The organism is Aeromonas sp. 600724, assembly GCF_049175135.1.
Lineage (GTDB): Bacteria > Pseudomonadota > Gammaproteobacteria > Enterobacterales > Aeromonadaceae > Aeromonas > Aeromonas veronii_A.
On record NZ_JAAKUM010000027.1, the window covers coordinates 1 to 40,652 of the forward strand.

Below are 40,652 nucleotides of genomic sequence, written 5' to 3' on the forward strand. Positions count from 1 at the left end.
CTTGTCATTGAACACCTCAGGTCATGGTGGCGACTGTACCACCTAAAATGGTGTCCGGGATGATTAGACCACTACAGCGGGCTCCTTGCTGTCTTGCACTTGAGTGGTGTTTAAGGTGTTGGTGCTTATTTTTATTGGTCGCCCATTTTATGGGGATTCTAGTTATTTTTCTAAGGGAGGTTGTATATGCCAAGCCTTGTTTTATTAGTATTGAGGGGGAAAGCAAGGTAATATCACTGCGGATTCTTTCGGTAATATATTTGTAGAAGGTCATGATTAAGTGGTGCCGAACATCCGTTGAAGGAAGGCAAACAGGAGTATTTTTCAACGGTTTTGACTGATGCCTTCATTGTTATGGATTGGTGAGCCCCCCCCCCGCGCTGAGGGCTGTGAGTGGCGCTATGTATCCTGAATTCTTATCCCTTGTCGTGTCTCGCTTTTTTCCGTGCGAGTTTTCTCCGGTATGCCTTCCCAGCGGCCGGAAATTTTTTCGGTTTTTGAAAGCAAACAGTTCAATGTTGTATTTATTACCTTATGGATTATTACAACTGGCAGCGTCTACATGAACACAATGAGGTATGTTGCCAAAATAAGCAGAGACTCGGCCTAACAAAATGCACGGATTTATTTGAATACTATAAAGTTAGCTAAAAAGGGGATAGACCATTGGAAAACTACCCAACATATGAACAACGCCCAAGCGCTATACAAGTAGCTCACTGGCTCTATGAACAGCAACGACCGGTCAGCGCTAGAGAGGCCGCCGAGGTTTTAGGCGGTTCAACTTGGTCTATGTGGCAAACCTTCTCAAAAATACGCCTCTTGTCCGACATCCTGGTCATTGATGAACAGAAGGTGCGAAGCAAAGGGGGAATGCAGTCGCTGATGCGGATCGTTTACATTTATCCCTACACGCTTGATGATAATCAGCAACCCCATCGTCAGAGTAACAGTACAGATAGCACCTCACCACTCACATGGCGCGACCTGCTATGTCGTTTGTGGGACCAACTGGCACAGATGAAGTCAGTTCGCTGTGACGATTAATCCATATCATCAGAAGGAGGTGTACTCATGGCTCTATGCGATCGAAAGGATCGTTTATTTTGAACATGTCGGTGGCGTGATTTTCAAAATCAACCATCAAGCCACAACGGCTCCAGCCCCGAGTGTAGCAACCACCTAGGGCTGGGGGAGTCATGACTTGCTGGCTGATTTGGGAAACAAAGATGGTCGCCCCGGTTTGCCAAGCCCTCAATCGATGAAAATGAGTCAGGTGGAGATTGCAGCCTTAGATCCGGATTTTGATCGAGGCTACTGCCTCTATCCCTGATGAAATTCGCTGGCTGGCTCCGCTATCAACGCCACGTACTTGGAAGTACTTTGTTTCCCTCGGTTTTTAACAGCCAAGGTCTGACCTGTCTCGCCATCACTTCATGATTACCTGTGCAATCGGTGCTTCCTTACCAATTTTTTGGTCATAGGGATTGTCAATCAGCCCTTACATTGCCAAACCTGTTTGTCATGCGGCCATGCCATAGTGGGCATCATATTTTCTGTCGTGTGCCAGCAATGCCCGGATGATTCTAGCCGTCTTGTTGGCTTGCGTTACCGCGCCGCCACGTTAGTGTTGCGCTGAGCCATCACCCCGGCCAGCCAGCTTCCAGAGAACGAGACACCTTGCGTTCTGCTATTCGTAGCTCCGCCCGAGCGTCATGAATTAACAAGGTGTGCAGATAGCTGTCGCTACGCTTGCTGAGCTCAAGCAAGTTCTGCTTACCCACCACTGGAGTGTGGCCGTAGCACTAACCCCAGCCACGCGGCGAATTGCCGGCCATTCTTGAAGTTTTTCGCATTGCCGATGGAAGCAACCAGCGCACTTGCGGTGATAGGGCCGATAGTTGGCAACTGGGCTAAGGTTTGGCTGGCGGCACAGTCCTTATGATCGCGTACTCCAGTTCGTTTACCTGCATGTCGAGCATCTCGAGGTGCTCGTGAAGTCGCATTAACAAATGGCGAAACGTTCCTGGCAAGCCGTTTTCACTGTCCTGCAGCAGCTCTGGACGTGTTTGCCTATATGGGGGATGCCTTGCGGAAGGATGAACCCATATTCTGCTAACTGGCCCCGGATCTGGTTGGCTTTGGCAGTCCTGGCCTTGATGAAGCCTTGTCGGGCACGATGCAAGGCCAGAATGGCCAATTGTTCGCTGCTCTTTATCGGCACGACCGCATGGTGGGCCGGGTTACAAGCTTCGGCATCCGCAGTATCGTTCTTGTTGGTCTTTACATAGGGCTTAACGAACTGAGGCGCCATCAGCTTGACGGTATGCCTCAGCCCTTGCAAATTATTGGTCCAGTAATGGGCCGCATGCCTCCATGCCGATCAAGCAGGGTGGAATATTGGCAAAAAGGAGGCTATTTGTGAACTCTTGGGTTATTTGTTGAACAACCGCTTACCGTGCTCGTCACCCTCCATGAATCAAGAATACCTCTTTTGCCAAATCTATGACGACAAATAGATATATTAAAAACCAAAAATTTCATTTTTTTGGGTGGGAAATATAAAATAATTAATGTAGGTGTCTATAGGCTACCTCTAGATGGGGGGTGGGGTATCTGCTTATATTGACTTTGATCTTTATTTTGTAGCCAAAGCAAACAGATGTCACGTCAAATATATTTGTTTTGTTGTAAATAAAGCCAAAAAACACGCTTGGCGAAATCACTCCCCTATAGTAGACCTTATTGCTTTCTCGAACAATCTCTATATTACCCTTTATTATTCCTCCGATAGATAACCAAAGATTCAATGACTCACCGTATAAAAACAAACAATTTGGTTCTTTGAAAACATAAAAAGTGGAATCGGCCACTGCTGAAATCTCATCTTTTCTTTTGTGGCTGAGATTCTCGCTGCATATAATTCTGGTCATGTGCTATTTGTCCATTTTCGTTGCCAAGGCAGTTGTTCATATGCGTATCTATATTGCCAAATATGCACGGCTATTACACTGGGTGGGTAGTGAATAGTTTTGAATTTTTATTAGCCAATAGAGGCTGTTTTTTTCATTGTTATTCACGGTTGTTATGGAGCGTGTTCTGTACTTTTTAAGTACTCTGTTGTTGGTTTGTTGAGGAGGGTAGCACATGAATAGTCCAAACATGAATAGTCCAATTATCAGTGTTGTAATTCCGACGTACAACAGGTCGAAGCTTCTAGGATATACACTTGACTCATTGGTTAAGCAGACTTTATCTAAAGCTTGTTATGAAGTTATCGTTGTTGACGATGGCGGAGTTGATTGCAGTAAAGATACTGTGCTGGAGTACGAATCAAAAATTAACATTCAATATGCTTGGCAAAAAGATAAAGGATTTAGAGCTGGAAAAGCTAGAAATGTTGGTACAATGATGGCTGATGGAAAATACATTTTGTATTTAGATTCTGGAGTCTTATTGTCGTCAGATGTACTACAGGTACACTGTGATATTCATATGAGGTCAATCCATCCGGCGGTGATTGTAGGGTATGTTTTAGGATTTGATGCTGAAATAGATAATCAAAAGTTAATGCTTGAACGGCTTGATCCTTACGATGTGGATAGTTCAATATTAAAGCTTAAAGAGATGGGAGCGCATGATATTCGCCAAGCACAGTATGATGAACTAGGTTTTAACATCCATTGCTGGCCTGCACCCTTTGATATATTTTGGACCTGTCATGTCTCAGCTGAGCGTGATGAATTGATTAAAGCTGGGTTGTTTGATGAAACCTTTAATACTTGGGGTGGAGAAGATGTTGATTTAGGCGTGCGTCTACACAGAAATAACAATTTCTTTATTTTGCAGCGAAATGCAAATTCGATCCATTGGCCTCACTCCAAAAGAATTGAAGACCATTCGAGTAAAGCCGAGATGGCAGCAAAGAAAATTCACATGAAATATTCATATTGGACAACCAGCTTTTATGGTGTAGATGTTGGCGGTCAAAAACACCCTTTAAACAAAACAATACACTTAATTAATAGCGAACTAACTAAGTGAGGTGGTTTTTTAAATGAGTACATTATATCAGAATTATTATGTGTTACCCCCAGAAAAATCTGGCTTGTTTTCTTCTAATATAAGAGATGCACTTGTCAAGTTTGGCGTAGGTGTTGGTATAGGTACTGCATTTCATGCAATGCCTAGAGTGGCATTTACACGTGTTGTAGATGAGCAAATGCTGTTAAAAAAAATGGTGAATGAAAAAATTTCTATTGATAATTTTAGCGGGTGTATTTCTATTGGTGATAATTGCTATGTTGAGTCCAGCCAATTGCCTGCTTTTCATTCTCATCCTAGTAAGTTCACATCCGTTCAAATACATGATGATACGCCAGGAAAAATAAGGGTTGGTAATAATGTTATTATGCAAGGGGTGGCTATTGTTGCTTACCAGTTAGTTGAAATAGGTGATAGGGTTACTTTTGGTCCCATGGTTACAGTTATGGATTCTAGCGGTCATTCGTTGTCGGGGCGTAATAAGCATGGTGAGGCAATGCGAATAAAGTCATCACCTGTTTATATTGGCAGTGACTCATGGATCGGTTATGGAGCAACAATATTAAGGGGAGTCACGATTGGGGAAGGGGCCGTTATAGGTGCTCAGGCTGTAGTCTACTCAGATGTGCCGCCACATACAGTCGCAATAGGAAATCCGGCTAGAGTTATTAAACATATCAGTCAATTATAATTGGCTGATATCTGCATATAGACCTTGTTATCGCCTGACACCGGCCTCAAACCGGTGTCTTGTTTACGCGTTTACGCTACTTTAGAACGAACTTCTTTCGGTATCAATTTCAGACCCCTCTTGAACATCCTGTATGGAGTCTGTCTTTCCATAATTCAGTCCTGACATTGCTGTTGTTACCCTATTTTAGGGAATTATCAATATTTGTCGACATCTGCTTTACGAACTCATGCCTGAACACTTTCCCATTGATAAGGGAATATTCATCTAGAAAGGTGTAATCAGACTTTTGACAAAACCACTACTATGTGCAGTCTTTGGTTATCCGTTATTATCCCCCTCTAAGTTCGAAGGAGACAGGGGGCGCACGCAAAATTCGCGTCGTTGCCTGAGGATTGTATAGAAATCTTTGACTCTAAGCTTCGAAAAATGGCTGTACGTTTCATTGAGCACTATAGTGTGTCGATCTCTCCATAAGTATGACGGCCGTAACCACAATTCTCCATTTCTATCTGACGATCGCGAAATTCGGTGCTGAAGTGATAAATTCGACGAGTTTGCTCATCATTGAGCTCAATGCTCTGCTCAAATAATTAACCCTTTCTCAAGGTCACACCTTATAATATGGTGCCTATGACAGCATGGCTCGTTTGTCATCATCATTAGCAAACTATCCCCATAGTCTGCATGTCAAAAAACTCCGAGTATAGCGGTCACATTGGTCACGGTATGTTGTTTTATTTTTGGAAAAATACTGGCGTAAACCATTTAATCAGATATGCACTATTAGACTTGCATCCACATTTCATTCAAAAAAACCTCCTACACAAATACATGGCACGGGATAAATGATACGTATATGTGTGTAGGAGGGACAGCTTCAAAATATTATGATGATAGTGGGCTCTAGAAACTCACCGAAATATAATAACCTTATTAATCGCGTTTTTGTTGTGAATGATTGTGAGTTATTATGAATGATTGTGAAAGGTGTGGGGTGAATACTGTAGTGGCATAGTGAATTTGGCCACCCGATTAGAGGTGATATTCTCACCTCATGCATTGACAGGTGGCATGATGACGCAATCAAAACGACGTACTTTTACTCCTCAGTTCAAATTAGAGTGCGCGCAGCTCGTCCTAGACTAGGGATGCGCCATTCGCGCTGCCTGCGAAGGAAGCGATGGGCGTTAGCAAATCAGCCATGGAACTATGGGGGCTTCAATTACTGTATGGAGATGGTATTCACCTGACAGTTGCCCACAAAAGGGAGTGGTTACGCGGTCTCAAGCGGCATCGTTTCCCAAATCGATGCAGCTTGAATGGAACTAACTGAGGGGTCGGTGATCTGATCACCACCATCCCCTTCAAGTCTGCATCATGGGCACGTCGCTTCACCCCATCACCAACTGGCCTCAATACAATAAGTCTTTGATTAACCGTGGTTCACTCACCTTCTGGATTGATGCCGAGGCCATGAGCAACTGGTTTCACCACGACCATCATGGGCGGCGGGGCCGCAGCCAGCTTTACACTGACCAGACCATCGCAACCTTCCTGATGCTCAAGGGGATTTTCAACCTCACTCTGCGAGCAACACAGGGACTACTCGGCTCCCTGTTCGAGTTGATGAATGTACCGCTGTGTGCGCCGGACTATAGCTGTGTCAGCAAGCGAGCACGCACGGTGAAAGTGGCTTATAGATAGCCCCCAAAGGAACGTATTACCGACCTGGTTATCGACTCAGCCGGGCTGAAGGTGTTTGGGGAAGGCTAGTGGAAGGTAAGGAAACACGGTGCCGAGAAACGGCGAATCTAGCGCAAGTTGCATCTGGCGGTAGACCCGGTAACCCACGATATCGTGGCAGCAGAAGTGTCGTTGGAAAATGTCCATGATGCCGGGGTGTTGCCGACCTTGCTCAACCCTCTGCGGCGTAAGCTTGGGCATGTTTATGCGGATGGCGCGTATGACAGCAAAGCCAGCCATCAGCTTATCCCGTGCAAAGGGGCGACAGCCTGTATCCCGCCTCGCAAGAACGCTGGACTCTGGAAAAAGGGGCACCCAAGAAATGAGGCCGTGCTGGTGATGCGCAAAGAAGGGCTGGCGCACTGGAAGAAGATATCGGGGTATCACCATCGCTCACAGGCCGAGACGGCGATGTATCGGTTCAAGCAGTTGCAGGCGGGAAAAATCAGTCTGCGTAACTACAACGGCCAAGCGGGAGAAGTCATGGCGTATGTAAGCGCCATAAACAAGCTGAATACCTTGGGCCTGCCTGTCAGAAAGTCCCGAGTGTAGCGGTAACCAGGGGCTGGGGCAGTTGTGGCTTGATAGTTGATTTGGGAAACATGGTGTCCGGGATGATTAGACCACTACAATGTGGTGCTCCCCAAAGTTGAACGTTGTCAGCCTAAGTATGAAACTGACCGCGCTGGGAGGGGGCGTCCATCACATCACTACAGTTCCTGAACATGGCTACAAAAAAGTGGTTGATGCAAGGGAAAGTATCAGTGAGTATTTGATGGGCTATTACAGCAACATTCGTCCCCATCACTACAACGGTTGTTTGGTGTCAAATGAGTTCGATTGGCGGTGTTGGGCTGCTTATAAAACCGTGGCCAGTTTTATTTGACCACTGTTGGGGGGTAAACCATATTCAGAACGGGACAAGTAGAAATAAAAAAGCCAGCTGATGCTGGCTTTTTTATTTCTTAAAATGGCGTCCCGTGCAGGATTCGAACCTGCGACCATCCGCTTAGCTTACCACTACAGCTTTCACTGCCACTAAAGTGCGTTTGTGGTCTGGACTATATCTTCACCCACAGCATTATCTGTTTGGGTGGAGGGCGCTAATGATGTATTCCGCAATGAGATCGCATTGCACCATCTAGTCTCTGCACCTTCTCTACACGCTTGTAGAGCTTGGCTCAAGATTACCACCGCCATTACGCGCTGAGGCTTCCTTGAATTCACCCTCTCCACTGTATAGGTTTCCCTGTACAGGCTCCTAATAACTTAAAGGCGGATGCTCTATCCGGCTGAGCTAACGGGACAAATTTTACAAATCAACAACATACCAAGAGCTATGTAAAATGGTAACTCTTTTTAGTAAGGAGTAACAGCAAGACTTTGCTAGGTAATCTTACCATCTCTCCAGCCCTTGCCAGATCTAGTCACCTCAAAAAGTGGTAACACTTTGGGGGCTAGTTATACTCTATCCAACTGAGCTAAGGGCGCTTTGTATCAACTCGTCTTGATGACGAGTTGATGAACATGGTCGGTGATAAAGGATTCGAACCTTTGACCCTCTGGTCCCAAACCAGATGCGCTACCGGGCTGCGCTAATCACCGAAAATCCCTGACCAGCATATCGACAAGAGTCGTGCTGGGCAACGGGCGGGCATCATAGCCAAGCGTAAGGGCCAGCGTCAACGACTTTTTCCCCCAGTAAATTCAAGTGCCTACTTATTGCCCGCTACAGGTATGGCGTGCGTCTGCCGCTAACATCCCGGCTAAAAAAATGCGACAATGCGCGGCAGTTGAACACATGGTGAGTGGAGAACGATGTCTGCCAAAATCATAGATGGAAAACAGGTTGCGCAAACGATTCGCAGCCAGGTCGCGGCGCAAGTCCAACAGCGGTTGGCGGCAGGGAAACGGGCTCCAGGGCTGGCAGTCATTCTGGTGGGGGCGGATCCCGCCTCTCAGGTCTATGTCGGCAGCAAGCGTCGGGCATGTGAGGAGGTGGGGTTTCTCTCCCGCTCCTATGATCTGAGTGCAACCGCCAGTCAGGAAGAGTTGCTGGCGCTGATCGACCAGTTGAATGCGGATAGCCACGTAGATGGCATTCTGGTTCAGCTGCCGTTGCCGGATCACTTTGATACCACTCAGGTGCTGGAGCGGATCCAGCCTGACAAGGATGTAGATGGATTTCACCCGTATAACGTCGGCCGTCTGGCCCAACGTATTCCGGCGCTGCGCCCCTGCACTCCGAAAGGGATCATGACGCTGATTGAAACCACCGGTGTCAAAACCCATGGTTTGCACGCCGTTGTGGTCGGTGCTTCCAACATCGTCGGGCGTCCCATGACCCTCGAATTGTTGCTGGCGGGCTGCACAACCACGACCTGTCACCGTTTTACGCGGGATCTGGAAGAGCAGGTACGCCGTGCCGATCTGCTGGTTGTTGCGGTCGGCAAGCCCAACTTCATACCTGGCGAGTGGATCAAACCGGGGGCATTGGTGATCGATGTGGGCATCAACCGCCTGGCTGATGGCTCGCTGGTCGGGGATGTAGAGTTTGAGACGGCGCGCAGCCATGCCTCCTTCATTACCCCGGTACCCGGTGGCGTGGGCCCGATGACGGTCGCCAGCCTGATGGAAAATACCCTGATCGCCTGCAGTGAATATCACGACTGATCATGGTTGGTGATAACCCTGTGATCCCGTGAGGAGGCAGGGTTGGCCAGAAATCTGACAATAAAAAACCGGTTGCTCAGAGAGGAACCGGTTTTTTATTTATCCAAAGAGTGTTATTTACATATTTTGTGCTTCGTTTGGCACAATCACAGAAGCGTGATTTCCTTTCGGCCCCTGTTGCAGTTCAAAATTGACAGCCTGACCCGCTTTCAGGGTCTTGTAGCCCTCCATTTGAATCGTGGAGTAGTGAGCGAAGATATCCTCACCGCCCCCTTCCGGACAGATAAACCCAAATCCTTTTGCGTTGTTAAACCACTTAACTGTGCCGGTTGCCATACTTCTACATCCTTTTATTGATTACCCAGAAGTCGTTGAGTAACCTGCGCCAGCCCTTTATAACTAGGGACATGGGCCCATAGCAGACGGGCACAGATTAGCAAGTAACCAATCTAGTCTAACTTTTGAGCGAGTCAAGAAGTTGTTAACAGCTGATGTGATCTGGTTAACAAGTCTATTGACAACCTTGTGTTAGACGGTAGTAATCTAGAGGTACCAAAGCGCGATTATGAGCAAGCAGAAAGAACTCTTTGCTAATGAAGAGATTGCAGAAGCAGAGAAAACAAAGCTGCAGCCGCCACCCATGTATAAGGTTGTGTTGAACAACGATGACTACACGCCCATGGAGTTTGTGGTGGAGGTGCTGCAAAAGTTCTTTGGTATGGATTTGGACAAGGCGACTCAGGTCATGCTGAGTGTGCATTATAGTGGTAAGGGTGTCTGCGGCATGTTTACCGCAGAGATCGCCGAAACCAAGGTTGTCCAAGTCAACACCTATGCACGTAACAACGAACATCCACTGCTCTGTACTATGGAAAAGGCTTGAATCTGATGACTTGATGGCGAGTGTGACACCACATTGTAGCTGTACTAGGGGAGGTGCCTATGTTGAATAAAGATCTAGAAAAGACGCTGAACGAGGCTTTCAAACTGGCCCGTGACGAGCGCCACGAATTCATGACCGTCGAGCACCTGTTGTTAGCCCTTCTGGATAACAGTTCAGCCCATGAGGCGCTGAGCTCTTGTGGTGCCGATGTTGAGCAGATGCGCAAGGAGATCCGCGCATTCATCACCCAAACTACTCCGCTCATACCGCGCGACGATGAAGATCGGGAAACCCAGCCGACTTTGGGCTTCCAGCGCGTGTTGCAGCGTGCAGTCTTCCATGTGCAATCCTCCGGCAATACCGAAGTCAGTGGTGCCAACGTGCTGGTCGCTATCTTCAGTGAACAGGAGTCACAAGCTGCCTATTTCCTGAAAAAAGCCGAGATCAGCCGTCTCGACGTCGTCAATTTCCTCTCCCACGGGGTGCGCAAGGATAACAAGCCGGATCTCGGCAGCAATAACAATCCCGAGTCTGATGATGATGTTTCGGCCGCCCAGATCGAAAGCTTTGCCACCAACCTGAACCAGCTGGTGCTGGAAGGGCGCATCGATCCGCTGATTGGTCGTGATCAGGAGCTCAACCGTACCATTCAGGTGCTCTGCCGCCGTCGCAAGAACAACCCGCTGCTGGTGGGTGAAGCGGGCGTGGGTAAAACCGCCATTGCCGAAGGGTTGGCCTATCGCATCGTCAAGGGGGATGTCCCCGAGGTGATTGCGGGCAGTACCATCTATTCGCTGGATATGGGTTCTCTTCTGGCGGGCACCAAATACCGTGGTGATTTCGAGAAGCGCCTCAAGGTATTGCTCAAGCAGATTGAGCGTCAGGAAGGGGCCATCCTCTTTATCGACGAGATCCACACCATCATCGGTGCCGGTGCGGCATCCGGTGGTCAGCTGGATGCAGCCAACCTGATCAAGCCGCTGCTCTCCAATGGTTTGCTCCGCTGTGTGGGATCCACCACTTATCAGGAGTATGCCCAGATCTTCGAGAAAGACCGTGCGCTGGCCCGTCGCTTCCAGAAGATCGATATTGTCGAGCCGACTATCGATGACACCACTCGCATCCTGATGGGGCTCAAGAGTCGCTATGAAGCCCACCACGGCGTGCGCTATACCGCCAAGGCGATCCGTGCAGCTGCCGAGCTTTCTGCCAAGTACATCAATGATCGTCACTTGCCCGACAAGGCGATCGATGTGATCGATGAGGCGGGTGCCGGTCAACGGTTGCTGCCGGCGAGCAAGCGCAAGAAAGTGATCAATGTGCAGGAAATTGAGTCCATTGTGGCCAAGATCGCCCGCATTCCGGAAAAATCAGTCTCCTCTTCAGATAAAGAAGTACTGAAGAACTTGGAACGCAATCTGAAGATGGTGGTCTTTGGTCAGGATAAAGCCATCGAGGTGCTGACCGATGCGATTCGCCTCTCTCGTTCAGGTTTGGGTAACGAGCGTCGCCCGGTTGGTTGCTTCCTCTTTGCTGGTCCGACCGGGGTGGGTAAGACCGAGGTCACCCAGCAGCTTGGCAAGGCGCTGGGTGTCGAGATGCTGCGCTTTGATATGTCCGAGTACATGGAACGCCACACCGTATCTCGTCTGATTGGTGCGCCTCCCGGCTATGTTGGTTTTGAGCAGGGTGGTCTGCTGACTGATGCGGTGATCAAGCATCCTCATTCCGTTGTGTTGCTTGACGAAATTGAGAAAGCTCACCCGGACGTATTCAATCTGCTGTTGCAGGTGATGGACAACGGCACCCTGACCGATAACAACGGGCGCAAGGCGGATTTCCGTAACGTCATTTTGGTGATGACTACCAACGCCGGTGTGCAGGAGACCCAACGCAAATCGATTGGCTTCCAGCAACAGGATTTGAGCCACGATGCCATGGCGGTGATCAACAAGACCTTCAGTCCGGAGTTTCGTAACCGGCTTGATCACACCATCTGGTTCAACCATCTCGATATGACGGTGATCCATCAGGTGGTCGACAAGTTCATTGTCGAATTGCAGGTTCAACTGGATGCGAAGGGAGTTTCTCTCGAGGTGTCCGAGCGTGCCCGCCACTGGTTGGCAGAGAAGGGATATGACAGAGCCATGGGCGCCAGACCGATGGGGCGGGTGATCCAGGAGCACCTCAAGAAACCCCTGGCCAACGAGATCCTGTTCGGTTCACTGGTTGACGGGGGAATTGTGAAGGTTGAGTTGGTAAATGACAGCCTCAGCTTTGATTTTCAGGTCAATGTTGAAGCTGTTTCCCACTAAGCGTCAGTGATCAGAAAACGACAAAAAACCCCAACCGAAAGGTTGGGGTTTTTTGCTGAATTCCTGGCTTAGCGAGAGCGGAAAACAATACGTCCCTTGGAGAGATCGTAGGGAGTCAGTGCTACCGTTACTTTGTCTCCAGTCAGGATACGAATGTAGTTTTTGCGCATCTTGCCTGAAATATGAGCGATAACCACGTGACCATTCTCCAGTTCCACACGGAACATGGTATTGGGCAGGGTTTCGAGAATAGTGCCCTGCATCTCAATACTGTCTTCTTTAGCCATTGAATCCTCTTGATAAGCCACAACAAAAAACCGCTGGATCATGCCGGATTTAAGGCTATGTGTAAAGTTTACTCGGGCTTGGTGTCGATATTTTTCCATTCCCCCTGAATTAACAGCTCGTGAGGGAGGTAATTGCGTTTGTAATTCATCTTGCGACACGCCTCTACCAGATAGCCAAGATAGAGCCAGCTTCGCCCGGTTCTCCTGGCCAGATCGAGCTGGCAGAGGATGGCAAAGGTGCCCAGGGAGCGATCGGCATAATCCGGATCGAAGAAGGTGTACATGGCACTCAAGGAGTGGGGCAGCAGGTCTGTGGTGGCGACACCGATCAGGTGGCCATCTTTGCGCATCTCCAGGTAGAGCGGCGGCATCCAGTCACAATGGAGAAACCCGCGATACTGGCTGCGGTTGGGGGGATACATGCTGCCATCGTGATGGCGTTCGCGGATATAGCGTTCGTAGAGCAGGTAATACTCGGGCTTGTCATCGTAGCTCAGGACGATCTCGATATCCCTGTTGAGCTGGCGGATCCGCTTCTGGCCGCGGCTGGGACGAAAGCGTTCGCTGTGAATACGAAGGGACTGGCAGGCATGGCACGCCGGGCAGTGGGGGCGATAGATGTCGTTGCCACTGCGGCGAAAACCGGCAGTCAACAATCGCTCGTAACCGTTGGCGTTGAGCAGATTGTGATCCATGAGCACCAGCAACTGCTCCTGTTCATGATCCAGATAACTGCAGGGATGCTTGGGAGTCAGCCCTACTTTGAGGATCACTTCTTCAGTCATAAGCTGATCTCCCCCTCTTGCCAGCAGGAAGCCAACAGTGGTTGATGGCCAAGGCGCGCCAGCTCTGCCAGAAAACGGGCCCTTGGCCACTCCTCGATACCCAGGGTCGCCAGAAACGGGTTCTGCATCTGGCAATCGATGAGGGCGCCGTGATGGCGGGCGAAGTGGCGACAGAGTGCCACCATGGCAAGTTTGGCGCCGTTATCAATCCGGCTGAACATGGATTCACCGCAAAACAGTCGGCCGATAGAGAGGCCATACAGTCCCGCTTGCAGCTCTCCCTCCTGCCAGATCTCGATAGAGTGGGCATGACCCAGCCGGTGCAACTGCTGGTAGGCCTCGATCATGGGTTGGCTGATCCAGGTGCCATCGGCAGTGCGACGAGGGGCGGCGCAGGCGGTAATGACTTCATTAAAGGCGCGATTGACGGAAATATCGAATGGGGTACGGCGGATAATCTTCTGCAGTGTCCGTCCCACATGGAGTTGGTCTGGGCGGATCACTCCGCGGGGGTCCGGTGACCACCACAGGGTCGGCTGGTGGGGTTCATTCCACGGGAAGATCCCCTTGTGGTAAGCTGCCAGCAATCTGGCAGGGGAGAGATCTCCGCCGATCGCCAGCAAGCCGTTGGGCTCTTCCAGCGCATGGCTGGGGTCGGGAAACCAGCAAAGCTCATCATCCAGTTGGGTAAGATAGCGAGACATAAGGCAACGAGGTTCATAGATGAAGGCCATTATCCTGATAGTATCCAGCTTGCTCTGCTTTGTCACGGCGCCCGCCGGGGCGGAGGTCTACCAGCGCAATACCGCGCGGCCGGTCAATCTGGTGGTGTTTGGTCAGGTCGAAACGGTGCGCAATATTACCCAGCGCCAGATCCTGGAGTCAGAGCACTCTGGCTGGAAGACGCTGGGGGGGGCTGTGTTGGGCGGCCTGCTGGGGAACCAGTTTGGTGGCGGTCATGGCCGTGAAATCGCCACCGCCGTCGGCGCGCTCGCAGGTGCTGCGGCTGCGCAGCAATACCAGTCCGAGGGAACCGTGGTGGAAAACAAGTTGGTGGAGCTGCTGATCCGCAACGAGCAAAATGCCCTTATCAACGTGATCCAGGATTATGATCCCGCCATGGTCTTTGCCAATGGGGACAAGGTGCGCATTCTCTACTTCGATGATGGGGTGCGAGTCGACAAGACTTACTGACTTTCGATAGTCATGGTGATGGGGAGACTGTGGCAGGGAAGGAACCCGCAGACTCTCCTGTCGGAAAGTCTGTCGGGCGGTAATACACGGGACTGATGCCCTGAGGATTCAGATAGCTGTCTCTTGAGAGACTATCTTATCGCGACCGGTGTTCTTTGCCTGATAGAGCAGCCGATCCGCTACGCTCAGCGCCTCGTCCATGGATATCCGCCCGACGCTGATCACGCCGTAACTGGCGCGAACAAAGAGCGGGTTTTCCGGTGACAAGGGTTGCTGGCGCAGCTGCTGACGCAGCCCTTCAAGACGCTTGATCAACACGGGGACGGTACAGTGAGGCACCATCATGGCAAACTCCTCTCCGCCAAACCGGGCGATCATGGCATCGGGGAAGAACTGGGTCAGTAGCCGGGTCAGATGGCAGAGCAGTTGATCGCCGATGGCATGGCCCCAGTGATCGTTGACCTGCTTGAAGTGATCCACATCGAGCACACAGAGTGCAAGAGGCGTCTGTTGGCGCTGATGCTCTTCAAACCATTTTTGCCCTTCGTTGAACCAGTAGCGCCGGTTGTAGAGACCGGTCAGGTAATCACGATTGGCTGACTCCTGAATGCTGTTGAACTGCTCGAGCGCTTCCAGATTGTGGCTGACCCGACACTGCAGCTCTTCCGGCTCGAACGGCTGGTTGAGAAAGTCGTTGGCGCCTTGCTTGAGGTAGCGAGCAGAGAGACCGCGCTTGTCCGAGACCGAGATCCCGATAATCGCGAGCTGCTGCTTGCTGTAACGCTCTCTCAGCATCCGCACCAGACTGATGCCATCGATATCCGGCATATAGTAGTCGACCAGTGCCAGCCGGATGTCCGGGTGTTGCTCCAGCATCGCCATCGCTTCACGGGCATGACTGGCCTCATGCACCTGCAACAACTGCTTGCGCAACTGGGCCATGGTGCGGTGACGGGAGGTGCGTGAGTCGTCGACTACCAGCACTTCGATCGACTGGTTGAGATAGAGGCGGTGCACCAGACTGACTGCATATTGCAGCGAGTGGCGGGAATCCTTCATCACATAGTCCAACACGCCGGTTTCCAGCCAGGCGGCACGTTTATCCTCGCTGATGTCGGCAGTGAGGATCACCACCGGCAAACCTCGAGCCAGCAGCTCGTTGACCGCTTCGCCACGGGGCGCATCCGGCAAGGTTAAGTCCACCAGCGCGACCACATACTCCTCGCCCCGACAGTGACGGGCGCCTTCGAGGGTATCGAAGGCATCGATCTCGAGGCCTGTCTGCTGGGCAATGGCCTGAGTCAGCATACGGCGGATGGTCAGGCTATCTTCGACAATCAATATCTTCTGTTTCATTAGACTCCTTTAAATAAAAAAGGCATACCGACTGGTATGCCTTATATCACAACTGCGCTTGTTTATTGCGCGTCGAGGTAGCGTTCGGCATCGAGGGCTGCCATGCAGCCGGTACCGGCAGAGGTGATCGCCTGACGGTAGTTGTGATCGGCCACATCGCCAGCAGCGAAGACTCCTTCAATGCTGGTCTGGGTGGCAAAACCGTCGAGGCCGCCACGTACCTTCAGATAGCCGTTTTGCATCTCAAGCTGGCCATCGAAGATCTGGGTATTGGGCTGGTGGCCGATGGCGATGAAGACGCCCATCAGCGGTAGCTCGCTGGTGCTGTTGTCCTGAGTGTTGCGCAGGCGCACACCGGTGACCCCCATCTGATCACCCAGCACTTCGTCCAGGGTCTGGTGGGTGTGCAGCACGATGTTGCCGCTCGCAACCTTGTCGTGCAGACGCTTGATCAGGATCTTCTCGGCACGGAATTCGTCGCGGCGGTGGATCAGGTGCACCTTCTTGGCGATGTTGGCCAGATACAAGGCTTCTTCAACTGCGGTGTTGCCACCGCCGATCACCGCCACTTCCTGATTGCGGTAGAAGAAACCGTCACAGGTGGCACAGGCAGAGACGCCGCGCCCTTTGAAGGCCTCTTCGGAGGGCAGGCCCAGATACTTGGCGGAGGCGCCGGTCGCAATGATCAGGGCATCGCAGGTGTATTCGCCGTTGTCCCCTTTGAGGCGGAACGGGCGCTGAGTCAGTTCGACACTGTTGATGTGATCAAACAGGATGCGGGTATCGAACTTCTCCGCATGCTCTTTCATGCGTTCCATCAGGGCCGGGCCGGTCAGGCCTTCCGGATCACCTGGCCAGTTTTCCACTTCGGTGGTGGTGGTCAGCTGACCCCCTTGCTGCATGCCGGTGATGAGCAGGGGATTGAGGTTGGCGCGGGCGGCATAGACGGCCGCGGTGTAACCGGCCGGGCCTGACCCTAAGATCAGCAATTTGCTGTGAGTGACTTGGCTCATGATGTCATTTCCGGGATGTGATGAGTTTGCGCGATTGTAGGTAATTCGTGATCCGGGGTCAAAGGCTGGTGAGTCGATTGCACTAATCGTGTTCACAAGGGGTGACATGCAAAATAAAGGAATAAAAAAACCGCCCATCGCGGGCGGATTTTCACTCATCTCCAACTGGCGCAGGCCAGAGCAGATCAGTTCAGCAGGGTCAGGGGATCCGTGTAGGCAAGGCCATGTGCCACGGCCACTTCCTTGCAGGTGAGCTTGCCCTCCATCACGTTGAGCCCGTGCAACAGGTTGGGGTCGCTCAGCAGTGCCTGACGATACCCTTGCTGGGCCAGCTTGATAATAAAGGGGAGGGTGGCATTGTTGAGCGCCACGGTCGAGGTGCGGGCCACCGCCCCCGGCATGTTGGCGACACAGTAGTGCACCACCTCATCGACGATATAGGTCGGATCCTGGTGGGTGGTGGCGTGGGAGGTTTCCACACAGCCGCCCTGATCGATGGCCACATCGACGATGGCAGAACCCGGCTTCATGCGCGCAATGTGGTCACGGCGGACAAGTTTTGGCGCAGTGGCACCCGGTACCAGCACGCCGCCGATGACCAGATCGGCCGCCAGCAGATGGCGCTCCAGCGTCTCGCTGTTGGAGTAGACCACCTTGGCCGCTCCCTGGAACTCGTTATCGAGACGGCGCAGGGTATCGACGTTGTTGTCGAGGATGGTCACATCCGCGCGCAGGCCAATGGCCATGCGGGCCGCATTGGAGCCGACCACGCCGCCACCGATGATCACCACCTTGGCCGGTTCGACACCGGGTACGCCGCCAAGCAGAACACCGCTCCCACCGCGCGATTTTTCCAGCGCCTGGGCACCCGCCTGAATAGACATGCGTCCGGCCACTTCCGACATGGGGGCCAGCAGGGGCAGGCCCCCACGGCCGTCGGTGACGGTTTCATAGGCGATACAGATGGCGCCGCTTTTCAGCAGGGCTTCGGTCTGGGGCAAGTCTGGCGCCAGATGCAGATAGGTGAACAGGGTCTGACCCGGACGCAGCATGGCACATTCGACAGGCTGAGGTTCCTTGACCTTGACGATCATCTCGGCTTTGGCGAAAACCTCTGCTGCAGAGGCCAAAATTTCGGCTCCAACAGCGATATAATCTGCATCGCTGAAGCCAATGCCGTTTCCGGCACCGCTTTGGACGAAAACAGTATGGTTTCGTGCTGTCAGTTCACGTACACTGGCCGGAACCATGCCTACGCGGTATTCATGGTTTTTTATCTCTTTAGGTACACCGATAATCATGCTATCCCTCGTCTATAGATTGGTGTTTCATGTTGCCAAAATGTTAACCAACATTTGCGCCTAGTATATTCAGGTATTGACAGGATTTGTGACCATAATTATAAAATGACTGGTGATTCTTACCAAAAAATAGCCAAAGGATGGAATAAAATGATGGAAGCTAAGAGTCGGCTAAAGGATTTGGACAGGATTGACCGCAACATTCTTAATGAACTGCAAAAGGATGGCAGGATTTCGAATGTTGAGTTGTCCAAGCGAGTTGGCCTGAGTCCTACACCGTGTCTGGAACGGGTTCGTCGCCTCGAGCGACAAGGTTATATCGAAGGATATGCCGCTATTCTGAACCCTCATTATCTGGACGCATCTCTGCTGGTGTTTGTAGAGATAACCCTCAATCGCGGGGCGCCTGATGTGTTTGAACAGTTCAACAAGGCTGTTCAGGTGCTCGAAGAGATCCAGGAGTGTCATCTGGTTTCCGGTGACTTCGACTATCTGCTCAAGACCCGAGTCAGCGACATGTCGGCTTACCGCCGTCTGTTGGGGGAAACCCTGCTGCGTCTGCCCGGTGTCAATGACACCCGCACCTACGTGGTGATGGAAGAGGTCAAGCAGAGCAGTCGTCTGGTGATCAGCACCCGATAAAGCAGGTTATGCCGTGGTATCTTTTCCATATGAGACACCATGACAGTCAGAAACGAGCGGCCGGTCCGCTCGTTTCTTCTTGTAAAGATAATTGCAAATATGGCCCCGTCCCATCAGGCTCTGGCTGACAATCGATGGGCTTTTCGGGGATACTAGGCCCCCTTATTTCCTGCATTACATGTTTTCAGAAAGGAGCCGGAGTTTGGCCGATAAAAAGCTGTTTACTCCTTTATCAGGTACACAACGGATCTTCGAAGCCGTCTTGATCGCCATCACCCTGATGGCTGCTTATCTTCTGCTTGCCCTGTTGTCCTATCATCCCGCTGATCCCGGCTGGTCCCAGACCTCCTGGCAAGGGGAGGTGAAGAACCTCGCCGGTAGTGCCGGTGCCTGGCTCGCCGATATCACCATGTTTACCTTTGGTGCCTTCTCCTATCTGGTGCCGCCGCTGGTGGTGCTGCTGGGCTGGAGTCTGTTCTGGCGCCCGAGCCGTCTGCTCGATGTGGATTACCTCACCCTGGGGGTGCGGATCATCGGCTTTATCCTGACCGTGCTCGGCATGTCGGCCATTGCCAGCATGAACTTCAACGATATGCAGAACTTCTCCGCCGGAGGTCTGGTGGGGGATGTGATCGCTTCTGCAGTGGTGCCGCTGTTTGGCGGCGTCGGGGCCAACCTGATGCTGCTCTGCTTCGTGGCAACCGGCATCACCCTGTTTACCGGCTGGTCCTGGCTCACCATCGTGGAGCAGATCGGCGCGGCCTGTACCGGTTCGGTCAGCGCTGTTTACCACTTCCCGACCACCCTAGGCCGCTGGCTCACCGGTGGCTGGCGTCAACCCCGCAACGAGGGGCCGGATCCCTTGCTGGAAGGCGGGGTAGGGGCCATCGCGTTTGATGATGAGGAAGATGAGCCGCACACCAGCTGGACTCGCAAGCCCAAGGCCAAGAACCAGAAGGCTGCCGCCGAAGAGTGGCTGCCCGAACTCGACGACGATACCTTCGAGTTCGATCCCAAGTTTGATGATGAGGATGACGAGCCAGCTCCGGCTGCCAAACCGAAACGTGCGGTGGCGGCTGCCAATGGGCGCCGTCAGCCGGTACTGGCTGTGGCCGATGATGATGACGATCTGGATCTGCCCTGGGCCGAAGGGGACGACGAGGTCGCCGCGCCGGTAGCCGTCGCACCAACCAAGCCCAAGCGTCGTCCACAATCTACGCTGCCGCCGTTGCCGAGTATCGAGCTGCTCGACCGTCCACCGGCCAAGACCCAGATGATGAGCAAGGATGAGCTGGAGCGTATGGGCCGTCTGGTGGAAGCCAAACTTGCCGACTACAACGTGCAGGCCAAGGTGGTCGGTGTCTATCCGGGCCCTGTCATCACCCGTTTCGAGCTTGATCTGGCGCCGGGCATGAAGGCGAGCAAGATCACCAATCTCTCGCGCGATCTGGCCCGCTCTCTGTCGGCCAGCAGCGTGCGGGTGGTCGAGGTGATCCCGGGCAAGACCTATGTCGGCATTGAGCTGCCCAACCGGGTGCGCCAGACCGTTTACCTGCGCGAAACCCTCGACTGCGATGCGTTCCGCGATAGCCGCAACCCGCTCACCATGGGCCTGGGTCAGGACATCGCCGGTGAGCCGGTGGTGGTGAACCTGGCCAAGATGCCGCACCTGCTGGTGGCCGGTACTACGGGGTCCGGTAAGTCGGTAGGGGTCAACACCATGATCATCTCGATGCTCTACAAGTCATCCCCCGATGACCTGCGCTTTATCATGATCGACCCCAAGATGCTGGAACTCTCGGTTTACGAAGGGATCCCCCATCTGCTGACCGAGGTGGTGACCGACATGAAGGACGCCGCCAACGCCCTGCGCTGGTGTGTGGGCGAGATGGAACGCCGTTACAAGCTGATGTCGGCAGTCGGGGTGCGCAACCTCAAGGGCTACAACGACAAGGTCTTGGCCGCCATCGAGGAGGGGGAACCCCTGCTGGATCCGTTGTGGCGCCCGGGTGACTCCATGGATCAGATGCCACCGGAGCTGGAGAAACTGCCCCACATCGTGGTGGTGGTGGATGAATTTGCCGACATGATGATGATCGTCGGCAAGAAGGTGGAAGAGCTGATCGCCCGTATCGCCCAGAAGGCGCGGGCCGCCGGTATTCACCTCATTCTGGCGACCCAGCGTCCGTCGGTGGATGTCATTACCGGTCTTATCAAGGCCAACATTCCGACCCGGATCTCGTTCCAGGTATCGAGCAAGATCGACTCGCGCACCATCATCGATCAGGGCGGTGCTGAATCTCTGCTCGGTATGGGCGACATGCTCTACATGCCGGCCGGTACCTCCAACCCGACCCGGGTACACGGTGCGTTCGTCGATGACCACGAGGTACACAAGGTTGTGGCGGACTGGAAACTGCGTGGCGAGCCGAACTACATCGAGGAGATCCTCTCCGGCGAATCTGGCGGTGACGGCGGCAGCGGCGAATATGGCGGTAGTGACGATGAAGAGCTCGATCCCCTGTTCGACGAAGCGGTCGCCTTCGTGGTGGAGTCCCGTCGTGGTTCTACCTCCAGTGTGCAGCGCAAGTTCAAGATTGGTTACAACCGGGCGGCTCGTCTTATCGAGCAAATGGAGAATCAGGGCATCGTCAGCGCCCCGGGTGGCAATGGTCAACGCGACGTGCTGGCACCGCCGCCAGTGCGGGACTAAGACTCACCGTTTCATACTATCCTTGGCCATGCCCTTCGCGGGCATGGCCTTTTATCGAGAGCGTCTTTATGAAGAGCGTGATGAAAAAACAACTGTTGATGGGTACCGTGCTGCTGATAGCCAGCAGCCAGGTGTGGGCCGATGCGGCCAGCGATCTCAAGCAGAAGCTGGCTAGTGTCAGCCTCTTCTCTGCCAAGTTTTCCCAGACTGTCTACGACAGCAAGGGCAAGGAGTTGCAGCGCGCCAGCGGCGATCTGCTGGTGCAACGCCCCAACCATTTCAACTGGCATACCACCTCGCCTGACGAGAACCTTATCGTGGCTGATGGCAAGGATGTCTGGGTATATGACCCCTTCGTCGAGCAGGTGACAGCCCTTAAATTGAAGGATGCGGTGCTCAATACCCCCTTCGTGCTGATCACTGGCAATGACGAAAAGCTGTGGAAGCGCTACGACGTGACCCAGCAGGGGGATGTCTACACCGTCACCAGCAGGGATCCGAGCGAGCTTATAGCCTCCTTCCGCGTCACCTTCGATCGCGAAAACAATATCAGTCGTTTTGATGTAAAAGAGGCGCAGGGGCAGTGGACCGAATTTACCCTCAATAGCTTCAACCGCAAGCCGGTGCTCAAGGGTAACGAATTTGTCTTCAAGATCCCGAAGGGGGTCGAGCTGGACGACCAGCGCTAATGAGCAAGCGGTCGTTGGATTGCTTGCCACTGCGCCAGTCAAAGGCGAGTGGCGTGACGCTGGGTGGTCAATACAGATGAGCAACTTGTCGCTGGATTTCTCATCGGACTTTCGTCCGCTGGCGGCCCGGATGCGGCCGCAAAACCTCGACCAGTATATCGGTCAGCAACATATCCTGGGGGCTGACAAGCCCCTGCGCAAAGCGATCCTGGCGGGTCACTGCCACTCCATGATCCTGTGGGGGCCACCCGGTACCGGTAAAACCACGCTGGCGGAGCTGGTGGCTCACTACTGTCAGGCGGAAGTGGAGCGACTCTCGGCAGTGACCTCAGGCATCAAGGAGATCCGCGCCGCCATCGACAAGGCCAAAGAGAACAGCTGGCGCGGGGTGCGCACCATCCTCTTCGTGGATGAAGTGCACCGCTTCAACAAGAGTCAGCAGGATGTGTTCCTGCCTCATATCGAAGATGGCACCATCACCTTTATCGGTGCCACCACCGAAAACCCCTCGTTCGAACTCAACAACGCGCTGCTCTCCCGTGCTCGGGTCTATCTGCTCAAGCGACTTGAGGAGAGCGACATCCTCGCCATGCTCGATCAGGCGATGACCGATCCCCGTGGTCTCAATGATCCGGTGCTCACCTTTGCCCCCGGGGTGAAGGAGGCGCTGGCCAAGGCGGTGGATGGGGACGGGCGTAAATCCCTCAACTATTTGGAGCTGTTGGCCGACATGGCCGAAACCGACAGCACAGGGGCGAGGGTGATCGACAGCGCGCTGCTTGCCGCCGTAGCGGGGGAACATGTGGCCCGCTTCGACAAGGGGGGGGATCACTTCTACGACCTCATCTCGGCGGTGCATAAATCTATCCGCGGCTCGGCACCGGATGCGGCACTCTACTGGTATGCCCGCATGGTGAGTGCCGGCTGCGATCCCCTCTACATTGCCCGCCGCTTGCTGGCCATCGCCTCGGAAGATGTGGGCAATGCCGATCCCCGTGCCATGCAGGTGGCGCTATCTGCCTGGGATTGTTTCCACCGCATCGGGCCGGCGGAAGGGGAGCGGGCTATCGCCCAGGCGATCGTCTATCTCGCCTGTGCCCCCAAGAGCAATGCGGTCTACACCGCCTGGAAGGCAGCGCTCAATGATGCCAAAAACCTCCCTGACTTCGAGGTGCCGGTGCACCTGCGCAATGCGCCGACCCGGCTGATGAGCGATCTGGGCTATGGTGCCGAGTATCGCTATGCCCATGACGAGCCGGGCGCCTATGCCGCGGGGGAGGAGTATTTTCCCCCCGAGCTTGCCGGCAAGCAGTACTATCAGCCTACCGATCGTGGCCTTGAAAAGCAGATCGGCCAGAAGCTCGATTATCTCCAAGAGCTGGATCGACAGAGCTCGCAAAAACGGGGCCGATAGCCCCGCTTGTTTGTCAGCAGAATGAAAATTGGTCAAGTACCGGAATAATTGGGGTGTTTGACCGCACAAGTCGGCAAAAACGACCCAAATAGTCCCTGTTCGGGCAGGGGGGCGGTCTGCTACACTGCCCCTCTGACCCCGTTGGTTTCGGCCTGATACCATCTTCTTGATTTCGAAGGCCTGACTCTCAAGGCGACGGGGGCCAACCGATGTTAACTTCCGGATCTGTTTTTTAGCCCGTCATGATGACTCAGGCCCAGATCCCTTATTAAAAAAGTAGGTAACCCATGCTGGATCCCAAATATCTGCGCAGCGACATCGATGAAGCTGCCGCTCGTCTGGCGACACGTGGCTACGTTCTGGACGTAGCGGCTGTCAATGCTCTGGAAGAGAAGCGCAAGGATCTGCAGTCCCGTACCCAGGAGCTGCAGGCCGAGCGCAACGCCCGCTCCAAGTCCATCGGTGAGGCTGCCCGTCGCGGTGAAGATGTTGCCCCGCTCAAGGCTGAAGTGACCAAGATCAACGACGAGCTGGAGACCAGCAAGGTTGAGCTGGATGCCCTGCTGGCCCAGCTGAAAACCATTGCCGATGCCATCCCCAACCTGCCGAGCGAAACTACCCCTGTTGGTCGTGACGAAAACGACAACGTGGAAGTGCGTCGCTGGGGTACCCCGCGTCACTTCGACTTCCCGGTACGGGATCATATCGATCTGGGTGAAGCGGCCAAGGGCGTCGATTTCAAGAACGGCGTCAAGCTCTCCGGTTCCCGTTTCGTGGTGATGAAGGGCCAGATTGCCCGTCTGCACCGCGCCCTGGCCCAGTTCATGCTGGATCTGCACACCCTGCAACACGGTTACACCGAGTGCTACGTACCTTATCTGGTCAACCCGGACAGCCTGTACGGTACCGGCCAGCTGCCGAAGTTTTCCCAGGATCTGTTCAATACCGGTATTGACGGCGAAGGGGAAGAAGAGGGCAAGGTGCGCAAGTTCTCCCTGATCCCGACTTCCGAAGTACCGCTTACCAACATGGCGCGCGACGAGATCTTCGACGAGCAGGAGCTGCCGATCAAGATGACCGCTCACAGCCCCTGCTTCCGTTCCGAAGCGGGCTCTTACGGTCGCGATACCCGTGGCCTCATCCGTATGCACCAGTTCGACAAGGTCGAAATGGTGCAGCTGGTTCACCCGGAGAAATCCTGGGAAGCGCTTGAAGAGATGGTGGGTCACGCCGAGAAGGTGCTGCAACTGCTGGAGCTGCCATATCGCGTGATGGCGCTCTCTACCGGTGACATGGGCTTCTGCGCGGCCAAGACTTACGATCTGGAAGTGTGGCTGCCGGCCCAGAACACTTACCGCGAGATCTCTTCCGTCTCCAACTGCACCGACTTCCAGGCGCGCCGCATGCAGGCTCGCGTGCGTGTCGATGGCAAGCCGCAGCTCATTCACACCCTGAATGGCTCCGGTCTGGCTGTAGGCCGTACTCTGGTCGCCGTGATGGAGAACTACCAGCAGGCAGATGGCCGTATCGCCATCCCGGCTGCGCTGCAATCCTACATGGGCGGCCTGACCCACATCGGGTAAGCGCTCGTTGCAGACGACAACGCCATGGCCATGCCATGGCGTTGTGCATTCTGGCGCCGCTCAACCGTTTTTATCGTGAATAAATCTGCGTTTCCGGCGCCTCTTTGAACATGTAACACAATTTTATCAAGCATTGCGCAATCGTTTTTGTTAGACTGCGCCGCAATTTCGCAGGACATCTTTTTCTATGGTCTGGATTGATTACGCCATCATCGGCATCGTCGGTTTTTCTGCACTCATCAGCCTGGTGCGCGGCTTCGTCAAAGAGGCCATGTCTCTCGTCACCTGGTTCGTTGCCTTCTTTATTGCCAGCCACTTCTATCCTGATCTCGCCGCCTATTTTACCTCTTTCTCCGATGCGCTGGTGCGCAACGGTCTGGCCATCGCGGCCCTGTTCGTGGCAACCCTGATCCTGGGCAGCGTGGTGAACTACGTGGTGGGTCTGCTGGTGGACAAGACGGGGCTCTCCGGTACCGATCGGGTGCTTGGAGTCTGCTTCGGCGCAATTCGCGGGGTACTGATCGTCAGTGCCCTGCTTTTTTTCATGGATACCTTCACCAGCCTCTCCCAGAGCGACTGGTGGGCGGCATCCAAGCTGGTGCCGGAGTTCAAGCCGGTGATCCAGTGGTTTTTCGGGTTCATGCTGAACTCATCCAGTTTTCTTAAACAGGTATAGTGACTTCGAGGTAGCAAAGACATGTGTGGTATTGTCGGTATAGTTGGCACCACCCCCGTCAATCAGGCCCTCTACGACGCCTTGACGGTGTTGCAGCACAGGGGACAGGATGCCGCCGGGATCGTGACCATTGATAGTGGAAACTTCCGGCAACGCAAGGCCAATGGCCTGGTGAAGGACGTGTTTGAAGTGCGCCACATGCAGCGTTTGCAAGGGAACATCGGCATAGGTCATGTCAGATATCCCACCGCAGGTAGCTCAAGTGCCGCTGAAGCCCAACCTTTTTATGTGAACTCGCCCTACGGCATGGTGCTGGCCCATAACGGCAACCTCACCAACGCCAAGGAGCTCAAGGAGCAGCAGTTCAAGGTCGCCCGTCGTCACATCAACACCACCTCCGATTCGGAAGTGTTGCTGAACGTGCTGGCCCACGAGCTGGATCGTTGTGACAAGATGGCCCTGCGCCCCGAAGATATCTTCGCCGCGGTGCGCAGAACCCATCAGCAGATCCGCGGCGCTTATGCGGTGGTTTCACTAGTGATTGGTCATGGTCTCATCGGTTTTCGCGATCCCAACGGCATTCGCCCGCTGATCCTCGGTCGTCGTCAGGACGAGCAGGGCCAGGTGGAGTACATGCTTGCCTCCGAGAGCGTGGCACTCGACGCCATCGGTTTCGAGACGGTGCGGGATATTGCGCCGGGTGAAGCCATCTACATCACCGAGCAGGGCCAGCTCTTCTCCGAGCAGTGTGCGGAAAACCCGCAGATGAGCTCCTGCATCTTCGAATACGTCTATTTCGCCCGTCCCGATTCGTGCATCGACAAGGTCTCGGTCTACGCCGCCCGCCTCAACATGGGTCGCAAGCTGGGTCAGAAGATTGCCCGCGAGTGGGAAGATCTCGACGTCGATGTGGTTATCCCTATCCCCGAGACCTCCTGTGACGTGGCGCTGGAGATCGCCCACACCCTGGATCTGCCATACCGTCAGGGCTTCGTGAAGAACCGCTATATCGGCCGTACCTTTATCATGCCAGGCCAGACCCAGCGCAAGAAGTCGGTGCGTCGCAAACTCAACGCCATCAGCTCCGAATTCAAGGGCAAAAAGGTGTTGCTGGTGGATGACAGCATAGTGCGCGGTACCACGTCCGAGCAGATCATCCAGATGGCCCGTGAAGCAGGGGCTGCCAAGGTCTACTTCGCCTCGGCGGCGCCGGAAATTCGTTTCCCCAACGTCTACGGCATCGACATGCCCACCGCCAACGAGCTGATCGCCCATGGCCGCGAAGTGGAAGAGGTGTGCAAGCTGATTGGCGCTGACGGCCTGATTTTCCAGGATCTGGAAGATCTGGAAGCCGCCGTGCGGGAGATCAACCCGGATCTGCGTCACTTCGAGACCTCAGTCTTCAATGGTCACTACGTCACCTCCGACGTGGACCAGTCCTATCTGGATCACCTCAACGCCCTGCGCAACGATGACACCAAAGCGGTGCGTGAGTGGCAGGAAGGCACCAGCAATCTGGAAATTTTTAACGAAGGCAGTTAAACGTTTGCGGTTTTGCCGGATGGGATAGCGAGATGGGGGCCAGTGGCCCCCATTGTCGTTTCTACCTCGCACCGCCAGAAGGGGTAGGGTGTATCTGTTTGAAAAACATCCGTTTATCTTGCCGGATATGGGCATGGCCAGCGGGATCCGCTAGCATAGGCGGCAACATATATGATCGATACGCTTTTAAGAGACGAGAGTTCAGATGGATGATCTGCTAGCCCCAGTGCGCCAGTTTTTGCAGTGCGAGACCCCGGATGAGTGGGTAGAGATGGCGCGGGATCCGGCCCGTTTACCGACCCTGCTCATCGATCACGCCAACTGCGAGACCAAGGCCGCACTCACTGCCCACAGTCTGGTGCGTCGCTACTGCCTGCCCAAGGGCAAGCGCCATCTGCTGCCCAAGCTGGAGTTCTATCGCGAGCTGGATGCCATTCCGGAGAAGGCCGAGATCCTGGGCAAACGCAGCATGGGGGAGTCTGATCGCACCGTCTTTTCCGAGCTGGAACGCAATCCGCTGCTGTTTCCCATGGTGCGGCTCATACAGGAGGAGCTGCATCACTTCGAGCAGGTGCTGGAGATCATGCAGGCCCGCGGCATCGAATACGGGCCGGTGACGGCCTCCCGCTATGCCCGCCAGTTGATGCAGCATGTGCGCACCCATGAACCGGCCACCATAGTCGACAAGATGATCATCGGCGCCTATATCGAGGCCCGCTCCTGCGAGCGGTTTGCCAAGCTGGCGCCCCATCTGGACGAAGAGCTGAGCCGCTTCTACGTCTCTTTGCTGCGCTCCGAAGCGCGTCACTATCAGGATTACCTGAGCCTGGCCGAACAGTACGCAGGGGAGGATATCAGCGAGCGGGTGGCCTTCTTTGGCAAGCAGGAAGCCGAGCTAATCTGCTCGCCGGATCCCCAGTTCCGGTTTCATAGCGGTCTCCCTGTCACTTCTGACAGTTGTTGACGCACAGGGGGCAAACTACTATTGCCCTGTTCCTACTACGAGCGACAAGTAGTTACTTTTGAGCGCAATTCCCGGCCCTGAGCCGGGATCTTTTTTTCTGTCGTACCTCCTTCCTGCTTTTGGCGCTCTATGCTGAATCCCTGGCTATTTTTGCGTCTTCCCCTTGCGATGAAATCCTGTTCGAACAGCCGGTTATTGTGGTGATAAAGTGCTCATTCAGGTGGCTCACCCTTGTAGAAACGGGCGAAACCGTGTACTTTTTTGCCTTCGCAAGATTTGAATAACCAATCAATAGGAGCGTGTATGCGCATTGTTCTGTTGGGGGCTCCGGGCGCCGGCAAAGGTACCCAGGCTCAGTTCATCATGGAAAAACACGGTATTCCCCAGATCTCCACCGGCGACATGCTGCGTGCGGCGATCAAAGCGGGCACCGAGCTCGGTCTGAAAGCCAAAGCTGTGATGGACGCAGGTCAGCTGGTCTCTGACGACATCATCATCGGTCTGGTGAAAGAGCGCATCGCTCAGCCGGACTGCGCCAAAGGCTTCCTGTTGGACGGTTTCCCGCGCACCATTCCCCAGGCGCAAGCCATGAAGGACGCCGGTGTCGTGGTTGATTTCGTGCTGGAGTTCGATGTGCCGGACGAAGAGATCGTCAAGCGCATGAGCGGCCGTCGCGTTCACTCCGGCTCCGGCCGTACCTACCACGTGGTGTTCAACCCGCCGAAAGTGGAAGGCAAGGATGACGTGACCGGTGAAGATCTGGTGATCCGCGCCGACGACGAAGAGACCACAGTACGCAAGCGTCTGGATGTATATCATCAGCAGACCGCGCCGCTGATCGGTTTCTACGGCAAAGAGGCGGAAGCGGGCCACACCCGTTACGTCAAGATCGACGGCACTCAGCCGGTTGATCTGGTCAGCAAGCAGCTTGCCACCATTCTGGGCTGATCTTTGCTGCCGGCACTGTTTCCCGTGCCATCAGATAAATAGAGAAGGGCCCTGTCGGGCCCTTTTTGCATAATGACAGATAGACAGGAAGCCAACGTGACCACGAAAACCGGAATATTGCTGGTCAATCTGGGTACCCCAGCCGCACCGACCACCGCTGCCGTCAAAGCGTTCCTCAGCCAGTTCCTGCACGATCCCCGTGTGGTGGACCTGCCCCGTTACCTCTGGTGTCCGCTGCTCCACTTCATCATCTTGCCGACGCGCTCGCCCAAAGTGGCCAAGCTCTATCAGCAGGTGTGGACCGAGCAGGGCTCGCCGCTGATGGTGATAAGCAAGCAGCAGCGTGCTGCGCTGGAGCAGGAGCTCAAGCGGGAGGGGGTTGAGGTGCCGGTGGAGCTGGCGATGACCTATGGTTCCCCGTCAGTGAATGATGGCTGGCAGGCGCTCAAGGCCAAAGGGGTCAACCGGGTGATCCTGTTGCCGCTCTATCCGCAATATTCGGTCAGTACCACCGCCTCGGTCTTCGATGCCTGGGGCAAGGCGATGAAGAGAGAACGCAATCTGCCGGTGGTGCGGCTCATTCGTGATTATCACGCCCATCCCGAATACATTCAGGCGCTGGCCATGAGTGTGCGCCGTCACTGGGAGCAGCACGGTCAGGGTGATCACCTGCTGATGTCGTTCCACGGTATTCCCGAGCGCTACGAGAACGAAGGGGACCCCTATGGTCACCAGTGTCGCCATACCGCCAGCTTGCTGGCCGAGGCGCTCGGGCTGGAGGCCGGGCAGTGGACGGCCAGCTTCCAGTCCCGCTTTGGCAAGGAGGAGTGGCTCAAGCCCTACACAGACGTGACCATTGCTGGCCTGCCGGCCGCCGGAGTCAAGCGGCTCGATGTAATTTGCCCCGCCTTTGCCGCCGACTGCCTCGAAACCCTTGAGGAAATTCAGGTACAGAACCGGGAGATCTTCATGGAGGCCGGTGGCGAGCGGTTTGAATATATTCCGGCCCTCAACAGCGATCAGGCCCACATCAGGATGATGGTCTCGCTCATCTGCCGCGAATTGGCATGAGTGACCGGCAGTCAGTCAAACAAGGAGTCGAGTCATGGTACATATCACGCTGATCTACGCAGGCCTGCTTGGGCTGCTGTTTCTAGGGCTCTCCTTCTGGGTGGTCAAACGCCGCGCCCAGTTCGGGGTGATGATAGGACAGGGGGAGGCCCCCGAGCTGCTGGCGGCGATCCGGGCCCACGGTAATTTTGCCGAGTATGTGCCGCTGACCCTGCTGCTGATGGCGCTGTGCGAGCTCTCCGGTGCCGGTGCGCTCTGGCTGCATGCCGGTGGCGCCATGCTACTGGTTGGCCGCCTCCTGCATGCCATCGGCATCCAGATCCCCAAAGCCCCCAATGTGCCCCGTTTTCTGGGCACCTTGCTGTTCTGGCTCGCCCTCGGCCTCTTCTCGCTGCAGGCTCTGTTGCAGGGCATGGCGGCCACCTGAAAACCGACGCTTTTGCATGCTATGGAACCACCCCGGGCAGGGTGGTTTTTTTATGGTGAAAAGGCAAACGTTTTTCCTTGCAAGCCTTGTCTATACTGACTCCATTATTTAAACAGGGCGACTTTTCGGGGCGGCGGATTGTGTTAAAATCCCGCCCCTCTTTCCCCCAGAGCACAGAACATTGCCATGAAATTTCCCGGTCAGCGCAAGTCCAAACACTACTTCCCTGTCGACAGACGCGATCCCCTGGTGCCGCAAAATCCCCTGTTAACCGAACTGGGCAAAGCCTACGTGGTCGGGATTGATCAGACCCTGGTTGATATTGAAGCCCATGTGGATGAAGACTTTCTGACCCGTTATGGTCTGAGCAAGGGGCACTCCGTTGTCATCAATGACGATGTAGCCGAACGGATTTATGACGAGCTCAAGGCCAACAACATGGTAGTGAGCGAGTTTGCCGGTGGCACCATTGGCAACACGGTACACAACTACTCGGTACTGGCCGACTCCCACTCCATCCTGCTGGGTGTGATGAGTCAGGATATTCGCATCGGCTGCTACGCCTACCGCTATCTGTGCAACACCTCTTCCCGCGTCAATCTGGACTATCTGCAGCCGGTGGATGGCCCCATCGGTCGTTGCTTCACCTTCATCACCGAGTGCGGCGAGCGCAGCTTCGGCATCAACGCCGGCAAGATGAACCAGCTGGATGTGCAGCACATCCCGGAGGATGTGATCAAAGGGGCATCTGCCCTGGTGATCACCGCCTATCTGGTGCGTGGTGACGATGGTGATCCGATGAAAGAGGCGGCCATGACCGCGGTGCGTTATGCCCGCGAGGCCGGTATTCCCGTGGTGCTGACCCTGGGCACCCGTTTCGTCATCGACGAAAACCCCCAGTGGTGGCGCGACTTCATTGCCGAGAACGTGACTGTGCTGGCGATGAACGAAGACGAAGGTGAAGCCCTGACCGGCATCGCAGATCCGCTCGGTGCGGCCGACAAGGCGCTCGATTGGGCCGACATGGTGCTCTGTACCGCAGGCCCCATCGGTCTTTACATGGCGAGCTACACCGACGAGGACTACAAGCGCGAGACCACTCATACCCTGTTGCCGGGCGTCATCCCCGAGTTCAACATGTATGAGTTCAGCCGTCCGATGGCCCGCGCCAAGTGCCGCAAACCGACCCGGATCTACTCCCACATCTCCCCGTACATGGGTGGCCCGGAGAAGATCAAGAACACCAACGGGGCAGGGGATGGCGCGCTTTCCGCCGTGCTGCACGACATGGTGGCCAACTCCTATCACCGGATGAATGTGCCCAACTCCGCCAAACACATCTCCGAGTTCCTGACTTACTCCTCACTGGCCCAGGTGTGCAAATACGCCAACCGCGTCAGCTACGAGGTGTTGGCCCAGAGCAGTCCCCGTCTCTCCCGCGGTTTGCCGGAGAAAGAGGACAGCCTGGAAGAGGTTTACTGGGAGCGTTGATCTCCTAATCTGCAAGGCGCCTCCATCGGGAGGCGTTTTTGCAGGCAAATGGGGGTTATCCCGGCTTTTTTCCCGGAATAACCCCAATATGCTTGAGTCCATGTCACTTTTGCGACACCATTTGGCCATCGTATTGTCGCCCGACAATGCCGCAGCACCCGAAAGAAAGAGAGAACCCCATGAGCATGCTTAACGACAACCTTGACGCCAATTTCCAACTGTTTATCGAACAAGTCCGCGAGTCGGGTCAGGTGTGGGGTCTGCGCTATGGGGAAGACTGGGTCGTCTGTCGCTCCGCCGAATTTGAAGATGCCGACGTGATGCCGCTCTGGTCTGCCGAAGAGGACGCTCGTCTGCACTGTGTTGACGAGTGGGCCGATTACGAGCCGGAAGTGATCGATCTGGAAGAGTTTCTCGATATCTGGATCAACGATCTGGATGAAGATGATGTACTGGTTGGCCCGAACTGGAACGCCGATCTGGAAGGTCAGGAGCTCGAACCCATCGAGCTGGCCAAGGCACTGGTTGAACTGGACGCCTGAAAGCGCCTCCATTGATGGCATGAACGCACAGGCCATCGGGACAAAGACCGGCATCCGCGAAGGTGCCGGTCTTTTTTATGGTCGAATGGCCCGATTGATGAGTTAAAAGCCGATTTGCCTTTGCACCTGTCAGGGGGATGGTCCATCATCAACCTTTTGCCAAGGGAGGAGCGCCATGTTTGTATTCGACGTAACGGGAGCTGCGGGTGAGAAGGCCAGCATTCGGGTGCAGGCGCTGGATTGGGCGCAAGCCGGACCAGTGACCTTCCAGTGCGATGATGATCAGCTGGCGGTCGTGCTCCTGAGCGGTTGTCGTTGCGATGCGGTGGGCTTTTTCAACCTGTTGGCGGGGTGCAAACCGCTCTATATCGAGCAGTGGCTCAGCTATCTGCAAGAGAGCGGTCGCATTGGCAAGTGGAGCCACCAGACCGAGAGTCCCGCCGATGGGGACTATCTGGCCAGAGCCGGTCTGGAGCACGATGAGCTCAATACCCTGCTTGGCCAGGTCTATCAGGTGGCGGGGTTCAATCGCCTGCAAATCAACCGTTACCTCAAAAATCGCCACAACCCCACCACGCTGGCGACCCGTTACGATCAGAAAGAGCTGGAGCGCTATCGCCAGCTCAATGACATCATTCTGACCCTGTTGAAGCTGAAGCATCCTCAGTAAAGAGCCCCAGCTGGCTGATATCCGGTCGCAGCGGTTGCGGCCGGGCGATCAGATAGCCCTGCAAGCCATCCACATACATCCCCTGCAGCAGCTGTTTCTGGCCAAGCTGTTCTACCCCCTCAGCAATCACCTGACATCCCATCCGATGTGATACATCGACGATCATCCGCACAAACTGCTGGTTGGTCTGATCCTGCTCCAGCCCGGTAATAAGGGCAGGATCCAGCTTGATGTAGTCGGGCTTGAGCTCGCGAAACAGGGTAAAGGAGCCGATCCCCTTGCCGAAATTGGCGATCGCCGAGCGGCTGCCGTTGCGGCGCAGCAGTTCAAATACCCGCTTGGCACCGGTCAGATTGCGTTCCAGATGCTCTTCATCCAGCTCGAACACCAGATTGGCGCTGGTATTGGGATCTTTGAGCAACTGGCGGTCAAGCCAGATCAGGAAGGCGCTGTTTTGCAGCAGGTTGGGGGAGAGATTGACTCCCCAGCGACTCTGATTGGCACCAAAAGCCCGGTATTGACGCATTATATGAACAATCACCAGTTGCTCCAGCCGCATCACCATATCGAGCCGCTGGGCCATGGCAAACAGGGTGTCGGTGGGCAGGGCGGTACCATCGCTGCCGCTGAAACGGGTGTAGATTTCGTTGTAGGCCAGCATGCTGCGGTGCAGGGGCTGGATTGGCTGATAGGTGAAGCTGAGTCGCTCCTGTGCCAGCACTTCAGTCAGCACCTCGCGCCAGTGATGCTGTCCCTGCAGATCGGAGACGTTGTCATCCTGCTGGATGGCCCAGCCATTGATGGTTTCGGTCTGGGCGCGTGCCAGCGCCAAATCCGCCCTGGCCAGCACGGCTTCGATTTTCTGGCCGCTGCTGAGCTTGGTCAACCCCGAGTAACCTGTGCTCTCCAGCTCGTGTTGAGCCTGATAGTGATCGAAAGCCACTTTCAAATCCTGTCCCAGCAGATGGGGGGGAATATTGGCCACCGGTTGCACCAGCACGGCGAAATCAGCCCCCGAAATGCGATAGACCTGATTGCCCGGGAAGCGGCTCACCACCCGCTTGATAAGGGCCGCCATGTCCTTGATGTAGGCATCACCAGACTGGAAGCCGCGCTGGGCGTTGATCTTGCCAAGCTCGGTGGCGCGGATCAGCACCAGACTTGCGGTCTGGGTGTCCTGATCCCGCTGCAGCAACTCGGTCATGTCGCGGCGAAAGGCGTGGCGGTTGAGTAGTTGAGTCAGCTCGTCGGTGGTGGCCAGATTGCTCAGTTCGGTCAGCTGACGATGGGCACTCTGTTCGGCACTCTCGAACTGTTCCAGCAGCTGTTGCAGCACTTCCCGGGAGGCGGGCTCATCAAGCTGTGAGGGATCCCGGCTCCTGATGGCCTTGACCCAGGTGAGCTCCTGATGCTGGACCATGCCGTCCATGGTGCGCATGGCCAGCATTAACAACAGGATCATGCCGAGCAGTGTGGTGGCCAGAATAACTGTCAGAGTGAGCGGTGTGCTCTGAAGGGCCAACCAAACTGCTTGCAGGAGCAGCAGGGGTATGGTCACTATGGTGGCGATCATGAAGAGGGGGCGTCCAAGCTTGTGAACCATCTTTTTATCCTTGAAGTGGCTGCTTTATGAGGGAATTTTAACCAAGCTTGCGGTGCAAAGCATGCTATTCCTCGCAACTCGGTGAAAAGGGTCAATTGAAATCGGTTAAATGTGAGTGAAACCACTTTCACAGGTACCGAAACAGGCGAAGATGAGTTGAAAACAGATCAAACAAGGCAGAGGTAAATCATGTTGTTAGAGCCAGAAAATAGTGCCAAAGCACGACAATTGTTGAACCAGAGTATGGCACTGGTGCTGGCAGGTGGACGTGGCAGTCGCCTGAAGCAGTTGACTGACAACCGCGCCAAGCCTGCAGTCCATTTCGGTGGCAAATTCCGGATCATCGACTTTGTGCTCTCCAACTGTATCAACTCGGGGATCCGCCGCGTTGGTGTAGTCACCCAATACAAATCTCACAGTCTGCTGCGTCACCTGCAATCGGGCTGGTCCTTCCTGCGTTACCAGATGAACGAGTTCATCGACCTGCTTCCAGCCCAGCAACGGGTGGATGAGGTGCACTGGTATCGCGGCACCGCCGATGCCATCTATCAGAACGTCGATATCATTCGTGACTACGGCCCCAAATACCTGGTGGTGCTGGCTGGGGATCACATCTACAAGATGGATTATGCCGCCATGCTGCTCGACCATGTACGCCTCGGTGCCAAGGTGACGGTAGCCTGCATCGAAGTGCCGCGGGCAGAGGCATCCGCCTTCGGGATCATGGATATCGACGAGCAGCGCAAGATCCGCGCCTTCGTCGAAAAACCGGCCAATCCGCCTGCCATGCCGGGTTGCGATGACCGCTCCCTCGCCTCCATGGGGATCTATATCTTCGAGGCGGAGTACCTCTACCAATTGCTGGAGGAGGATATTCACAATCAGGACTCCAAACACGACTTCGGAATGGATGTGATCCCCCGCATTGTGGAGGAGGGGATGGCCTTTGCGCACCCCTTCAACATGTCCTGTGTCGGGGCACGCGAGGGGCAAAAGCCCTACTGGCGTGACGTGGGTACACTGGACTCCTTCTGGGAAGCGAACATGGATCTCGCCTCCGTGCTGCCCGAGCTCGATATCTACGATCAGAACTGGCCTATCTGGACCAGCCAGACCCTGACGCCACCGGCCAAGTTTGTGCAGGATCGCAATGGCCAGCACGGCATGACCATCAACTCCATGTTCTCGGGCGGTACCATTGTCAGCGGATCGTTCGTGCTCAATTCGGTACTCTTTACCAATGTGCGGGTGCACTCCTTCTGCACCCTGGATCAAGCCATCATCTTCCCCGGGGTCGAGATTGGCGCCGGTTGCCGTCTGCGCCGGGTGGTGGTGGATAAAGGGTGTGTGCTGCCCGATGGACTGGTGGTGGGCGAGAATGCCGATGAGGATAGCCGCCGCTTCTACCGCTCCGAGCAGGGGATTGTGCTGGTGACCAAGGAGATGCTGGACAAGCTGGTTTGAGGAAAGCCCTTGAAACTGTGTCAGACGCTGTAATGCAAAGGGAGCCAAGTTGGCTCCCTTTTTCATGCTGGTGAATGGCGAGGATTATTCGCTAACCACCGCTTTGGCGGCCATCACCATGGCGGTGCCGTGCTTGCCACCGGCGGCGGTCACTTGCGGTACGCCATCTTCATCGGTATCGCTGCCGGCACCTTCGATGATGTTCTCGCCGGAGTCGCCGATCCACTCGGCCATCTGCATGCCACCATTGACGGTGCCACGGAACCAGCTGACGTACTGACCGGTCAGTTTGGCCAGCTCCAGCTCGGGCGCCTTCTCGGCACCTTCGTTGCGCAGGTTCAGCATGGCAGAGCGCAGGGCGCCAGAGATGGCCGCCTGGGTCCAGGGAGTGTATTCACCCTGTTTACCCGCCAGCCAGGTGCCCGCCTTGGCATTGAAGTAGGCCTTGTCGGCAGCGACAAACAGCTCGCGGGCGGCGGTGCGGTACTTGGCATCGGAGGTAGCGAGGAAGGCGGCCGTCAGACCGCGGATAGCGGCGAACTGCGCATCGATGGAGTAGCCGGCATCGAGCTTGCCACCCAGGGTTATGCCGTCATGCACCAGACCATTTTTGCCCTTGAGGTTGGCAAGGATGAAATCGGCCTGCTTGCGGATCAAGTCGAGCGCCTGTTGACCCTGCTTGGTCTTGAGGTTCAGCTCGCCATTGTCACCGGCGGCGTAACCGACCGGCAGCGCGTCCTGAGCGCGCTGGAAGATCTGCAGGGCGACCAGTGCGTAAGCGGCGTCAAAGGTGGTGACGTGCTTGCCCTGTTTGCCTGCCTGCCAGCTGTCGACCAGGGTGCCAGCCTTGGCATCAAAGTGCAGGGCCGCCAGGTTCTTGAAGGTGAGGTTGGAGAGATTGATCGCCAGCGAGAAGGCATCGCTGCCCGCGACCGCTTTCCCCAGGTCATTGGTCTTGTTGGCAGCCGGTGCGGCGGCAAACGGCGCACCGTCAAACACGGCGTGGAAGGCCGGGTTCTGGTTGGTGTTGGCGCTGCGCTGATCGCTGAAGGCATAGAACTCGGAGAGCGGCCACAGCATCATCCAGGCATCGCGCAGCTGGGCGGAACCATCCACCACCTCCAGCTTGCCGATGGCACCGGCATCGTTGTTGCTGGTTTCGGTCACTTTCACCTGATGGGGGAAGTAAATCACGCCCTTGGCCGGATCGTACTGCGGGGTGATTTTGGCGCCCAGTTGCTTGCCATCGAAGCCAAGCTGGTTCTGCATGATGGCCAGCTTGTCGATGGACTGCTCGGTCAGCATCATGCCGTTGAAGCCATCGGCGGCAGAGACGCCCAGCTTGTGCTTGCCATCCTGATCCATGGTGGCGGAGGCGGCTTCTACCTCTTCATCGGTCTCGGCCACGTGCATGCCGCCGAGGAAGTCCTGGGACCACATCACCTCTTTGAGCAGGATACCGCCCACCGCTGCGGGCACCAGCAGGTTGTCGCTGCCGCTCCAGCGCAGGGTGCTGTAGTCGCGGAAGTAGGCGGGCACCTGGGTCTTGACGGTTTTCTCGGTCCCTTTGGCGGTCTTGATGGTGATCTGATCGCCATTGACAGGGGTGGCGTTGACGGCCTGGGCAAACTCCGGATTGGCGGAGGCGTAGGGCAGGGAGAGGGGATACATGCCCTGCGGCACTTCATCAGCCGGGAAGCCAACGGCATCGGCCATGGCCAACACCCGTTGCCCCAGAGAGGCCATGGTGCCGCCACGGGCCAGGTTTTGCGGCCCGTTCACCAGATGAGGGCCCATGCCGGATTGGTAGTTGAGGGCGTACATCGCCTCTTCGGAGTATTCGTAGGATTCGATGCCGGCGGCGAAGTCGAACGGGGTCGGCTCATCGGCACGGTTGGCATCCAGCACATCCAGATCCAGCCCCAGCGCTTCGGCAAGCGGCTCACCGGAGAGCTCGAATTCGGTATAGGCCAGCATGTTGGCGGCGGTATTGAATGTCTTGTCTTCGAGTTTGACGGCAGCGTGTGCTGCGCCGCTGATCAGTGCGCAGGCGATCGCCTGAACCAGTACGGTTTTTCTCATGTCCCTTCTCACCATTGGTTTTATTATTGACGCTTCTCATAACGAATCTAAATGAGAATGGTCTGCATTATGCTGTGTTGGCGGGGACTTGAGAAGTAAAAAACCGCCCCATTCGGCTGCACGTTGAACCGGATGTGCGCTGTCGAAGAGGACGGTTATCTGTTTATTGCGATGAAAGTGCCGGTGCGGCGGCGATCAGAGCAGCTTGAACGGGATGACCAGACGGCCTGGCTCTACCTTGAGGGCTTCGACCTTCTCCTTGAGCCTGGCTTCGTTCTTGCGGCTGCTGTCGAGGCGGTAGACCGGGGTCTGCGACAGGAACAGGGAGAGCGACTGATTGAAGGTGGGTAGCAGCGGGGTGAGGGCGGCCCCGATATCGGCCGGCTCGGTCTTGACCGAGAGCAGCTCAAGATCGCGCAGATAGATGGCACCCTGATCGGCCACATAGTCCGGGCGTGCGCTCAAAGCAAAGCGGATCTTCATCTGCTGGCTGCCAAGGGGGCTGCTCACCTGCAGGTCGCCAGCGGCGTCCAGCTCGATGCGATCTGCTTGTTTGCGGCCGATACGGCTCTGCATCTCGTCCAGGCGGATCTTGCTCGACATGATGCCGGGGATCCCCAGCTGCTTTTCAAAAGAGACCTGATCTTTGAGGTACTGGTTGATTTCGGCCTCGCTGACATTGTACTGGGTCAGGGAGCAGGCCCCCAGCAGCAGGGCAAGGGGGAGTAACAACAACTGTTTCAACATGATGGATTCCGCTTGGGCAACTATGATGGCGCTATCTTACGCGATAACGGGCGTGGAATGAGAGCCTCATACCGTGGGAAATCACGGACTTGCTGCATTCCCGATTGTTTTTTGGCAACCGCCGGGTTCATCATCGACGGGTGAACGAAATAGGGCTGAGCTGTTGCTTCGGGTGGGGTCTACACCTTAAGCAGAGAGAAAGAGAACAGAAAGCGAGAAGAGCACAGAGAACGAGGAGAGCGTAATGGTTCGGATGGGCAAGATTGGCCGCAGGGCGCTGCTGTGGCTTGGCTGCATGATGGGACTCTGGAGCCCATCGCTGTGGGCCGAGGTGAAAGTGATCCCGGTATTCGAGGCGCAGGCCGCGGTGCAGACCCTCAAGGAGATCTATCCCCAGCTTGGGGTGAGTGCCATGGGTAATCAGCTGGTGCTGAGCGGGACGCCAGCCCAGCTGCAGGAGGCCGAAGCCACGCTGGCGCAGATCAACCAGCCACCGCAAAGCCTGCTTATCGAGTGGCGGGTCGATGGTGCCGCCAGCGGTCAGCAACTGGGAGGCTCAATCAGTCGCGACGAGGTCAAGCGGCAGTGGTTGCTCGATGGCAACTCCCAGCAGTACCAGCGCAGCCAAAACGACAGCTGGCAGGTGCGCGGGCTTTCGGGCCGTCCCGTGCTGCTGCAGATGGGCTCCTATCAGCCGGTGACTTTCTACCAATGGAACGGGGGCGCCGTGGTGGGGATGATGCCGTTGGTGAACGGCCTCTATGCCACGGCCACCTTGATTGGCGATCGGGTGCAGATTGCGCTGAGCAGCGAACAGGCGAGGCTGGATCAGGGCACCATCAATCGTGGGCAGAGTGCCACCGAGGTGAGCGGGGCCCCAGGCCAGTGGCTGACGGTGGGGGAGCTCTCGACCAGCTCGGCAGATCAGGGGAGTAGCCTCGGCACCCAGCTACAGGGCGGACGAGGCAGCCAGAGCGAGCGCCAGACCCTGCAGATCCGGGTCACCCGCCAATAAGCAATGTAGTGGTCTAATCATCCCGGACACCATTTTAGGTGGTACAGTCGCCACCATGACCTGAGGTGTTCAATGACAAGA

General features: G+C 55.3%; 34 protein-coding genes, 1 tRNA gene and 2 pseudogenes. 25 read left to right on the forward strand and 12 right to left on the reverse strand.

The features are described from left to right. The first annotated feature begins 666 nt into the window (after nt 1–666). A complete protein-coding gene (locus G5168_RS19745; RefSeq protein ID WP_421252607.1) occupies nt 667–1,047 on the forward strand; it encodes a hypothetical protein in 381 nt (126 codons plus the stop codon). A 475-nt stretch (nt 1,048–1,522) separates the two neighbouring features. On the opposite strand, the pseudogene G5168_RS19750 reads toward G5168_RS19745, so the two are convergent. After that, nucleotides 1,523–2,525: pseudogene (locus G5168_RS19750) on the reverse strand (IS110 family transposase). Between the two features lie 622 nt (nt 2,526–3,147). Between G5168_RS19750 and G5168_RS19755 the strand changes: the two are divergent. The 4 genes and pseudogenes from G5168_RS19755 (at nt 3,148) to G5168_RS19770 (ending at nt 7,367) form a co-directional block, all read left to right on the forward strand. Next, nucleotides 3,148–4,044, forward strand: a complete 897-nt coding sequence (locus tag G5168_RS19755; RefSeq protein ID WP_421252608.1) for a glycosyltransferase — start codon at nt 3,148–3,150, stop codon at nt 4,042–4,044. 13 nt (nt 4,045–4,057) lie between these two features. Beyond that, nucleotides 4,058–4,735: an acyltransferase gene (locus G5168_RS19760; RefSeq protein WP_421252609.1), complete on the forward strand. Its 678-nt coding sequence runs from the start codon at nt 4,058–4,060 to the stop codon at nt 4,733–4,735. Nucleotides 4,736–6,115: 1,380 nt separating this feature from the next. After that, a pseudogene (locus tag G5168_RS19765) lies at nt 6,116–7,033 on the forward strand (IS5 family transposase). A 118-nt stretch (nt 7,034–7,151) separates the two neighbouring features. Continuing rightward, nucleotides 7,152–7,367, forward strand: a complete 216-nt coding sequence (locus tag G5168_RS19770) for a hypothetical protein (RefSeq protein WP_421252610.1) — start codon at nt 7,152–7,154, stop codon at nt 7,365–7,367. Nucleotides 7,368–8,009: 642 nt separating this feature from the next. Here the strand turns inward: G5168_RS19770 and G5168_RS19775 are convergent. Next, nucleotides 8,010–8,086, reverse strand: a tRNA-Pro gene (locus G5168_RS19775). 213 nt (nt 8,087–8,299) lie between these two features. Here G5168_RS19775 and folD point away from each other — a divergent pair. Next, entirely contained in the window at nt 8,300–9,154 is an 855-nt protein-coding gene (gene folD / locus G5168_RS19780) for a bifunctional methylenetetrahydrofolate dehydrogenase/methenyltetrahydrofolate cyclohydrolase FolD (RefSeq protein ID WP_005337113.1), read from the forward strand. 117 nt (nt 9,155–9,271) lie between these two features. On the opposite strand, the gene cspD is transcribed toward folD, so the two are convergent. Then, nucleotides 9,272–9,490: a cold shock-like protein CspD gene (gene cspD / locus G5168_RS19785; protein ID WP_005300025.1), complete on the reverse strand. Its 219-nt coding sequence runs from the start codon at nt 9,488–9,490 to the stop codon at nt 9,272–9,274. Nucleotides 9,491–9,719: 229 nt separating this feature from the next. Between cspD and clpS the strand changes: the two genes are divergently transcribed. Next, nucleotides 9,720–10,037, forward strand: coding sequence for an ATP-dependent Clp protease adapter ClpS (gene clpS, locus G5168_RS19790; RefSeq protein WP_005337111.1), 318 nt, complete (start codon nt 9,720–9,722; stop codon nt 10,035–10,037). 59 nt (nt 10,038–10,096) lie between these two features. Next, nucleotides 10,097–12,352: an ATP-dependent Clp protease ATP-binding subunit ClpA gene (gene clpA / locus G5168_RS19795; protein WP_100653551.1), complete on the forward strand. Its 2,256-nt coding sequence runs from the start codon at nt 10,097–10,099 to the stop codon at nt 12,350–12,352. Nucleotides 12,353–12,420: 68 nt separating this feature from the next. On the opposite strand, the gene infA is transcribed toward clpA, so the two are convergent. The 3 genes from infA to aat all read right to left on the reverse strand — a co-directional run bounded on the left by infA (nt 12,421) and on the right by aat (nt 14,128). After that, nucleotides 12,421–12,639 carry a translation initiation factor IF-1 gene (infA, locus tag G5168_RS19800; RefSeq protein WP_005300033.1) on the reverse strand — a complete coding sequence of 73 codons (219 nt, stop codon included), beginning with the start codon at nt 12,637–12,639 and terminating at the stop codon, nt 12,421–12,423. 68 nt (nt 12,640–12,707) lie between these two features. Next, nucleotides 12,708–13,424, reverse strand: coding sequence for an arginyltransferase (locus G5168_RS19805; protein ID WP_227342588.1), 717 nt, complete (start codon nt 13,422–13,424; stop codon nt 12,708–12,710). Next, nucleotides 13,421–14,128: a leucyl/phenylalanyl-tRNA--protein transferase gene (aat, locus tag G5168_RS19810; RefSeq protein ID WP_042080501.1), complete on the reverse strand. Its 708-nt coding sequence runs from the start codon at nt 14,126–14,128 to the stop codon at nt 13,421–13,423. Before aat ends, G5168_RS19805 begins: the two co-directional genes overlap by 4 nt. A 19-nt stretch (nt 14,129–14,147) precedes the next feature. Between aat and G5168_RS19815 the strand changes: the two genes are divergently transcribed. Continuing rightward, nucleotides 14,148–14,618 (forward strand): glycine zipper 2TM domain-containing protein, encoded by a 471-nt coding sequence (locus tag G5168_RS19815; protein WP_227342589.1) that lies wholly within the window; start codon nt 14,148–14,150, stop codon nt 14,616–14,618. Nucleotides 14,619–14,726: 108 nt separating this feature from the next. Here the strand turns inward: G5168_RS19815 and G5168_RS19820 are convergent, their stop codons facing one another. From G5168_RS19820 to ald, 3 genes are all read right to left on the reverse strand, one after another. Further along, complete coding sequence (locus G5168_RS19820) at nt 14,727–15,974, reverse strand: diguanylate cyclase (protein ID WP_193860409.1); 1,248 nt, start codon at nt 15,972–15,974, stop codon at nt 14,727–14,729. 62 nt (nt 15,975–16,036) lie between these two features. After that, nucleotides 16,037–16,987 (reverse strand): thioredoxin-disulfide reductase, encoded by a 951-nt coding sequence (gene trxB / locus G5168_RS19825; RefSeq protein WP_019445530.1) that lies wholly within the window; start codon nt 16,985–16,987, stop codon nt 16,037–16,039. Nucleotides 16,988–17,172: 185 nt separating this feature from the next. Continuing rightward, nucleotides 17,173–18,288, reverse strand: a complete 1,116-nt coding sequence (gene ald / locus G5168_RS19830; RefSeq protein ID WP_005337098.1) for an alanine dehydrogenase — start codon at nt 18,286–18,288, stop codon at nt 17,173–17,175. A 150-nt stretch (nt 18,289–18,438) separates the two neighbouring features. Here ald and lrp point away from each other — a divergent pair, with 150 nt between their 5' ends. From lrp to G5168_RS19900, 14 genes are all read left to right on the forward strand, one after another. Continuing rightward, entirely contained in the window at nt 18,439–18,930 is a 492-nt protein-coding gene (gene lrp, locus G5168_RS19835; RefSeq protein WP_005300047.1) for a leucine-responsive transcriptional regulator Lrp, read from the forward strand. 202 nt (nt 18,931–19,132) lie between these two features. Next, a complete protein-coding gene (locus tag G5168_RS19840; RefSeq protein ID WP_421252611.1) occupies nt 19,133–21,643 on the forward strand; it encodes a DNA translocase FtsK 4TM domain-containing protein in 2,511 nt (836 codons plus the stop codon). Nucleotides 21,644–21,723: 80 nt separating this feature from the next. Next, entirely contained in the window at nt 21,724–22,332 is a 609-nt protein-coding gene (gene lolA, locus G5168_RS19845; protein ID WP_421252612.1) for an outer membrane lipoprotein chaperone LolA, read from the forward strand. 76 nt (nt 22,333–22,408) lie between these two features. Further along, complete coding sequence (locus G5168_RS19850; protein WP_227342595.1) at nt 22,409–23,746, forward strand: replication-associated recombination protein A; 1,338 nt, start codon at nt 22,409–22,411, stop codon at nt 23,744–23,746. 287 nt (nt 23,747–24,033) lie between these two features. Beyond that, entirely contained in the window at nt 24,034–25,329 is a 1,296-nt protein-coding gene (gene serS / locus G5168_RS19855) for a serine--tRNA ligase (protein WP_421252613.1), read from the forward strand. 187 nt (nt 25,330–25,516) lie between these two features. Beyond that, a complete protein-coding gene (locus G5168_RS19860; protein ID WP_033115174.1) occupies nt 25,517–26,005 on the forward strand; it encodes a CvpA family protein in 489 nt (162 codons plus the stop codon). Between the two features lie 21 nt (nt 26,006–26,026). Then, complete coding sequence (gene purF / locus G5168_RS19865) at nt 26,027–27,547, forward strand: amidophosphoribosyltransferase (protein ID WP_005351229.1); 1,521 nt, start codon at nt 26,027–26,029, stop codon at nt 27,545–27,547. A gap of 205 nt (nt 27,548–27,752) precedes the next feature. Beyond that, entirely contained in the window at nt 27,753–28,511 is a 759-nt protein-coding gene (miaE, locus tag G5168_RS19870) for a tRNA isopentenyl-2-thiomethyl-A-37 hydroxylase MiaE (protein ID WP_227342596.1), read from the forward strand. 303 nt (nt 28,512–28,814) lie between these two features. Beyond that, complete coding sequence (gene adk, locus G5168_RS19875) at nt 28,815–29,459, forward strand: adenylate kinase (protein ID WP_005337083.1); 645 nt, start codon at nt 28,815–28,817, stop codon at nt 29,457–29,459. Nucleotides 29,460–29,555: 96 nt separating this feature from the next. After that, nucleotides 29,556–30,530 carry a ferrochelatase gene (hemH, locus tag G5168_RS19880; protein ID WP_076494673.1) on the forward strand — a complete coding sequence of 325 codons (975 nt, stop codon included), beginning with the start codon at nt 29,556–29,558 and terminating at the stop codon, nt 30,528–30,530. Between the two features lie 34 nt (nt 30,531–30,564). Further along, a complete protein-coding gene (locus G5168_RS19885) occupies nt 30,565–30,957 on the forward strand; it encodes an MAPEG family protein (RefSeq protein ID WP_421172590.1) in 393 nt (130 codons plus the stop codon). Between the two features lie 186 nt (nt 30,958–31,143). Next, nucleotides 31,144–32,448 carry an inosine/guanosine kinase gene (locus G5168_RS19890; RefSeq protein ID WP_216953402.1) on the forward strand — a complete coding sequence of 435 codons (1,305 nt, stop codon included), beginning with the start codon at nt 31,144–31,146 and terminating at the stop codon, nt 32,446–32,448. Between the two features lie 179 nt (nt 32,449–32,627). After that, entirely contained in the window at nt 32,628–32,990 is a 363-nt protein-coding gene (locus G5168_RS19895; protein ID WP_005337077.1) for a DUF2750 domain-containing protein, read from the forward strand. A gap of 175 nt (nt 32,991–33,165) precedes the next feature. Further along, nucleotides 33,166–33,660: a hypothetical protein gene (locus tag G5168_RS19900; RefSeq protein ID WP_042055706.1), complete on the forward strand. Its 495-nt coding sequence runs from the start codon at nt 33,166–33,168 to the stop codon at nt 33,658–33,660. Here the strand turns inward: G5168_RS19900 and G5168_RS19905 are convergent. Further along, nucleotides 33,623–35,263: an EAL domain-containing protein gene (locus G5168_RS19905; protein WP_421172589.1), complete on the reverse strand. Its 1,641-nt coding sequence runs from the start codon at nt 35,261–35,263 to the stop codon at nt 33,623–33,625. The two genes, G5168_RS19900 and G5168_RS19905, sit on opposite strands and share 38 nt — an antisense overlap. Before the next feature lie 189 nt (nt 35,264–35,452). Here G5168_RS19905 and glgC point away from each other — a divergent pair, with 189 nt between their 5' ends. Continuing rightward, the gene (gene glgC, locus G5168_RS19910) at nt 35,453–36,727 is read left to right on the forward strand and encodes a glucose-1-phosphate adenylyltransferase (RefSeq protein WP_139459496.1); all 1,275 of its coding nucleotides are present in this window, start codon (nt 35,453–35,455) and stop codon (nt 36,725–36,727) included. Between the two features lie 84 nt (nt 36,728–36,811). Here glgC and G5168_RS19915 read toward each other — a convergent pair whose 3' ends face one another. Together G5168_RS19915 and G5168_RS19920 are read right to left on the reverse strand one after the other, a co-directional pair. Continuing rightward, the gene (locus G5168_RS19915) at nt 36,812–38,809 is read right to left on the reverse strand and encodes a hypothetical protein (RefSeq protein ID WP_421252614.1); all 1,998 of its coding nucleotides are present in this window, start codon (nt 38,807–38,809) and stop codon (nt 36,812–36,814) included. A 195-nt stretch (nt 38,810–39,004) separates the two neighbouring features. Then, nucleotides 39,005–39,556: a lipoprotein gene (locus G5168_RS19920; RefSeq protein WP_421221574.1), complete on the reverse strand. Its 552-nt coding sequence runs from the start codon at nt 39,554–39,556 to the stop codon at nt 39,005–39,007. Between the two features lie 295 nt (nt 39,557–39,851). Between G5168_RS19920 and G5168_RS19925 the strand changes: the two genes are divergently transcribed. Continuing rightward, entirely contained in the window at nt 39,852–40,571 is a 720-nt protein-coding gene (locus G5168_RS19925) for a hypothetical protein (protein ID WP_410489650.1), read from the forward strand. The last annotated feature ends 81 nt before the right edge of the window (nt 40,572–40,652 follow it).

Excerpts from the sequence above, each read along its gene's own strand:
- serS (WP_421252613.1), top strand. The coding sequence starts at position 24,034 with ATGCTGGATCCCAAATATCTGCGCAGCGACATCGATGAAGCTGCCGCT.
- aat (WP_042080501.1), bottom strand. The coding sequence starts at position 14,128 with ATGTCTCGCTATCTTACCCAACTGGATGATGAGCTTTGCTGGTTTCCC.
- glgC (WP_139459496.1), top strand. The coding sequence starts at position 35,453 with ATGTTGTTAGAGCCAGAAAATAGTGCCAAAGCACGACAATTGTTGAAC.
- G5168_RS19885 (WP_421172590.1), top strand. The coding sequence starts at position 30,565 with ATGGTACATATCACGCTGATCTACGCAGGCCTGCTTGGGCTGCTGTTT.
- G5168_RS19820 (WP_193860409.1), bottom strand. The coding sequence starts at position 15,974 with ATGAAACAGAAGATATTGATTGTCGAAGATAGCCTGACCATCCGCCGT.
- G5168_RS19915 (WP_421252614.1), bottom strand. The coding sequence starts at position 38,809 with ATGAGAAAAACCGTACTGGTTCAGGCGATCGCCTGCGCACTGATCAGC.
- G5168_RS19925 (WP_410489650.1), top strand. The coding sequence starts at position 39,852 with ATGATGGGACTCTGGAGCCCATCGCTGTGGGCCGAGGTGAAAGTGATC.
- G5168_RS19760 (WP_421252609.1), top strand. The coding sequence starts at position 4,058 with ATGAGTACATTATATCAGAATTATTATGTGTTACCCCCAGAAAAATCT.
- clpA (WP_100653551.1), top strand. The coding sequence starts at position 10,097 with ATGTTGAATAAAGATCTAGAAAAGACGCTGAACGAGGCTTTCAAACTG.
- G5168_RS19920 (WP_421221574.1), bottom strand. The coding sequence starts at position 39,556 with ATGTTGAAACAGTTGTTGTTACTCCCCCTTGCCCTGCTGCTGGGGGCC.
- G5168_RS19905 (WP_421172589.1), bottom strand. The coding sequence starts at position 35,263 with ATGGTTCACAAGCTTGGACGCCCCCTCTTCATGATCGCCACCATAGTG.
- ald (WP_005337098.1), bottom strand. The coding sequence starts at position 18,288 with ATGATTATCGGTGTACCTAAAGAGATAAAAAACCATGAATACCGCGTA.
- lolA (WP_421252612.1), top strand. The coding sequence starts at position 21,724 with ATGAAAAAACAACTGTTGATGGGTACCGTGCTGCTGATAGCCAGCAGC.
- lrp (WP_005300047.1), top strand. The coding sequence starts at position 18,439 with ATGATGGAAGCTAAGAGTCGGCTAAAGGATTTGGACAGGATTGACCGC.
- G5168_RS19900 (WP_042055706.1), top strand. The coding sequence starts at position 33,166 with ATGTTTGTATTCGACGTAACGGGAGCTGCGGGTGAGAAGGCCAGCATT.
- folD (WP_005337113.1), top strand. The coding sequence starts at position 8,300 with ATGTCTGCCAAAATCATAGATGGAAAACAGGTTGCGCAAACGATTCGC.
- G5168_RS19770 (WP_421252610.1), top strand. The coding sequence starts at position 7,152 with ATGAAACTGACCGCGCTGGGAGGGGGCGTCCATCACATCACTACAGTT.
- miaE (WP_227342596.1), top strand. The coding sequence starts at position 27,753 with ATGGATGATCTGCTAGCCCCAGTGCGCCAGTTTTTGCAGTGCGAGACC.
- adk (WP_005337083.1), top strand. The coding sequence starts at position 28,815 with ATGCGCATTGTTCTGTTGGGGGCTCCGGGCGCCGGCAAAGGTACCCAG.
- trxB (WP_019445530.1), bottom strand. The coding sequence starts at position 16,987 with ATGAGCCAAGTCACTCACAGCAAATTGCTGATCTTAGGGTCAGGCCCG.
- G5168_RS19895 (WP_005337077.1), top strand. The coding sequence starts at position 32,628 with ATGAGCATGCTTAACGACAACCTTGACGCCAATTTCCAACTGTTTATC.
- G5168_RS19890 (WP_216953402.1), top strand. The coding sequence starts at position 31,144 with ATGAAATTTCCCGGTCAGCGCAAGTCCAAACACTACTTCCCTGTCGAC.
- G5168_RS19815 (WP_227342589.1), top strand. The coding sequence starts at position 14,148 with ATGAAGGCCATTATCCTGATAGTATCCAGCTTGCTCTGCTTTGTCACG.
- purF (WP_005351229.1), top strand. The coding sequence starts at position 26,027 with ATGTGTGGTATTGTCGGTATAGTTGGCACCACCCCCGTCAATCAGGCC.
- cspD (WP_005300025.1), bottom strand. The coding sequence starts at position 9,490 with ATGGCAACCGGCACAGTTAAGTGGTTTAACAACGCAAAAGGATTTGGG.
- G5168_RS19805 (WP_227342588.1), bottom strand. The coding sequence starts at position 13,424 with ATGACTGAAGAAGTGATCCTCAAAGTAGGGCTGACTCCCAAGCATCCC.
- clpS (WP_005337111.1), top strand. The coding sequence starts at position 9,720 with ATGAGCAAGCAGAAAGAACTCTTTGCTAATGAAGAGATTGCAGAAGCA.
- infA (WP_005300033.1), bottom strand. The coding sequence starts at position 12,639 with ATGGCTAAAGAAGACAGTATTGAGATGCAGGGCACTATTCTCGAAACC.
- G5168_RS19860 (WP_033115174.1), top strand. The coding sequence starts at position 25,517 with ATGGTCTGGATTGATTACGCCATCATCGGCATCGTCGGTTTTTCTGCA.
- G5168_RS19755 (WP_421252608.1), top strand. The coding sequence starts at position 3,148 with ATGAATAGTCCAAACATGAATAGTCCAATTATCAGTGTTGTAATTCCG.
- G5168_RS19850 (WP_227342595.1), top strand. The coding sequence starts at position 22,409 with ATGAGCAACTTGTCGCTGGATTTCTCATCGGACTTTCGTCCGCTGGCG.